Origin of the sequence: Lachnoanaerobaculum sp. ICM7, from assembly GCF_000287675.1 — a bacterium.
Classification (GTDB): domain Bacteria; phylum Bacillota; class Clostridia; order Lachnospirales; family Lachnospiraceae; genus Lachnoanaerobaculum.
Map to the genome: position 1 here is coordinate 1 of NZ_ALJL01000009.1, position 57,671 is coordinate 57,671.

At 35.6% G+C, this 57,671-nt stretch carries 50 protein-coding genes, 3 tRNA genes and 1 rRNA gene (1 of these 54 running past the window's edge); all 54 read left to right on the forward strand.

Going from position 1 to position 57,671, the window contains the following annotated elements:
- Window positions 1-560, forward strand: a 23S ribosomal RNA gene (locus HMPREF1140_RS01440); the annotation flags it as partial.
- 54 nt (window positions 561-614) lie between these two features.
- Window positions 615-687: transfer RNA gene (locus tag HMPREF1140_RS01445), tRNA-Gly, on the forward strand.
- Between the two features lie 201 nt (window positions 688-888).
- On the forward strand, window positions 889-1,305 hold the full coding sequence (locus HMPREF1140_RS01450; protein ID WP_035619693.1) for a Fur family transcriptional regulator: 417 nt from the start codon (window positions 889-891) through the stop codon (window positions 1,303-1,305).
- Window positions 1,306-1,375: 70 nt separating this feature from the next.
- Window positions 1,376-1,912, forward strand: coding sequence for a rubrerythrin (gene rbr / locus HMPREF1140_RS01455; RefSeq protein ID WP_009219421.1), 537 nt, complete (start codon window positions 1,376-1,378; stop codon window positions 1,910-1,912).
- Between the two features lie 214 nt (window positions 1,913-2,126).
- Complete coding sequence (locus HMPREF1140_RS01460) at window positions 2,127-2,825, forward strand: S1 RNA-binding domain-containing protein (RefSeq protein WP_009662151.1); 699 nt, start codon at window positions 2,127-2,129, stop codon at window positions 2,823-2,825.
- A 12-nt stretch (window positions 2,826-2,837) separates the two neighbouring features.
- Entirely contained in the window at window positions 2,838-4,232 is a 1,395-nt protein-coding gene (locus HMPREF1140_RS01465; protein ID WP_009662150.1) for an aminopeptidase, read from the forward strand.
- Window positions 4,233-4,262: 30 nt separating this feature from the next.
- Entirely contained in the window at window positions 4,263-5,492 is a 1,230-nt protein-coding gene (gene tig, locus HMPREF1140_RS01470; RefSeq protein ID WP_009662179.1) for a trigger factor, read from the forward strand.
- A complete protein-coding gene (locus tag HMPREF1140_RS01475; protein WP_009662181.1) occupies window positions 5,492-6,289 on the forward strand; it encodes an HAD family hydrolase in 798 nt (265 codons plus the stop codon). Before tig ends, HMPREF1140_RS01475 begins: the two co-directional genes overlap by 1 nt.
- 33 nt (window positions 6,290-6,322) lie before the next feature.
- Window positions 6,323-7,027 carry a serine O-acetyltransferase gene (gene cysE / locus HMPREF1140_RS01480; protein ID WP_009662196.1) on the forward strand — a complete coding sequence of 235 codons (705 nt, stop codon included), beginning with the start codon at window positions 6,323-6,325 and terminating at the stop codon, window positions 7,025-7,027.
- A complete protein-coding gene (locus HMPREF1140_RS01485; RefSeq protein ID WP_083846499.1) occupies window positions 7,027-7,362 on the forward strand; it encodes a GIY-YIG nuclease family protein in 336 nt (111 codons plus the stop codon). The genes cysE and HMPREF1140_RS01485 overlap by 1 nt, the downstream gene beginning before the upstream one ends.
- Complete coding sequence (locus HMPREF1140_RS01490) at window positions 7,340-7,990, forward strand: RluA family pseudouridine synthase (protein WP_009662166.1); 651 nt, start codon at window positions 7,340-7,342, stop codon at window positions 7,988-7,990. Before HMPREF1140_RS01485 ends, HMPREF1140_RS01490 begins: the two co-directional genes overlap by 23 nt.
- Window positions 7,991-8,088: 98 nt before the next feature.
- Window positions 8,089-8,670, forward strand: coding sequence for a DUF3793 family protein (locus HMPREF1140_RS01495; RefSeq protein ID WP_009662199.1), 582 nt, complete (start codon window positions 8,089-8,091; stop codon window positions 8,668-8,670).
- A 46-nt stretch (window positions 8,671-8,716) separates the two neighbouring features.
- Window positions 8,717-9,145, forward strand: a complete 429-nt coding sequence (locus HMPREF1140_RS01500; RefSeq protein ID WP_009662157.1) for a flavodoxin — start codon at window positions 8,717-8,719, stop codon at window positions 9,143-9,145.
- Between the two features lie 475 nt (window positions 9,146-9,620).
- On the forward strand, window positions 9,621-10,103 hold the full coding sequence (gene greA / locus HMPREF1140_RS01505; protein ID WP_007594083.1) for a transcription elongation factor GreA: 483 nt from the start codon (window positions 9,621-9,623) through the stop codon (window positions 10,101-10,103).
- A gap of 9 nt (window positions 10,104-10,112) precedes the next feature.
- Window positions 10,113-12,053, forward strand: a complete 1,941-nt coding sequence (gene lysS / locus HMPREF1140_RS01510) for a lysine--tRNA ligase (RefSeq protein ID WP_009662198.1) — start codon at window positions 10,113-10,115, stop codon at window positions 12,051-12,053.
- 261 nt (window positions 12,054-12,314) lie between these two features.
- Window positions 12,315-14,105: a sensor histidine kinase gene (locus tag HMPREF1140_RS01515; RefSeq protein WP_035619697.1), complete on the forward strand. Its 1,791-nt coding sequence runs from the start codon at window positions 12,315-12,317 to the stop codon at window positions 14,103-14,105.
- On the forward strand, window positions 14,080-14,826 hold the full coding sequence (locus HMPREF1140_RS01520; RefSeq protein ID WP_009662189.1) for a response regulator transcription factor: 747 nt from the start codon (window positions 14,080-14,082) through the stop codon (window positions 14,824-14,826). Before HMPREF1140_RS01515 ends, HMPREF1140_RS01520 begins: the two co-directional genes overlap by 26 nt.
- Entirely contained in the window at window positions 14,816-16,069 is a 1,254-nt protein-coding gene (locus HMPREF1140_RS01525) for an extracellular solute-binding protein (RefSeq protein WP_009662186.1), read from the forward strand. Before HMPREF1140_RS01520 ends, HMPREF1140_RS01525 begins: the two co-directional genes overlap by 11 nt.
- Window positions 16,070-16,245: 176 nt before the next feature.
- Window positions 16,246-17,556: an ABC transporter substrate-binding protein gene (locus HMPREF1140_RS01530; RefSeq protein ID WP_009662183.1), complete on the forward strand. Its 1,311-nt coding sequence runs from the start codon at window positions 16,246-16,248 to the stop codon at window positions 17,554-17,556.
- Between the two features lie 105 nt (window positions 17,557-17,661).
- Entirely contained in the window at window positions 17,662-18,597 is a 936-nt protein-coding gene (locus tag HMPREF1140_RS01535) for a carbohydrate ABC transporter permease (protein WP_009662194.1), read from the forward strand.
- Window positions 18,598-18,612: 15 nt separating this feature from the next.
- Window positions 18,613-19,467, forward strand: a complete 855-nt coding sequence (locus tag HMPREF1140_RS01540; protein ID WP_009662153.1) for a carbohydrate ABC transporter permease — start codon at window positions 18,613-18,615, stop codon at window positions 19,465-19,467.
- 13 nt (window positions 19,468-19,480) lie between these two features.
- The gene (locus tag HMPREF1140_RS01545) at window positions 19,481-20,788 is read left to right on the forward strand and encodes an alpha-L-fucosidase (RefSeq protein ID WP_009662177.1); all 1,308 of its coding nucleotides are present in this window, start codon (window positions 19,481-19,483) and stop codon (window positions 20,786-20,788) included.
- 94 nt (window positions 20,789-20,882) lie between these two features.
- Window positions 20,883-22,145: a Gfo/Idh/MocA family protein gene (locus HMPREF1140_RS01550; protein WP_009662156.1), complete on the forward strand. Its 1,263-nt coding sequence runs from the start codon at window positions 20,883-20,885 to the stop codon at window positions 22,143-22,145.
- A gap of 46 nt (window positions 22,146-22,191) precedes the next feature.
- Window positions 22,192-24,372, forward strand: coding sequence for an alpha-galactosidase (locus tag HMPREF1140_RS01555; RefSeq protein ID WP_009662161.1), 2,181 nt, complete (start codon window positions 22,192-22,194; stop codon window positions 24,370-24,372).
- A gap of 303 nt (window positions 24,373-24,675) precedes the next feature.
- A complete protein-coding gene (locus HMPREF1140_RS13470; protein ID WP_035619699.1) occupies window positions 24,676-24,855 on the forward strand; it encodes a hypothetical protein in 180 nt (59 codons plus the stop codon).
- 236 nt (window positions 24,856-25,091) lie between these two features.
- On the forward strand, window positions 25,092-25,388 hold the full coding sequence (locus tag HMPREF1140_RS01565; protein WP_009662202.1) for a type II toxin-antitoxin system RelE/ParE family toxin: 297 nt from the start codon (window positions 25,092-25,094) through the stop codon (window positions 25,386-25,388).
- Between the two features lie 32 nt (window positions 25,389-25,420).
- Window positions 25,421-26,473: a HigA family addiction module antitoxin gene (locus HMPREF1140_RS01570; protein WP_009662200.1), complete on the forward strand. Its 1,053-nt coding sequence runs from the start codon at window positions 25,421-25,423 to the stop codon at window positions 26,471-26,473.
- A 186-nt stretch (window positions 26,474-26,659) separates the two neighbouring features.
- Window positions 26,660-28,000 (forward strand): SWIM zinc finger family protein, encoded by a 1,341-nt coding sequence (locus HMPREF1140_RS01575; protein ID WP_009662187.1) that lies wholly within the window; start codon window positions 26,660-26,662, stop codon window positions 27,998-28,000.
- A 1-nt stretch (window position 28,001) separates the two neighbouring features.
- Window positions 28,002-31,373 (forward strand): hypothetical protein, encoded by a 3,372-nt coding sequence (locus HMPREF1140_RS01580; RefSeq protein WP_009662180.1) that lies wholly within the window; start codon window positions 28,002-28,004, stop codon window positions 31,371-31,373.
- A 7-nt stretch (window positions 31,374-31,380) separates the two neighbouring features.
- Window positions 31,381-33,231 (forward strand): DNA helicase RecQ, encoded by a 1,851-nt coding sequence (gene recQ / locus HMPREF1140_RS01585; protein ID WP_009662176.1) that lies wholly within the window; start codon window positions 31,381-31,383, stop codon window positions 33,229-33,231.
- A gap of 195 nt (window positions 33,232-33,426) precedes the next feature.
- Window positions 33,427-34,053, forward strand: a complete 627-nt coding sequence (locus HMPREF1140_RS01590) for an alpha/beta hydrolase (protein WP_009662168.1) — start codon at window positions 33,427-33,429, stop codon at window positions 34,051-34,053.
- Window positions 34,046-35,314: an AAA family ATPase gene (locus HMPREF1140_RS01595; RefSeq protein WP_009662165.1), complete on the forward strand. Its 1,269-nt coding sequence runs from the start codon at window positions 34,046-34,048 to the stop codon at window positions 35,312-35,314. The genes HMPREF1140_RS01590 and HMPREF1140_RS01595 overlap by 8 nt, the downstream gene beginning before the upstream one ends.
- A gap of 78 nt (window positions 35,315-35,392) precedes the next feature.
- Window positions 35,393-37,225 (forward strand): DUF262 domain-containing protein, encoded by a 1,833-nt coding sequence (locus HMPREF1140_RS01600; RefSeq protein ID WP_009662184.1) that lies wholly within the window; start codon window positions 35,393-35,395, stop codon window positions 37,223-37,225.
- On the forward strand, window positions 37,226-38,224 hold the full coding sequence (locus HMPREF1140_RS01605; protein WP_009662182.1) for a helix-turn-helix transcriptional regulator: 999 nt from the start codon (window positions 37,226-37,228) through the stop codon (window positions 38,222-38,224).
- A gap of 104 nt (window positions 38,225-38,328) precedes the next feature.
- Window positions 38,329-39,216 (forward strand): hypothetical protein, encoded by an 888-nt coding sequence (locus HMPREF1140_RS01610; protein WP_009662152.1) that lies wholly within the window; start codon window positions 38,329-38,331, stop codon window positions 39,214-39,216.
- Window positions 39,197-40,396 carry a DUF6361 family protein gene (locus HMPREF1140_RS01615; RefSeq protein WP_009662173.1) on the forward strand — a complete coding sequence of 400 codons (1,200 nt, stop codon included), beginning with the start codon at window positions 39,197-39,199 and terminating at the stop codon, window positions 40,394-40,396. Before HMPREF1140_RS01610 ends, HMPREF1140_RS01615 begins: the two co-directional genes overlap by 20 nt.
- Window positions 40,390-42,228 (forward strand): phospholipase D family protein, encoded by a 1,839-nt coding sequence (locus tag HMPREF1140_RS01620; RefSeq protein ID WP_009662159.1) that lies wholly within the window; start codon window positions 40,390-40,392, stop codon window positions 42,226-42,228. Before HMPREF1140_RS01615 ends, HMPREF1140_RS01620 begins: the two co-directional genes overlap by 7 nt.
- Before the next feature lies 1 nt (window position 42,229).
- Window positions 42,230-45,421, forward strand: a complete 3,192-nt coding sequence (locus HMPREF1140_RS01625) for a DEAD/DEAH box helicase family protein (RefSeq protein WP_009662185.1) — start codon at window positions 42,230-42,232, stop codon at window positions 45,419-45,421.
- A 284-nt stretch (window positions 45,422-45,705) separates the two neighbouring features.
- Window positions 45,706-45,777: transfer RNA gene (locus HMPREF1140_RS01630), tRNA-Arg, on the forward strand.
- 46 nt (window positions 45,778-45,823) lie between these two features.
- Window positions 45,824-45,907 (forward strand) — tRNA-Tyr (locus tag HMPREF1140_RS01635).
- Window positions 45,908-45,996: 89 nt separating this feature from the next.
- The gene (locus HMPREF1140_RS01640; RefSeq protein ID WP_035619701.1) at window positions 45,997-46,842 is read left to right on the forward strand and encodes a pirin family protein; all 846 of its coding nucleotides are present in this window, start codon (window positions 45,997-45,999) and stop codon (window positions 46,840-46,842) included.
- A gap of 184 nt (window positions 46,843-47,026) precedes the next feature.
- Window positions 47,027-47,302 carry a metal-sensing transcriptional repressor gene (locus tag HMPREF1140_RS01645; protein ID WP_009662167.1) on the forward strand — a complete coding sequence of 92 codons (276 nt, stop codon included), beginning with the start codon at window positions 47,027-47,029 and terminating at the stop codon, window positions 47,300-47,302.
- 151 nt (window positions 47,303-47,453) lie between these two features.
- Window positions 47,454-48,068, forward strand: coding sequence for a sugar O-acetyltransferase (locus HMPREF1140_RS01650; RefSeq protein ID WP_009662193.1), 615 nt, complete (start codon window positions 47,454-47,456; stop codon window positions 48,066-48,068).
- A gap of 19 nt (window positions 48,069-48,087) precedes the next feature.
- Window positions 48,088-48,945 (forward strand): YitT family protein, encoded by an 858-nt coding sequence (locus HMPREF1140_RS01655; protein ID WP_009662188.1) that lies wholly within the window; start codon window positions 48,088-48,090, stop codon window positions 48,943-48,945.
- A 10-nt stretch (window positions 48,946-48,955) separates the two neighbouring features.
- Window positions 48,956-49,801: a Cof-type HAD-IIB family hydrolase gene (locus tag HMPREF1140_RS01660; protein ID WP_009662154.1), complete on the forward strand. Its 846-nt coding sequence runs from the start codon at window positions 48,956-48,958 to the stop codon at window positions 49,799-49,801.
- 18 nt (window positions 49,802-49,819) lie between these two features.
- Window positions 49,820-50,089: a TIGR04076 family protein gene (locus HMPREF1140_RS01665; protein ID WP_007593869.1), complete on the forward strand. Its 270-nt coding sequence runs from the start codon at window positions 49,820-49,822 to the stop codon at window positions 50,087-50,089.
- Between the two features lie 11 nt (window positions 50,090-50,100).
- Window positions 50,101-51,090, forward strand: coding sequence for a hypothetical protein (locus HMPREF1140_RS01670; protein WP_009662195.1), 990 nt, complete (start codon window positions 50,101-50,103; stop codon window positions 51,088-51,090).
- Window positions 51,091-51,114: 24 nt separating this feature from the next.
- The gene (locus HMPREF1140_RS01675) at window positions 51,115-51,753 is read left to right on the forward strand and encodes a metal-dependent hydrolase (RefSeq protein WP_009662155.1); all 639 of its coding nucleotides are present in this window, start codon (window positions 51,115-51,117) and stop codon (window positions 51,751-51,753) included.
- A gap of 115 nt (window positions 51,754-51,868) precedes the next feature.
- Complete coding sequence (locus HMPREF1140_RS01680) at window positions 51,869-52,654, forward strand: ATP-grasp domain-containing protein (RefSeq protein ID WP_009662201.1); 786 nt, start codon at window positions 51,869-51,871, stop codon at window positions 52,652-52,654.
- A 47-nt stretch (window positions 52,655-52,701) separates the two neighbouring features.
- Window positions 52,702-53,640: an ADP-ribosylglycohydrolase family protein gene (locus tag HMPREF1140_RS01685; protein WP_009662175.1), complete on the forward strand. Its 939-nt coding sequence runs from the start codon at window positions 52,702-52,704 to the stop codon at window positions 53,638-53,640.
- A 97-nt stretch (window positions 53,641-53,737) separates the two neighbouring features.
- On the forward strand, window positions 53,738-55,267 hold the full coding sequence (locus tag HMPREF1140_RS01690) for an ATP-grasp domain-containing protein (protein WP_009662158.1): 1,530 nt from the start codon (window positions 53,738-53,740) through the stop codon (window positions 55,265-55,267).
- Window position 55,268: 1 nt separating this feature from the next.
- Window positions 55,269-56,249: a hypothetical protein gene (locus tag HMPREF1140_RS01695; protein ID WP_009662178.1), complete on the forward strand. Its 981-nt coding sequence runs from the start codon at window positions 55,269-55,271 to the stop codon at window positions 56,247-56,249.
- Window positions 56,249-56,881, forward strand: coding sequence for a radical SAM protein (locus HMPREF1140_RS01700; protein WP_009662174.1), 633 nt, complete (start codon window positions 56,249-56,251; stop codon window positions 56,879-56,881). The genes HMPREF1140_RS01695 and HMPREF1140_RS01700 overlap by 1 nt, the downstream gene beginning before the upstream one ends.
- A 353-nt stretch (window positions 56,882-57,234) precedes the next feature.
- A protein-coding gene (locus HMPREF1140_RS01705; RefSeq protein WP_009662160.1) for an RtcB family protein crosses the window boundary here: on the forward strand, window positions 57,235-57,671 show its start. It continues 778 nt past the right edge of the window; 437 of the gene's 1,215 nt are visible here — the first part of the coding sequence; it begins with the start codon at window positions 57,235-57,237; its stop codon lies beyond the right edge, outside the window.

Below are 57,671 nucleotides of genomic sequence, written 5' to 3' on the forward strand. Positions count from 1 at the left end.
GGGAGCTTGACTGCGACACCGACGGGTGGAGCAGGTACGAAAGTAGGACTTAGTGATCCGGTGGCATAAAGTGGGATTGCCATCGCTCAACGGATAAAAGCTACCCTGGGGATAACAGGCTTATCACTCCCAAGAGTTCACATCGACGGAGTGGTTTGGCACCTCGATGTCGGCTCATCGCATCCTGGGGCTGTAGCAGGTCCCAAGGGTTGGGCTGTTCGCCCATTAAAGCGGTACGCGAGCTGGGTTCAGAACGTCGTGAGACAGTTCGGTCCCTATCCGGCGTGGGCGTAAGATATTTGAGAGGAGCCGTCCTTAGTACGAGAGGACCGGGACGGACTGACCGCTGGTGTACCTGTTGGAGAGTAACTCCATGGCAGGGTAGCTATGTCGGGACGGGATAAACGCTGAAGGCATCTAAGCGTGAAGCCCCCCTCAAGATGGGATATCTCATGTGAAAACAGTAAGACCCCTTGAAGACTACGAGGTAGATAGGGCCAAGATGTAAGTACAGTAATGTATTAAGTTGATGGTTACTAATAGGTCGAGGGTTTAACCAAGAAGGATAGAAATTTATAATACTCGGAATTTGGTAGGCAGTTTTGAAGGTATATGCGCGAGTGGCTCAGTTGGTGGAGTACGACCTTGCCAAGGTCGGGGTCGCGGGTTCGAGTCCCGTCTCGCGCTCTGAAAGAAGTCTTGTTTAAGGCTTCTTTTTTATTTTGTATATGGTAGCTACTGAAAGATTTGCTACCCTTTTGAAAAATGGAATACATGAATATGTATAAAAATGCATACATTATATATAATAGGATATTTTTCTTGACAATATAATATTAGGTGCTATACTTAAATAGTAATGATTCTTATTTTTAGAAAGGGATATACATGAAGGATCTAAAATACAGTAGACAAAGGGAGGCTATCTTGGACAATTTGAAGTCTAGAGTCGATCATCCTACAGCTGATATGCTCTTTCAGTCACTACGAAAAGATGATCCTAAGATTAGCTTAGGTACTGTTTATCGAAATCTTGGCTTGCTCGCCGAGCTTGGTCGTATAAACAAGATTTCCGCTCAAAACGGAATCGAAAGGTATGATTATAATACCGATGAACATTATCATTTTTCATGTAAGGCATGTTCAAAGCTCATTGACTTGCCGGCCGATATCGCAAAAGATTTAAATGACAAGGCAGTGCATGATGATATTGGAGTGGTAGAAAATCATTCACTTATTTTTTATGGCTATTGTAGGGAATGCTATCAAAAAATGATTTATATGGATTCAAAAAAGGCTGTTTAGCCTTTGAATCTTTTAAGTCGGCATTTCATATCAATATAGTAATTTTGATATTTATTAGGAGGAAATTTTTATGTCAAAGTACGCAGGAACAAAAACAGAGAAGAACTTAATGGATGCATTTGCAGGTGAGTCACAGGCTAGAAATAAGTATACATATTACGCTTCAGTAGCTAAGAAGGCAGGATATGAGCAGATGGCAGCTCTTTACCTTGAGACAGCAGAGCAGGAGAAAGAGCATGCAAAGATGTGGTTTAAGGAGTTCCACGGAATCGGAACACCTGAGGAGAACCTTGTAGATGCGGCAGCAGGTGAGAACTTTGAGTGGACAGATATGTATGCTCGTATGGCAAGAGAAGCAAGAGAAGAAGGATTTGAGGCTCTTGCAAAGAAGTTTGAGCTTGTAGCAAAGGTTGAGGCAAGCCACGAGAAGAGATATCTTCAGCTTCTTGAGCATTTAAAGAATGATGGAACTTTCAAGGGAGACGCTCCTCTTGGATGGAAGTGCCGTAACTGTGGATATATCCATGAGGGTGCTGATGCTCCTACAGTATGTCCATGTTGTGCTCATCCACAGGCATACTTTGAGAGAATGACTGTAAACTATTAATATTTAGATTTACTAAACATCTTCACAATAGTGTAAAATCTTAAATTAGGTATATACTCCCCGACAGCTCAATCGGGGAGCTTTTTAATATTTGCTGCAGCTATAGTCAAATGCAGTGAAGATGTGATATAATAATATCTATTGTTTTATGAAAGAAAGCAAGCAAGGTAAAATTGCTGTTATTAAAACGAAATAAAATATTTTGGAGGTCAACATGGCAGAAGAGACAATGAAGGATTTTGAGAAGGAGCTTGAAGAATCATATAAAACTATGGATACAAAAGAAGATCCGGATGCAGGAAAGTGGGATGTCTTTGAAAAGATGTTAGCGGAGAAGACAGTTGCAAAGGTTAAGATTACAGAGGTTGTTAAGGGTGGATGTATCGCATTCTTAGAGGAAGTAAGAGCATTTATTCCTGCAAGTCAGTTATCAACACAGTATGTAGAGAACCTTGATGAGTTCCTCGGTAAGAGCCTTGAGGTTGTTGTAATTACATCAGAGCCTGCTAAGAAGAAACTTGTTCTCAGTCACAGAGCAATTGAGAAAGAAGAGGCTAAGAAGGAGAGACAGGCTAAGCTTGACAGCGTTAAGGTTGGCGATGTTCTTGAGGGTAAGGTTGATTCAATCAAGGATTACGGCGCTTTCATCGATCTTGGAGACGGAATCTCAGGATTGCTTCATGTATCACAGATTTCAAATCAGAGAGTAAAGAACCCTGCTGCAGTACTAAAAGAGGGTGAGACTGTAAAGGTTAAAGTAACAGGTATTAAAGATGGAAAGATTTCACTTTCAAAGAAAGCACTTGAGGAGAATGTAGAGCCGAAGGATCCTTCAAAGGGCTTTAAATATGTAGAAAAGGGAGTTGCATCTACATCTTTAGCAGGATTATTAAAGGATATTAAATTAGACTAAAGGAGTGTTCGTATGGCAGAAAGTAAAGCAAAAGCTCTGCAAAAAGAACTTTCATTTGAATATCCTCATATAGCAAAAGAATCTCCTGAGCAAATTTCAAAAGCTCAGGAGTTTGCTGAAGGATATAAGAAATTTTTAGACAAGTCAAAGACCGAGAGAGAAGTGGTAAAAGAAGCTGTCAGCTTACTTGAGGCAAACGGATATACAGTTTTTGACCCTAAAAAGAGCTATAAAGCCGGGGATAAGGTATATAAAGTAAACAGAAAAAAAGCAATACTTGCATCTACAATAGGTAGTGAGCCTATCACTGAAGGTTTAAGGATTAACGGAGCACATATAGATTCTCCAAGACTTGATCTCAGACCTAATCCGCTCTATGAAAAGAGTGAGATATCATATTTTAAGACTCATTACTATGGTGGAATAAGAAAGTATCAGTGGGCAACCATACCGCTTTCAATGCATGGTGTTATATTTAGAAAAGACGGCAGTTTTGTTGAGATAAATCTTGGTGAAAAAGAAGAGGATCCGGTATTTTATATAAGTGATCTGCTTCCTCATCTTTCAAGCAAACAAGATCAAAGAAAACTGTCGGAAGGTATCAAAGGTGAGGAATTAAATATTTTCCTTGGAACATTGCCGTTTGATGATACCGATGATGTAAAAGAGGCTGTAAAGCTTAAGACACTTGAAATATTAAATAATATGTATGGTGTTACAGAGAGAGATTTTGCAAGAGCGGAGATAGAGTTTGTCCCTGCAACAAAGGCAAGAGATATAGGTCTTGATCGTTCACTTGTAGGAGGATACGGTCATGATGACAGAGTCTGTGCTTATCCTGCGCTTATAGCGGAGATTGAAGCAAAGAATCCGAAGTATACAACACTTACAATACTTGCAGACAAAGAGGAGATCGGTTCAACAGGAAATACAGGACTTCATTCTCACTTTGTGTATGATTATATTGAGTATTTGTCACAGATCTTCGGTGCTGATGTAAAAGAAGTATGTGAAAAATCATCATGCCTTTCATCAGATGTAAATGCCGCATTTGATCCTACTTTTCCTGATGTGTTTGAGCCTAACAACTCATCATATCTGAACAGAGGTTGTGTACTTACAAAGTATACAGGTTCAAGAGGAAAGTATTCTTCATCAGATGCAAGTGCAGAGTTTATGAATAAAGTTATATCAATAATGGAAGAAAACAATGTACATTGGCAGATAGGAGAATTGGGCGCCCTTGACGTTGGTGGTGGCGGTACCATTGCTCAGTATGTCGCAATGATGAATATAGATGTAGTAGATTTGGGAGTTCCCGTAATCTCTATGCATTCACCATATGAGGTGATATCAAAATTAGATTTATATAATACATATCTTGCATTTAAGGCATTTTATTTATAATGTCAGGTGCAAGGTGAGAGGTTTTTATTTATGAAATTAAAAAAGTTAGCTTTGATAGGAATGGTTGTTGTAGCTACAATGAGTGCATGTGGTATACAAAAAAAAGATGCTACTGAGACTCAGACAACAGCAGAGGGAGAATCAAAGGCAAATGCAGATGTGAAAAGACCAAGTGATTACGGTACAGCCGAGCTTGGAAAGTATGTCGGTGTGGAAATACCTAATATCGATACAAGTGTAAGTGATCAGGATGTGGAAGCACAGATAAATACTGAATTAACGCAAGATCCTGACGTGGTTGAAGTAACAGACAGAGCCGTACAGGAAGGCGATACTGTAAATATAGACTACACCGGAACAAAGGACGGAGTTGCTTTTGACGGAGGATCTGCAACAGGTTATAATTTAGTAATCGGAAGCAACAGCTTTATCGAAGGATTTGAGGCGGGGCTTATAGGTCACAGCATCGGAGAAGATGTAAAACTTGATCTTACATTCCCTAAGGATTATAATAACGCCGATTTAGCCGGAGCCGCAGTGGTATTTGACGTAAAGATAAATTCAATATCGGTTTCATCTCCTGCAACTCTTACAGATGAGTGGGTAAATAAGCATACAAACGGTGAGCAGAAAATAGTAGACGAGTTTAAAGCTGCCGTAAAGGCAAATCTTGAGGAACAAAGAAGTAAGAGCGCAAAGTCACAGGATCAGTACAATGCGATTGCTGCCGTAATTGCAGACTCAAAATTCGAAATGAAGGATGAAGCTATTGATTTTGAATATAACAATATCTACAAGCCTATCGATAATATGATTACACAGTACGGTATGGATCTTGATCAGTATGCTTCAGCTTACGGTATGAGTGCGGATGAACTCAAAACACAGATCAGAAATCAGGCTGAAAGCTATGTTAAGCAGGTTATTGTTACAAGAGAAATCTATAAGAAAGAGAAAATGTCTCTTACAGATGAGGATTACCAGGTAGTTGTAGATTTAAACGGCGGCTCTTTGACAAAAGACGAGCTTATACAGCAGTATGGTAAAGATGAGGTTGAAGAAACAGCCAAGACATATAAAGTTGTAAACTTTATCCTGGACAATGCCAAGAGAACAGATGTTACAGTAAACATCAACGGTGAGACTATGGGCAGTGAAGAGGGCGCAAGTGCTGAAGGTGCAAGTGAAGAGACTACAGCTGAGGGCGAAAGCAAAGCTTCCGAGAGTGCAGCTGCTGAAGGCAGTGAGGCGGCACAATAATGAAAGCACTATTCTTTGATATAGATGGTACTTTAATTGACAATGATACCAAACAGGTGCCGAAATCCGCATTAAAGGCTATAGAAGAAGCGAGAGCTGCCGGACATTTGACATTTATAAATACCGGAAGAGTAGAATGTATAATAGGAAATATTAAAAACAGATTTAATATGGACGGTTATATTTGTGGATGTGGAACACAGATAGTTGTTGGAGACAAGACCATCTTTGAGAAGAGGATAGATCATAACAGAGGCATTGAAATAAAAAAGCTGTTAAAGAAATTTAATGTTGAAGGTATGCTTGAGGCGAGGCAGGGAATTTATTTTCCTGCCAAACCTTTTGTATATCCTGAGATTACAGAGAATATATTTGATGCGATATGTTACACTATAGAACCGTCTGTGGGAGAATTTGAAAAAGATGATTATGACTTTGATAAATTCTGTATTATAGACGATCCGAGATTTTCAAGGAGTGATCTGAAATCATTTTTTGCTGAATGCGATGATTTTGATATAATAGATCGAGGTGCAGGATTTTATGAATGTGTACCATATCCTTGTTCAAAGGGAAAAGCTGTACTTCAAGTGCTGGATTACTACAATATAGCATTGGAAGATGCTTATGTATTTGGGGATAGTATGAATGATTTGCCGATGTTTACATGCGGAGCCGGGAACAGAATACTTCTTGGAGAGCATGATACCGCATTGGAAGAATATGCTACATACTTTGCAAAAAAAGTATCAGAAGATGGGATATATTTATCAATGAAAGAGCTTGAACTTATATAGTAACTTTTATTGACATTAGTATTTGGAGAGATTATGTTTTTCAAAGATGTTTGGAAAGATGTACAGGCTGTAAAGGACAGGGATCCGGCGGCCAGAAGTGCGTTTGAAGTTTTGTTTTTATATCAAGGTATTCATGCATTAATAATGCATAGAATCGCACATTGGTTTTATAAAAAGCACATGTTTTTTATCGCCAGATGGATATCACAGATCTCAAGATTTTTTACTATGATAGAGATACATCCGGGGGCTGAAATAGGCAGCGGAGTTCTTATTGATCATGGTGCAGGAATTGTAATCGGAGAAACAGCGGTAGTTGGCGACAACTGTACATTATATCAAGGAGTGACTCTGGGAGGTGTAGGAACCGCCAAGGGGAAAAGACACCCTACACTTGGAAAGAATGTAATGGTCGGTGCCGGTGCAAAAATACTGGGATCATTTGAGGTTGGAGACAATGCATCTATAGGAGCGAATTCAGTTTTATTAAAACCTCTTGAAAGTGATTCCACAGCAGTGGGTATTCCTGCAAAGCCTGTAAGATTAAACGGTCAGGTTGTTGAAAAGAAGCATAAACTGGCACAGGTAAATGCAGATATTTCAAAGCTTGCTGAGACCATAGATATAATGAATGAGAGAATAAAAAAAATGGAAGAACTGCTGAATCAAAACGGTATTGATACAAGCTGTCTTGAAGACGGTAGAGATACCACAGAGTTTGCCGATTGGGTAATCTAATGAAAGCAGAATTAAATACAGTAAGCAGACGATTGGGAGTCGGTTATTCGACTTTCGATTTGTCTGCTTTTTTAGAAGAAAAAGCATTTGTATATCTTTTGCGCTGCAATGATAACAGTTTATATTGCGGATGGACATCCGATATACCAAAAAGAATCAAGGCTCACAATGCCGGAAAAGGTGCTAAATATACCAGAGCAAAATTGCCCGTGGAATTGGTATATTTTGAGGTATATGCAGATAAAGTAGCGGCAATGCAAAGAGAATATGAAATAAAACAGTTAACGAAGCTTGAAAAGGAAATGTTGATAGATGAATCTGAAGATATTATATGAAGATAAAGACGTAATAGTGACAGTCAAGCCAAGGGGAATATCAAGTCAATCAAGTAACAGTTTTGAAGAGGATATGGTCAGTCTGTTAAAAAAGCATATGGGAAAAGACGCCTATGTAGGAGTGATACACAGGTTAGATAAGCCGGTATACGGAATAATGGTATACGGTAAGAATAAAAAAGCCACAGAAATCCTCAGCAATGAACTTAGAAAAAAGAATATAGAAAAGACTTACGAAGCTTTGGTGGACGGCTTTCCTGAAAGTGATGAAGGAGAGCTTATAGACTTTATAAAGAAACTTGATAACAATGTAAGTAAGGTTGTTGAAAAGAGTACTAGAGGAGCTAAAGAAGCGGTATTAAAGTATAAAGTACTGGAGTCATATAAGAAGGACGACAGATATATTACAAGACTTAGAATAAATCTTATAACAGGAAGACATCATCAGATAAGGCTCCAATGTGCAAGTCACGGTTTCCCTCTGTATGGGGATCATAAGTATAATAAAAGACTTGCAAATGTTAAGCTGGATGAGGACAAAGTACTCTCTCTGGCGGCTGTAAACTTAAGCTTTAAGCACCCTAAAACAGGTATGGAATTAAATTATAAAATTAATGCAGATTTTTGAAAAAAAGTATTGACAAAGAACATATAAAATGATAAAGTTAGGGAGTACTAACCAAGGGAAATAAATTTTCTTTAAGAATAAAGAAAACGGAGGTAGGTATGCCCGTTGATATAGTAAAAAGGCTTGCATCGAATGGAGATGACAGTGTGGAGCTGAGACTCATCATTCAAAATGCGGCGGTATTGAAGGGGAAAAGAATTTCCGGAATGCTCTTTTTAAATGACAAAGAGTTGGCCATAATAAGTGAGAAACTAAGAAAAACAAGTATCAGCTTGATGATTCTTTGCACTTGTAAGAAGAGACATTTGGTTTTGATATACAGAGCGAAGGAACTTGAAGAGTATCTTAAAAGATCAGAGGTTAGTGACTATTTAAGAGAGTTTGGATATAGGAGAGATGATTTCATATCAAATCTTATCAGACTACATCAGAGGATGAACGGTTTTTATAACAAAATTGAAGAGTTTCCTCATGAGGTAGGAGTATTTTTGGGATATCCTATATGTGATATAAAGGGCTTCCTTGAAAATAAAGGGGAGAGATATTTGCATAGCGGATATTGGAAAATATATGGCAATCTGGAAGAGACCAGAGAAAAGTTTTTAAGCTATGATAAGGCTAGAGAGATTGCTATTGACGAGTTCTTAGCCGGAAACAGGCTTGAGAATATAGCTTGTTGATAATGGTTTATATGCCTATAAAAATATTCTTTTAAGGAGTAAAAATATGGAAAAAGCAATTATTGTTTATTGGAGTTCAACAGGAAACACAGAAGCTATGGCAAATGTGATAGCTGAAGGAGTAAAGGCAGCAGGCGGAACACCTGAGCTTGTATTTGTAGACAGTGTTAATGTAGATGAATTACTTGCACAGCCTGCATTTGCTATCGGATGTCCTGCAATGGGAGCTGAGGAGCTTGATGAGTCAGTTGATAGCTTTGTATCAGAGATAGAAGGTAAGGTGTCAGGTAAAAACATTCTTTTATTCGGTTCATACGACTGGGGCGATGGAGAGTGGATGAGATTATGGGTTGAGCGCATGCAAAATGCCGGAGCAAATATTATCGGTGGAGAAGGCATTATAGCAAACCTTGAGCCTGATGATGATGCAAAAGCTGCATTGGAAGCGGCAGGAAAGCAGTTAGCTGCATTTTAATTTTTTTGGTCTTACATTAGGACAACCTAATTTAAGATATGACAGTGAAAGCTGTCATAATATATAGTGTAGTGGTGAAAGTCATTACACAAACAATATGGTGGTGAGAACTATCATATACTATCAAGTAAGACTTGAGCAACCTTATTTGATAATATACAGTGTTACACATATTGAAATTTCCTCTTACTTAAAAGACAGGCCTTGAGCAAGCCTGTCTTTTTCTTTGGTAAAATATATAGTAGTATAAATTTATTGCCTTCAATTAAAGTGTTTTCGCTTGACATAAACGGTATGTCATAGTATAATCTCACGGAACTAGTTAGATTAAGTATTGAATTCGCCACATACGCCGGTATAGTGGTTTTTTTCTAATCTTAAAGTTTGATTGAAGTTGAAGTTTTGGCTTCAAAAATGAAAAATTAAGGACGGTTTTACTTAGTAAGAGTGAAATAGAAGTCAAAATGGAGGAAATATGGCAGAAAAAAAGCATATATTAACTTATGAGGGACTTAAGAACTTAGAGGATGAGTTACAGGATTTAAAGGTAAATAAGAGAAAAGAAATTGCTGAAAAGATAAAAGAGGCAAGAGAACAGGGCGATCTCTCAGAGAATGCAGAATACGATGCCGCAAAAGATGAGCAAAGAGATATAGAGGCCAGAATAGAGCAACTTGAGAATCTTTTAAAGAATGCGGAAGTTGTTGTGGAAGATGAAGTTGATCTGGATACAATCGGTATCGGATGTATGGTAAAGATTCTTGATAAAGAATTTGATGATGAACTTGATTTTAAGATTGTAGGTTCTACAGAGGCCGATTCACTTGCCGGTAAGATAAGCAACGAGTCACCGCTCGGTAAAGCATTACTCGGTAAAAAAATCGGAGAAACAGCAGTTGTAGAAACACAGGCAGGTGTTTCGGAATATATGGTATTAGGAATACAAAGAGTATCTTAAGGAGGAAATATGGCAAATAGCAATGAACCAATGACAACAGAGGACCTGAATCATATTTTAAAGGCAAGAAGAGACAAACTTGCAGAGTTACAGGCGGCAAACAACGACCCTTTCTTTATCACAAAGTATGATGTAGAAAAGCATAGTGCAGATATAAAGGACAACTTTGAGGAATTAGACGGAAAAAGTGTCAAGATTGCAGGTAGACTTATGTCAAAGCGTGTCATGGGTAAGGCGTCATTTTGTCATGTACAGGATTTAAAGGGAAGAATACAGGCATATGTAGCAAGAGACTCTGTAGGAGAGGACGAATACAAGGCATTCAAGAAGCTTGATATCGGTGATATCGTAGGTGTTACAGGTGAAGTTTTCAAGACACAGACAGGTGAGATAAGCTTGCACGCTACAAAGGTAGAGTTGCTTTCAAAGAGCTTAAAGCCTCTTCCTGAGAAATTCCACGGACTTACAGATACAGATACAAGATATCGTCAAAGATATGTAGATCTTATAATGAATGAGGATGTAAAAGACACATTTATAAAGAGATCAAAAATCATAACAGAGATCAGAAAGTTCCTTGACGGTCAGGGATTCATTGAAGTTGAGACACCTATGCTTGTAAGCAATGCAGGTGGTGCTGCCGCAAGACCTTTCAATACACATTTCAATGCGTTGAATGAAGATGTAAAGCTTCGTATTTCACTTGAGCTTTACCTTAAGAGACTTATTGTCGGTGGACTTGAGAGAGTATATGAGATAGGTAGAGTATTCAGAAACGAGGGTGTTGATACAAGACATAATCCTGAGTTTACACTTATGGAGCTTTACCAGGCATATACAGATTATCACGGTATGATGGATCTTACTGAAAATATGTTCAGATACCTTGCAGAAAAAGTTTGCGGTACTACTACAATACCTTATGCCGAGGCAATGATTGACCTTGGAAAGCCTTTTGAAAGAATTACAATGGTTGAGGCTATAAAGAAGTACTCAGGAATTGATTTTGACAGTATAGAGACAACAGAGGAAGCAAAGGCACTTGCAAAGGAAAAAGGCATTGAGTTTGAAGAGCGTCACTCAAGAGGCGATATCATCAATCTCTTCTTTGAGGAGTTTGTAGAGGAGAAACTTATACAGCCTACATTTGTAATGGATCATCCTATAGAGGTGTCACCACTTACAAAGAAAAAGCCAAGCGATCCGAGATATGTAGAAAGATTTGAGCTCTTTATTTACGGTAGAGAGATGGCAAATGCGTACTCTGAGCTTAACGATCCGATCGACCAAAGAGAGAGATTCCAGGCACAGGAAGAAGCATTTGCAGCAGGAGATGAGGAAGCAAATCATACAGATGAAGACTTCTTAAATGCTCTTGAGATAGGTATGCCGCCTACAGGAGGTATCGGATACGGTATCGACAGACTTGTAATGTTGCTTACAAACTCACCTGCTATCAGAGATGTATTGCTCTTCCCAACAATGAAGAGCCTTGACAAGCCGGCTAATGCAGGAAATGAAGAGTCTGCGGATTCGAATACAGGCTTCTTTACACCTAATGAGAAGATAGATTTCTCAAATGTAAAGATTGAGCCGCTATTTGAAGAGAGTGTAGACTTTGAGACATTTTCAAAATCAGACTTCAGAGCGGTAAAGGTAAAGAACTGTGTTGCAGTTCCAAAGAGCAAGAAGCTTTTACAGTTCACTCTTGATGACGGATCAGGCAAGGACAGAACAATTCTTTCAGGCATCCATGAGTTCTATGAGCCTGAGGAGCTTGTCGGAAAGACACTTATAGCTATAACAAACCTTCCGCCAAGAGCAATGATGGGAATTGAATCATGCGGTATGCTCTTGAGCGCTGTAAATGAGCTTAAAGATGGCGAGGGCGAAGAGCTTCACCTTATAATGGTAGATAATCATATACCGGCAGGAGCTAAGCTGTACTAATTAAAGAAAACATGATTAAATAAAAATGTATAAATGAAGCGGATGGGAGGATACTTCCATCCTTTTTTTAGTGTGATTTTATAATTATATGTTTAGTCAAGTCGTATATATTATCGGTAGAAACGGGATATGGCTTCTATCATTATAAAATTAAGAGATAGCATCATTTGATAAAAAATCTCGACTGAGTATTATGCGTGTGTTAAACTAAAAATACTAAAAGTAGAAAAAATAACTTTTTGGGATAGTATGGTGAAGTTTATGTGGCAGAAAGTAAAAGTAAAAAAGAAGTATACTCTTAGAAAAGAAATGACAAGTCTCATGTTACGAACATCCGCATGTACTCTGTTATCAGCTGTACTTGCTATTCTTTATGTGTTCTTTTCATTCTTTTTTCAAAAAACGCAAGAAGACATAGAGTACGTTTTAAAAAGTACAACTCAACAGTATCAGTCTCACATGCAGTTTATAGCAGATGGAGCAATATCTATTCGACATAACATATTACTGGATGATTTCTTTGAAAATAATGGATTTGATAGAAAAGTGGTAGAAGAACAACTTTCGTACAGTATGGAGTTATTTGCAGATAGAAATAGAGTAAATCAACAACTTCCTTTTGTTACAAGTTTATATTTGTTTAATAATAATGATCAATGTATTAATGAGCATTATTATGCCACAACACTGGCTTTTGAAATGGAAGAAGAAAACAAATACCGAAGTATGCAAAGATGGTTTAAAGCAGATGGCAATAGATATGCTTCGGTAACAGATAAAGAGAATCTGAATGTACTTTTTAGAATTTATGATGACGAAATGGAAGAAAAAGGAATCGGTATAGCTCAAATTAGTTTGGAAGCAATAGATGCTGTATTTGAAAATGTAAATAATTATAAAGCCGGTTCATGGATGCTTTTATCAGGCAATGATTTTCTGCTTTTTCCGGAGGAAAAAGCAGAAAGAATGTATAAACTAAGTAAAACAGAAGCAGTTTGGTCGGGAAGGCGAAATATTGGGGGAGAGAAAGTTATAGGATATGCGGATGTCTGCGGTTTTGACATTCGATTAATTACAACGGTAGATCAAAGTAATATTTTTTCAATACTTCGTCCTACATTGATTATTTTTTTGATCGGATTGGGAATAGTTCTGGCACTTACATTTATTGTGGCATATGGAGTCAGTTATCGATTTACGAAGCCTGTCACAAAAATGATTTCAAGTATACAGGCATTTGGTAAGCAGGAACTTAATGCAAGAATAGAGGATTCATCTATTCAGGAATTTCATGATATAGGAACTGTGTTTAATGAGATGGCAGACAGGATAGAATATTTGATTACAGAAGTATATGAAAAGCAATTAATAGCAACCCAATCCAAAGTGAAATATCTTCAATCACAGATAAATCCGCATTTTCAATTTAACATATTGGCAATGCTTAGTCTTAAGGCAAAGATGGCGGGAAATGAGGAGCTGTATCAAAGTTTGAATGCCTTTTCAAAGCTAATGCAAGGGAAGATCTTTCGTGAAAAAGAAATAAAGATCAAAGTAAAAGAGGAATTAGATATTGTTAAATTTTATCTTCTTTTACAGAAAGAAAGGTATCAGGAAAAGTTGTCTTATGATATATATGTGGAAGATGACAGAATATATGAAGATATGATTCCAAGATTGTTGATAGAACCACTGGTTGAGAATGCGGTATCTCATGGCTTAGAGCCACAAAAAGAAAAGGGCAGTATCGTTGTTAGACTATATGAAGAATTTATAGAAAAAGAAAATAGAAGTTCAATGCTTCATATTTGTGTAGAAGATAATGGAGTGGGAATGGGAGAAAAGGAAATTGAAGTAAATACTCAGGATGAACCATATAAATTGGAGCATACACATACGGGATTTGAGAACGCAAAAAGAATGCTTCAGATATTGTATGGGGATAATTATGAATTCAAAATATGGAGTGAAAAAGGCAAGGGAACTAAGATTGAAATTATAATTCCGGTAGAAAGAGGCATAAATTATGTGGAAAGTAGTAGCGGCAGATGATGAAGCATACATTAGAGAAGCGCTGAAAAAATTAATAAATTGGGAAAAAATGAATTGTGTTCTGATAGATGTTGTTGATGACGGGCAAGAGTTAATAAATAAAATAGAAGAGGAAGAACCGGATATTGTAATTACCGATATTCAAATGCCTGAAGTAAATGGTATGGATGTATGTAAATATTTATATGAAATATATCCGGAAACTCAAGTCATTATCCTGACTGCATATTCGGATTTTTCATATGCAAAAACTGCAATTAAATATAGTATATGTGATTATGTTTTAAAGGTTTCCATCATGGATGAACTACCGGATGCAATTGAAAAAGCTATAGGAAATCTAAATCAGTTGAAAAGAGAGATAGAAAAAAATGAAAAAGACCTATTAGAGCAGCTATCATTAATACAACAGATAGATCATTATATAGAACAGAATTATAAAAAAAAATTATCACTGGATGATATTGCAGAGGACTTACATATTAACAGCAGTTACTTGAGTAGAGTATATAAGTTGAAGAAGGGAAAAAACCTATTTGATACAATTCTTAATCTACGTATAGAAGCGGCAAAAGATTATTTGATAAATACAGATAAGAGAACTTATGAAATCTCAGAATTGGTGGGTGTAGAAGATGCCAGCTATTTTTCAAAAATGTTTAAAAAAATCACAGGGCTGTCACCAAAAGAATACAGAAGGCAGGAAGGAAATGAAGAATAAGGTAAAAAAGCTTCTTTTATTAATGTGGATACTGCTAATCTGTTGCATATTAAGCAGTTGTGAAAAAGAGAAGAAAAAAGTAACAATCACTGTAATACATTCATGGGGTGGAACAGAAACTGATCATGTTGCAATGAGACAAATATATGAACAGTTTCAAAATGAGAATCCGGATATTAACCTTAGATTGATTTCTATGCCGACAAGAAATGAAACATTACGCAAAGTTGAGGATATGATTATGGTGGGAGATACTCCGGATATAATTGCCTTTAGCGGTATGGGAGAAAACAGCATATATAATTTTATGGTCGAAAATAATATGGCATTGGATATTCAACCATATTTAGAAGAAGATTTGGAATTTGACAGAGATGTTTCTGAAACAAATAAAAAATATTGGACAACGGGAGCGGGTGATCTTTATACGGTAGTTGATGTACTTTCTTTGAGCGGTGGATATTGGTACAATGAAGAAATTCTAGAAAAAGCCGGAATTAAGCAACTACCTGAGACATGGAATGAATTTATTGATATGTGCGATAGAATCAATGAATGGTCGAAAGAAGAGAGTACTGAAGTAAAGCCGTTAAGGCCGTCTGCAGAAGGTTATCTATACTTTATGGATCATATGTTATTTAGTGAGAAGGATTCCGTAAGTGAAATTAGTGATGAGAATTTTGTAGACACCTTAAAAAAGATGGAAAGTATTTATCATTTTTCAAAATTTGAAAATACATCGTATAGCTATAGAGATGAGACAAGACTTTTTAATGAAGGTAGACTTGCTATTTATGTGAATGGTGTATGGGGAGCACCTATGATTTCAGAAAAAATACATGCAAAATATGCATTATTACCCACTAACGACGGGATATCTATGTCCTGTGAATCGGCAAGTTTGGGGTATGTGCTGGGAAAGAGTGGCAGTAAAGAGCGAGAGGATGCTTCTGTAAGGTTTTTGAAATATATTCTCAGTAAAAAAGTACAGACACAGATATTGGAACGAACAGAGCAATTTCCGGCGAATCCAAATATTTCTTTGGAAAAGTATAAGAATGAAAAAAATCGAATGTATCAGGCAGCAACATTGGTGCTGGATGCAGAAAGAAAAATTGAGATACCTGATAATGTTTGGTCGGCATCACAAAAAGAATATTTTACAGATAATATTTTTAAAGTGTTGACGAATGAGATGGATAAGCAGGAGTTGGTGGATAATATAGATAAAAGAATTAGATGATTAAAAGAACATGTAAAATATTGCTGTCAAAGTAAATATTTTACATGTTCTTTTTGTTTATATGTAAATATAATACACGATTAAGTAAATTTGCTTCATTTAAAATATACAAAGAAGATAATAAAATAAAAGCATAAAATACCGAAAAACATTAAATACAAAATAAGGAGGATGGTATGAAAAGAAAATTAGTGAGTGTATTATTGGTTGCCGCAATGGGCGTATCTGTTCTTGCCGGATGTGGAGGCAGTAATCCAGTAAAAACAGATGAAGACAAAAAGGCAGCAGTAAGCGATGAAAATGTACTTGAGTTTTATCACGGATATTATCAGGATAAAAGTGAATGGGCTGCAGCACAGGTAATGCGTGATATTTACGACGAATTTGCAAAGGCACATTCAGATGGAACAGTGACATTTAAACCTATTCCTGTAGAAAACAGAGATGATATTGTTAGCGCAAAGGTTGCAGGTGGATCTTTTCCGGATATGGTTGATGTTGGTGGAGCCGGAGTTCCTCAGTCAGCAATTTCACAGAACCTCGTATATGATTTGAAACCGTATATTGATGAAAATAAACTTCAGGATGCTGTGGGGCTTAATTATACACAGCATGATATGGACGGACATATATATGCAGTACATGATCAGATTGAGAGTCGTGGGCTTTGGTATAATTCCTCAATTTTTGAAAAGGCAGGGGTATCTGTAGATGCATTGAAAGATTGGAATTCTTTTGGAGAAGCAATGACAAAAATATCAGCTTTGAATGATGGAACCTATGGATACATCGGTGGTCAGGGATCAAGCTATATAGTAAACAGCATAATGGCTTCAACAGAAAATGGAAAGAAGATGTTGGAATCTGAACTTACAGAAGAAATAATTAACTCGGATGAGTTTGCAAATGCATTTAAGACAGCGGCAAAATTGGATCAGGCAAACGGATCCGATCATACAACAGATGATAATGGAAATTTAATGGCTGAATTCAACACAAATGGCAAGGTAGGTGTTTTGTTTAACGGTGTATGGAATGCAAGCGGAATAGACGCATCACTTGTTGATTCTATCGAACCTTCATTGTTCCCGGGTAATATAGCTATTGCATCAGCAGGTGGCGGACTTGCTGTTTCCAATAAGATGAGCGATGAAAAAACAAAATTGGCTCTTGAATTTATCAAGTATATGACAAGCAAAGAGGTACAGGAAAAGATATTTACAGAAGTACAGGCTAACCCTTGTAATACAACTGTAGATCTTAATGCATTAGCCCAGAAGAGTGGTGATGCGGCAACAATTAAACTTGCAAAAGCATGCTCAGAGGTTAATTCAGCAGATACAGTTGTGATTGATATGAATTATACATGGGGACCTGATGTTGATAAGGCAATTATAAATGCTTTAATGGAATGTGCAGTATCAGGAACTGATGTGGATACGAGATTCGAATCTCTTAAGAAAGAATTGCTTGCATTGATAGGTTAAGTTATCTGAAAAAAGACTACATAAAAAGGGAGGGGAGCAGTCCCTTCCCGTTTTTTATTAATGAGAAAACATTATTGTGGGGCTTTTATAATAGGAGGTAGGAAATTGGAGATAGTAAACAGACCTAAAAAGAAAAAAAATAAATTAGGTATAAGGAGAACAGAATTTATCATTGCGTTTTTGGCACCAACACTTTTTGTTTTTTGCGTGTTCTATTTATATCCGATTATTACAGTATTTGTAACATCATTTTGTAAGTGGGATTATACCAACATTACAAGTCCTGAATTTTTTGGATGGAATGATTTGTGGAATAATTATGATTATATTTTTAACAAGTACCCATTTTTCTGGGAGGCACTTAAAAACTCAACAAAATGGGCGATAGTAGGTGCAGTTGTACAAATTCCGATTGCGACATTAATTGCTTTAGCCTTATCCAGGAAGGTAAAAGGAATAAAATTTGTAAGAATTGTTTATATTATTCCGAATATGATATCAACAGCTGCTATGGGTGTGATTTTTTTACAATTATACAATCCGTCTTATGGAATTATCAATCCTATAATTCGTTTGTTTAATAAAAACTTTTCTGACAGCATACTCTTATTAAAAGGACCTGCATTTGTTGCTATGACATGTGCCTATATATTCTTTACAGGTACTACGACTTTAATGATTCTTGGCAATATTATGGCTGTACCGGAGGAGATAAGAGAAGCTGCCATGCTGGATGGAGCAAGTGGTTTAAAACAGGACCTGCATATTACAATTCCAATGATTAAAGGAACACTAAAAACAGTATCAGTCCTTGCGGCAACATCAGGATTCCTTCTCTATAATGAAGTGTATTTTTTAACGAAGGGAGCGGCAGGAACTTATAGTATCAGCTATGTGATACGTGAACTTGCCATTACGAGTCCGAGAACTCAGTTTGGAAGAGCCAATGCAGTTGCAATGATACAGATACTGGCAGGAATGGTCATCATTCTTGTAGTTAGCTTTGTATACAGTTTGTCACCTAAAAAAGAAAAACATTAGAGAGGAGTAAGTACATTGAAAAAATTTAAAAAAGAAAAAACAGTTAAAGATATGCCGATTGGAACAAAGATTTTTACATATTTATGCCTTATATGGGCATTAACAGTATCATTAGTTCCATTGATTTGGCTTGTGCTTTCAAGTTTGAAAAAGGATCCTATGGCAAGACCGGGATTTCAACTTCCTGATTCTATTTGTATAGACGGCTATATTTCTACATTCCGAGACCTTCATGTTCTTAGATATTTTGGTAACAGTTTATTTGTAGCGGGAATTTCTGTATTAATAAGTGTAGTTATGATATCCATGTCTGCATATGTAGTAGCAAGAATGGAATTCAGAGGCAAAGCATTGGTAAATATTTTACTGTACTCAACAATGTTTATTCCCGCAACAGCCTTGACATATCCTGTATACAATTTAATCAATAATCTTCACTTGTATGATACAAGGGCGGCATTGATTCTGATTTATTCATGCAGTGGAATAGCGGTAAGTTTTTTTGTCATTAAAAATTATTACAATAATATTCCGAGAGAGTTGGAAGAAGCAGCCAGAATTGACGGATGCGGGTATTTTAAAACATGGCTGATGGTTATTTTTCCAATTGCAAGACCGGGAATTATGACAGCGGCAGTACTGGCATTTTTGAATAACTGGAACGAATACTATTGGGCGTCACTTGTACTGATTACAAGAGAAAAGTTGACTGTTCCGGCATTACTTTCTACTTTTACGACATCATTTAATACAAACTACAATGGTTTGTTTTCTGCAATGGTAGTAATTATTCTTCCGCCGGTGGTATTGTATTGTATTTTCAGTAAGTTCTTTTTGGAAGCATTATCAGGTGGAGCAGTAAAAGGATAGGAGATTAAGATTAATGAATAAAGAGATTAGAGAAAGAACAAAATGGTTTATGGATGCCAGATTCGGAATGTTTATACATTGGGGATTATATTCTATTCCTGCATGTGGAGAGTGGGTAATGTCACAGAAGGAAATGACAGTTGAAGAGTATAGGACATATTTTGAACAGTTCGATCCTGTAGATTATGATCCGAAAAAATGGGTTAAACTTGCAAAAGAAGCCGGAATGAAGTATGCAGTATTGACAGCCAAGCATCATGACGGTTTTTGTCTGTTTGATTCCAAACTTACAGACTATAAGGCAACAAATACGAAGGCAGGCAGAGATCTTGTAAGAGAGTTTGTAGACGCCTGCAGAGAAGAAGGCTTGAGAGTAGGTTTTTATTTTTCAATTATTGATTGGCATCATCCGGACTTCCCCAAATACAAAGATCGTCAGCACCCAATGAGAAACAATAAGGCTTATGAAAATGAAGAAATAGATTTTGAACGCTATTTGGAGTACATGCATGGACAAGTGAAAGAACTTGTGACAGGATATGGAAAACTGGATCTTCTTTGGTTTGATTTCTCTTATGATGACATGACAGGAGAAAAATGGAAAGCAACAGAATTAATAAAAATGGTACGTTCATATCAGCCGGATGTAATTATTGATAATCGATTAGAGGGTTCAGGAGAAAGCCATGGAAGTATTGCAACAGAACATCCGCTAATTTACAGTGGTGATTTTGCAAGTCCGGAACAGATTATACCTCCAAACGGAGTATGCGATGAAAAAGGTGAACCTATACCATGGGAACTTTGTGCAACAATGAATAATCATTGGGGGTATTGTAAATTTGATCATCAGTACAAAACTCCACAGATGCTCGTAAGAAAGCTCGTAGAATGCGTAAGCAAAGGTGGAAATATGATTTTGAACGTGGGACCTGATGCGAAGGGAAATATCCCACAGGAAAGTATAAATATTCTAACGGATTTGGGAAAATGGATGAGTAAAAATAAAGAAAGTATATATGGATGCGGTATATCAGAGTTGGAAAAACCGGATTGGGGAAGATATACACAGAAGGGGAATACAGTCTATGCGCATGTGTATGAAACTCCATTGGGAGCATTGCCTTTGTACGGAATTGCACCGGACAAATTGGACAAAATAACTTATTTGGCAGATGGAAGTGAGGTGAGACGTGGAGAAGCGTGGAATACCGCTCTTTATCCTGATATTGCATTTGTTTCATTTGGAGAAGATCCTGTATTTACATATCCGTTACCTGATGACAAAGATACTGTATTGAAAATTGAATTAAAAGAATAATAGGCAGTTATAGTTAGCCAAAATTAAAAATATTTAATGGAGAAAGTATCTTGACTTAAAACAAGATACTTTCACGTAAAAATGGAGGAAAGAGATGAAACAGGTAACATGTATCTTAATAGGAGTAGGATTAAGAGGTGGATATGTGTATTCTCAATATGCATTGGATCATCCAAATGAATTTAAGGTAGTAGCTGTTGCAGAACCGGATCCGGAGAGGAGAGAAGCCTTTTCAAAAAAACATAATATTCCACATGGAATGCAGTTTGAATCATATAAAGAAATATTAACAAGAGATAAAATAGCAGACTGTGCAATGATATGTACTCAGGATCGGATGCATTATGAACCGGTGGTGATGGCGCTGGAAAAAGGATACCATGTACTATGTGAAAAACCAATGTCACCCGATAAAGAGGAAATAATAAAAATGGGGATGATGGCAAAACAATATGACAGGATTTTATCGGTATGTCATGTTCTACGTTATTCCCCTTTTTTTTCTAAGATAAAATCTTTATTAGATGAAAAAAAGATAGGCCAATTAATGACAATACAGCATATTGAAGAAGTAGGATATTGGCATCATGCTCATAGTTTTGTCAGAGGAAATTGGAGAAACGAAAAAGAGTCAAGTCCAATGATTTTGCAAAAATGTTGTCATGATATGGATATTTTACTATGGCTTGCAGATAGCTCTTGTAAAAAGATAAATTCGTTTGGCAGATTAACATATTTTTCAGAGGAAAATGCACCTGAGGGAGCTCCGGAATATTGTATGGATGGATGCAGTCACCGTGATGAATGTCCGTTCTATGCACCAAGATTTTATCTGGAGCATTCAAAAGCGGTAGAAGATGGACTTGTATATGCTGTGACTGACAATGCAGATTCAGAACATATACTTTATGCATTGAAGAAAGGTCCATATGGAAGATGTGTCTTTCATTCAGACAATACGGTTGTAGATCATCAGACAGTAGAAATTGAATTTGAAAATCAGGTAACAGCATCATTTTTGATGACGGCATTTACAAATCAATGTGCAAGAAGAATTCGCTTGATGGGAACAAAAGGTGAAATAAAAGGAGATATGGAAGCCGGAATAATCGAAGTTACAGAGTTTGTAAACGGTACAAATGAAGTTATAAAACTTCATACCCCAACAAAAGGGCATAGCGGAAGTGATATGAGTATGATGAAGGATTTTGTCAGAATGGTGGGAGAAGGTAAAAAGGGAAAAACAAATGCTGATATTTCTGTGGAAAGTCACTTAATGGCTCTTGCGGCAGAGGAATCAAGAGTAAATGAAGCAGTGGTTAATTTCAAACAGTACACAAGGACAAATGTCGAATGAGTGTGGTTTATTTATAATAATCAAAGCATAGAAAAGAGAGATAAGAATGGCTATATCATATAATAAAAAGAATCGAATATTTAAACTGGATACAGAGAGTACATCATATTTAATTGGCATATCACCGGAAGGATATGTAGGACATGTGTACTATGGTGAAAGGTTGAAATGCGATGATGCTTATTATCTGCTACGAACAGAAGAGGCACCATATACGCCATCAAAAAACGAGAGGGAAAAGTTATCATTTCTTGACAGCTTCCCTATGGAATACCCCTCAGGTGGAATAGGAGATTTTCGTGAAAGCTGTATTAATATTCGTAATTCGGCAGGATGTATGGCAAGCGAGTTCTTCTATGAATCTTATGAAATTACTAAAGGAAAAGTGAAATTAGAAGGGCTGCCGGCATCCTTTGGTGATAAAGATGATGTAACAACACTTACTGTTAAATGCGTAGATCCTGTTTTGGAGATTGGATTAGCTCTTTCGTATTCAGTGTTTGAAAAAGTAGATATTATTACAAGAAGTGTCAAAGTGATCAACAAAGGAACGGAGCATGTAAAACTGGAAAAAGTCTATAGTGCCTGTGTGGATATGGACAATGAAAGCTTTGAACTGCTTACACTATGTGGTTCATGGGCAAGAGAGCGACATATCATGAGAAGACCGATTTGTTACGGGAAACAATTGGTAAGTTCGGCAAAAGGTGAATCAGGCCATCAAGAGCATCCTTTCATTGCACTTGTGACACCAGGGACAAATCAACAGCAGGGGAGAGTCTATGGAATGCATTTTGTCTATTCCGGTAATTTTATAGGACAGGTAGAATTAACACAGTTTGATTCGGTTCGTATGGTAATGGGAATTAATCAGGAAGAATTTTGCTGGAATCTGTATTCAGGAGAATCTTTTCAGGCACCGGAAGTTGTACTAACATTTTCGAGAGAAGGACTTGGGAAAATGACACGCTCGTTGCATGATTTCTATCGTCAACATATGATAAGAAGTTCATATAAAAGCTGTAAGCGTCCGATTTTGATCAATAACTGGGAAGCAACTTATTTCGATTTTAATACAGAGAAGCTATTGGATATTGCAAGAGTTGCAAAGCAAGACGGTATTGAGATGCTGGTTATGGACGATGGGTGGTTTGGTAAACGTGACAATGATAGCTGCTCACTCGGTGATTGGGTTGTAAATGAGAATAAAATTACCGGAGGGCTAAAATATCTTGTAGATGAAGTAAGAAAGCTAGGGTTAAAATTTGGAATTTGGTTTGAGCCTGAAATGGTTTCACCGGATTCCGAACTTTATAGAAAACACTCGGATTGGGTAATTCATATTGATGGAAGGAAAGCAACTCAAAGCCGACAGCAATATATACTCGATTTGTCAAATCCTAAAGTAATAGATTATGCTTATGAATCAGTGGCAAAAATCTTAAGGAGTGCGACAATTGATTATGTGAAATGGGATATGAACCGTCTGCTGAGTGACTTGGGAAGCAGTTATCTTGATAAAGATTCACAACAAGAATTATTCCATCGTTATGTATTAGGTGTATACCGGATGCAGGAGCGTTTGATTACAGAATTTCCTAATTTATTGCTTGAAAATTGTTCAAGCGGAGGTGCAAGATTTGATCCCGGGATGCTTTATTACAGTCCACAAATTTGGTGTTCGGATGATACAGATGCAATAGAGAGATTAGAAATCCAAGAAGGAACAGCATTGATTTACCCTTTGTCAACAATTGGATCACATGTTAGTGCGTGTCCAAATCATGCTGTTGGAAGAATAACACCATTTGAAACAAGAGGACATGTAGCACTTGCCGGTACATTTGGCTATGAATTGGATATTACAAAACTTTCAGAAAAAGAACATGATTTGATTATGCAGCAGACAAGAATGTATCACAAGTATAATGATTTAGTCAGAGAAGGAGATTACTACAGAGTTGCATCTTTCTCTGAAAATGGTTGTTATGACTGCTATATGGAAGTCTCAAAAGACAAAAAAGAAGCAATTGTAACTTATGTTCAGGTAAGAGGTATTCCAAACATACATAGCAGAAGATTAAAACTTCAAGGCTTAGATGAAGATAAGATATATTGTTTGGAAGGAACCAATGAACGATATACAGGAGAGATGTTGATGAAATGCGGGTTCTTGTTTAAAGATTTTTTTGGGGATTTTGAGAGTAGGTTTTACTATTTTAAATAAATATAGGCTCCTTTGGGAAAGGAGACCATATTAAATCAGGCTGACCTATATTCTTTAATATTATTCCTTAACAATAACCTTTAAAGCTCCGGTGTAGTCAAAAATCAATTGAAGTTTTTCTCCTTCAGTATCAGGAAGATTAAAGTCACCGTATTCATCCTTTTGTGGTGATGAAGTCAGCACAGTGAAATTATGATTTACAGTTGCTGGAATGGATACGGAATAAGCAATATCTTCTGGGAAGTCATCCTCCTCAGGATATGGCGGTGGACAGAATGTTACAGCATGATCATGGAGTGCTTAGTGCAACTACTGCATTTGGAAAAACAGTGGGTGGAAGAATTAAATAAGTTTTTAATAATAAAAGAAAAGCCACCAATTTATAAGACAAAGACAGGTAGAGAAAAACAAAGGGATAATTTGATAAGGATAAAATCTGCTGTTGTAGCGGAGGAGCTGTTGGAATTATTCTTTGGAAATTAGCAGTTTCAAACTAACGGTATCAATTCGTTGTTTTTGAATATTTGTAGATAATGTCAATTGTCTAAACTAATAAGGTATTTTATAAGTCCGGTGTTGAAAAGCTACTATCAAAAAAGAAAATTGAAAAATGAGAATGGAAAAATATACCTCAGAGGTTAATTTAAAAATTGACAAAGGGCTATATTCATGCTAATATGTATTTACCTCAAAGGTAAATACGTAAGAGAGGTAATGCTTTGGATATTACTTACAAGAATAAGAAAATTGAAAGGGTTTGTACGGATGCCAAAACAGCAGAGAGAACCTATGGCCGAGAGATGGCAGATAAAATACATCAGCGTATAGATGAAATCTGTGCTGTGGACACGGTTGAGATAATGATACAGTTTCATATCGGTAGATGTCATGCACTTAAGCAGAACAGGAAAGGACAATATGCATTGGATTTGGTCCATCCATACAGATTGGTATTCGAGAAAATTGGTAATGAAATTCAAATAGCAAATATTTTGGAAATTGTTGACTATCATTGATGGTTAGTATTTTAAGTCGGGGAGGTAGCACTATGGTGAGAAGTCGCAGTTACATTGCAACGCCACCCGGAGCGACAATTAAAGAGCAGCTAAACGACAGGGGAATGAGCCAGAAAGAGTTTGCTGCCAGAATGGATATGTCTGAAAAACATATTAGTAAGCTCATTAACGGAGATGTACAGCTTACACCTGAAACAGCAGTCAGATTAGAGATGGTTTTAGGTGTTCCTGCTAAGTTTTGGAATAATTTGGAGGCAATCTATAGAGAGAAGATTATTAAGGCAGAAGCAGAAAATACAATGGAAGCTGATAAGGAAATGGTTAAAAAATTTCCTTATGGGGAGATGGTAAAATTCGGTTGGATTCCGGATGCCGGAGAATCTAATGAAAAGGTTGTTAATCTTAGGAAATTTTTTGAGGTTGTTGAACTTTCTCTTATCGGAAAGGAGCAGATTACAAGAATTGCATGTAGACGTTTGGCAATTACAGAAAAAAGTGATTTGGCTTTAATGGCATGGGCTCAAGAAGCAAGAATTAAGGCACGTAATATTCAGACCGCTTCTATAAATATCAAAGGGTTAACTTCAGTTCTGAATAATATAAGAAATATGACGGTTCTTAACCCAAAGGAATTCTGTCCTAAGATAAAAAAATGTCTTGCAGACTGTGGGATTGCATTAGTGTTTTTGCCACATCTTGAAGGATCTTTTCTACAAGGCGCTTCTTTTATAGATGGGAATAAGATTGTTCTTGGACTTACTGCAAGAGGAAAGGATGCAGACAAGTTTTGGTTCAGTTTATTTCACGAACTTGCACATATTGTTCTTGGACATGTAGGGCAGCCAAATGGTACATCTGAAGATGATGAGAAAGAGGCTGACAGATGGTCAGGTGATATACTGATTGACTCTAAAGATTTTGAAGATTTTAGAAGAAATGGAGATTATTCAGAAAGCCAAGTACTTCAATTTGCAAAGGCACAGGGAATCGCTCCGGGAATAATAGTCGGAAGAATGCAGTTGGAAGGGATTATTAAGTATAGTATGTTAAATAATTTGAAAGAGAAATATGAAATAGTTATTTAAGTATATTATCAAAAAGTTTAAAGTGGCGGAAAAATTAGAGATTTGATTTAATCATAGGTGGAAGAATTAATATTACTATATGATTATGGAGTCACAAAATAAAGTAAAAAACTAAATTATATGCTAAAATAAAAGGGCAATCCTATATTGGGTTGCCCTTTTAGTATACAATTTCAGGGGGATATAATGAGAGAATTTAAAAACGAATCAACCCTTATTAATGGCAATCTGGCATTGTCTATAGCACCTGCACTTACCCCAAACGGTGTAGAGAATGACCCTTTATTTTTCAATGGAGAAATTATATACCCGACAATAGTTTCAGGTGGACTTTTGGTACTTGCAGATATAGTCAGTACAAGATATTTTAAATATGTACCGGTCGCACAAAGAGACCCTATTCTTTCTGCGCAGGGAGATATATTGAGAGCGGAATGCTTTTCAGCCTGCAATGGTGTTTATGCAAGAATGGATCTATTCCAAAGTGCACTGGACGGGGAGATACTTTATGGTACTACAAATGTGGATATAGGAAGTAATCTAAGAAAGTCTCTTTTTAATGTAAAGCAGGGGGACAGATTAAAGTTTCGTATAGGAGATGACGGATGGAAGGCTCTACACAGTAAGAATTTTGATGGTAGTGTGTTGACAGATATACATATACAAAGACCTGTAAAAATGCCTGACAGATGGGTCAGGGCACTTGGTAACTGTAGCATGTTACATCAAAATATGGAATATAAATTCCACATTGAGGGAATGCAGGCAAAATCATTTATTGCAATGCTGCCGGCGGCTACAGGTAAGGAGAGATCGGGATGGCTGACACCTACAAAGACAGGTGTAATGTTAAAGCCGAAAGAAGAAAAAAACAGTGTATATATTAGCGGACTGCATAGACTCAGTGCACTTAAGAGGATAATGAGTAATGTAAATGCTGTTTATTTTTATGCACCGAATGATGGTGAGCCGGGGCAGATGATGATTGAAGTATGTATGACAGGAGCAAATATTACCCTCAGTTTGACAGCGAAAAGTTATGAAGGGTATTCAGGCGAGGGAGCATTACTTGATTCGCTTTCAACTCCTAAAATACTTGAATGTGCGGATAAAATTGATAATATATTAAACTTTGAATCAAGACTAGATATTGATAAAATATCAAAAACAATCGGAATAGTAAAAAATGATATGAATGATGCAATGGAGCTGCTTGCCGTTTCAGGGAAGCTTGGGTTTGATGTCAGAGATAGAGCATTTTTCCATAGGGAATTGCCGGATGATCCGGATAGAGTTTTAAAGGATAATCCAAGGCTTGAGGGTGCAAAGAAGCTGGTTGAAGATACTGAATATATTTATGATAATATATGGCATGTAAAATCAGGGGATACAACTTACAGAGTTATTTTTCCTACAGATGAGAACCTTGAGAATGCAAAATGCACCTGTACATGGTATTTGAAACATCAAAACAGTAGAGGACCGTGCAAGCATATTTTGGCGGTAAAATTGAAAAAAGGAGTATAGTATGGCAAGCAAACTTGAAAAAGCGGCAGAAATATATCGTTCTCTCGGTTATGAAGAGACAGATTTTGATGATATTTTAAATCTTGGAATAGGAAGCAAGGAAGAGCAAAAAGAGGCAAGAGAAGGATTAAAATCCGGAGACTGGACAGAGATAAAACAATTATCAAGTAACACATATGGATTTGTTTCTGTGGTGGATGTAGATCTTGAAAAGCTTGCAATCTTTGCTATAAGAGTGGGAGTGGATGCCAAGCGAGCTGCAAATATTCTTAGAAGAAGTAGCGAAGTCGCTCTAAAGGCTATTGAGGAGAGAGGTGAGACTTTTGCAATGAACTTTATACAAGCCGCCTGTGCATCAAACAGGAGAATATGGGAGCATTCCCTGTCAGTGCTTGGAATGTTGGCATTAAAACTTGTGCATGAAATGAATCTTGAAATTCCGGAGTCTGTGGAGTATATGAAGGACTGGGCAGCTGCGGCGGCAATTCTTCTGACATCAAAAAGAAAAGACTACAATTTTGATGAGAGATTTGTAATTGAAAAATCGGAAATTTTAAGAAGATTTAATGAGCATATAGAAGCAGGTGTTGCCTTGAATGTGCCTGCAACCGGACCTTTCTCTGATATACTTATATGGGGTGTACAAAATAATCTTATTGCGAAAGATACTGCTATGGAGCAGGTATTTTACGGACTTAGCATTGCACAAAGGCCGGGAGACAGAAAAGAATATGTAAATGTATTGGAACAAATCGGAATTACAGATGAAGAGATAAAATCAAGAGTAGAAACAATTATTCCACTGCTTGGTCTTGGAGAAACGGCAATACTTGAGCGATTTGCACCTGTACTTATAGAGAGTGTTACTGAAGACTGGTTATATACAATACTTATTTCATGCAGTTCTGCCAAGGTGAAAAAAATAAAAAAATTGATTTTAAAGTCTGTTTTAAAAAGGGAAAAGCCTAAGTCGGTAAAAGAGTATGAGGATTGGCTTACATTTTATAAGCAGGATGAGGATAAAAGTATAGCAAAGCTTGCAGAAAGCATTGAAAAGGCTTGGGGACTGGAGATAGTACAGGAAGATGTAAAAGAAGAGGTGCAAGGGCTTTGGAGAGAAACACCAAAACTTTGGGAGGTGCCAAGGTTTGAAATAGGAGAAACTTCGCCGGAAAATCTTACAGATCTGTTGACAGAGATTTCTGACAGAAAAGAATATATTGACGATGTGGCTTTCGAGAGATTTATTGCAATGGCAAATAATATTGCACATAAAAATCCTGATGAAGCAAAAATAAGTCTGTCAGGAATTACAATAAATGATTCAAGCGGTATATGGGCACTTGGAAGATGGGCAAAAAATATCGAGAATAATGTATGTCCGGACAGTAAGACGAATGAATGGAACGGCGAGAAGGAAGTCTTAAAAATTAGGTATAGCGGATTAGTTTATACAAGAAGGGTAGTATTATTTGAGTCAATAGATAAATGGCCATGTATATTAAGTACACCAAGCTATGAGGACCTAAGCATATCTTTACCTGATTTGACAGATAGACTTATCAGGTATAAGAATGAGAATTTTTTATATGTCGCTGAACCGGATTTACAGTTTGCAATTACCAGGCTGGATATTGAACGTATTACAAAAGAAGATAAAAAAAGATTTTTGGAAAAAACAGAAGGTCTAAAATTAAAAATTTTACTTCCTTTGGGAGATTTTTTAAAGGATGAAAGTGGAGAAGATATTTTTGCTGAGGAAATAATAAAAGAATATTTAGATGACCCATATGTTGAACCGGAATTTTTATTTGAAAAAAATACATATTGGAGAGTGGACATTGATGTACCGGAAAGCTTAAAAGCATTTCCTTTTAGACTTTCATGGTGCTATGAAAATATGTATTCTATTTTTCCGACCTGGGGAGATTATTCACTTACCGCCATACGAAGAGACAGTGAAGCCTATCATAGTCAGGGTATAAATTTAAGGCAGATAGCAAAAAGGAGAAAGCCTCTTACAAAAGGTGCAATGATGAACTGGATTGCAGCGTGGAGTAACTTAAGTGATGAGAGAGCTGCGGATGTTATTGCGGCAACTCATGAAGCATGGGAAAGAGGACTTCTGTTACCGGGGATTGCAGATGTTTCATACCTGGATTGGAGCGGCGGTACACCGTCAAACTTGGCAAGTCTGGCTTTTGCAATGGACAATATGGCTAAAGACGGTATGCTAAGTCTTGTTTGGAAAGCCGCATGTGATATTGTGGAAGTATCGTTAACGTCGCCAAGAATACTCTCAGGTACTGCGGAGATGGTAAAGTTTATAAGAGATTATATTGATGAAGTTATTTTTGCGGTAGAAAATAAGCTTGCACCACAAACTGCATTGGAAATAAATGCTGTAAAAAGTCTCGCCAAAAAATCCGGATCTTCAAAGGCTGTAGAATACGCCAAGGAAATAGTGAATAAGCTAAATTCCATTGGAATGGATATAAAAGAAGAAAAACATGATAAAGTACAGAATCAAAATACACCAAATGATTTTGATGAAGTATGGGTAGTATTACCTGAGGCAAAAAATCTAATCAATGATAATGTGAAATTTGATATAAATGTATTTGAAGTAAGAAAAGGTGATAAAGCTTTTAGCTTTAATTTACAATTACCGGATATCTCAGACAGGCTGTTTCAAGTATATATTTACGGATGGTTTTACGGAATTCAAAAAGAGGCTCAAATGTCGGGAGCTGTGGTCGACAACGACGGAAAAATCATAGATGAGAAAGAAAAGAGCGTATGGCTTCATTATGACCCTGAAAAGAAAAAGGTTGTAGTAAGTAAATATAGAAACTGGAGAGGTGAAAAAGAAGGACCTCTTGAGGGTGACTCAACACCTTACTCAAAGATATTTTTGACTATTGCAGTGAGTACTCTGGCACAGGACGGAGAGAGCATTTATGGAGCAAAAAGTCTTTTCAGACAACTGGTGGACTCGGGAGATTTATCCGTAGAGAATTTAAGAGAAATCATGAGAGAACTTTTATTACATGAGGAGATAAGCCCTGCAAAACTGGTAAGAATAGTTGAGAAAGAAAATAAGCTTTTAAGTATATGCTATGTGATGCTTATAGAGTGTATAAAGTATGCCGGAAGGATGACTGCAGAGAATAAAAAGCCACCGGTATGGGTAAACAGAGTTTTGGATATCTGTATTTACTATGCCGATTATCTAAGAGAAGCGGTAAATAGAGGATATATTTCAGGAGAAGATACCAAATGGCAGGGACTTTTAGAAATTGCAAACAGTACTGCAAAGTCTGCTGCAGTTAATAAGGCAAAGAGTTTGGTAAAAATACTGGAGTTAGGATGAGTAAGAAATGATAATATCTGATAGTGGAATATATAAAACCCCAAAAGAAGCATTGAAGGCAGTATTTGGCTATGATTCATTTAGGCCGGGTCAGGAAGCTGTTATAAATGCTATTTTGGATGGCAGGGATATTCTTGCGGTAATGCCTACAGGTGCGGGAAAGTCACTGTGCTACCAGGTTCCGGCTATGCTGTTTTCAGGCATCACATTGGTTATATCACCGCTTATCTCTCTTATGCAGGATCAGGTAAAGGCCTTAAATGAAGCCGGTGTAAATGCCGCATTTATAAACAGCTCATTATCTGAAAAGGAGTTGAACGATACCTTCAAAAATGCATACAAAGGTCATTATAAGATTATATATGTGGCACCTGAGAGACTTATGAGTGAAGGCTTTATTAGTTTTGCCAAAAGTGTTGAAATTTCAATGGTAACTGTAGATGAGGCGCATTGTATCTCACAGTGGGGGCAAGATTTCAGGCCAAGTTATATGGATATAGCAGAGTTCATAAATATATTGGACAAACGCCCGATTATAAGTGCTTTTACAGCAACTGCCACTCAGAATGTTAGAGAAGATATTATTTGCTCATTGGGACTTAATAATCCATATTTTCTTGTAACAGGCTTTGACAGAGAAAATTTATTCTTTCAGGTAGATAAGCCACAGAATAAGGAACGGTTTATACTTGATTTTATAGAAAGACATAGAGGTGAAAGCGGTATTATATACTGTGCCACAAGAAAAAATGTTGACAGCCTGTATACTCTTTTAAGAAAGCAACATATTTCGGTTGGCAAATATCATGCAGGAATGAGTAATGAAGAGAGAAAGCAAATGCAGAATGATTTTGTATTTGACTATACAAGTATCGTAATAGCAACAAACGCTTTCGGAATGGGAATTGATAAATCAAATGTCAGATTTGTCATTCACTACAATATGCCCTCAAGTATGGAAAACTATTATCAGGAAGCGGGAAGAGCCGGTAGAGACGGTTTGAATTCTGAATGTATATTACTTTTTTCACCTCAGGATATTATAATTAACAGATTTTTACTGGAACATAAGGATTTTAGTGATATTGATCCGATAGATGCAATGACAATCAGAGAGAGGGATATTAAAAGACTTCAGATAATGGAGGGATACTGCTATACTACGGAATGTCTGCGCAATTATATTTTAAAATACTTTGGTGAAGATCCCAAAAAGCCATGTGATGATTGCGGTAATTGTCTACGCCAATTTGAAACTCTGGATATGACAGATGAGGCTAAAAAGATAATAAATTGTATATATGAGTCTCGTGGCAGATATGGTAAGAATATAATAATGGATACAGTGCTTGGAGCAAAGACTGCAAGGCTTACTGAGATAGGAGCAACTGAATATAAATCCTATGGAGTTTTGGAATCATCAAATAAAAATCTGCTAAGACGACTTATAGAAGAGCTTTTACTTGAAGGATATATTGCTACGGGTGAATATCAGGTTTTAAAACTTGGAGATATAAGTAGACTTAAAAATACTGAGACTAAAGTGTTGGTCAAGATTACGGATGAAGATAAGATGGCCAAGAGAAAGGAAAAACCTAAGAAGAATAAAAAAGGCATGGATTCACTAACGTCTGCAGGCTTCAAGCTCTTTGATAAGTTAAAAGAGCTTAGACTTGAAATTGCAAGAGCTGAAAAGATACCTCCATATATTGTTTTTAATGATAAGACCTTGATAGATATGTGTGCAAAGATGCCTACTACAAAATCCGATATGCTAAATGTTTCCGGTGTTGGAGAAAATAAATACGGCAAATACGGTGAGAGATTTATTGCTGTAATAAAGGAATATGTGAAGTAAATAATAAATAAAAGGATAAAGGTTCCTTCCGATTGATCGGAGGGAGCCTTTTTTGTGTGTAGGTATTAACAAAGAATATCGCATTGCAACATAATTTCAATGTGCAAAATATTGTACATTATTTATGCTATTTTAAATATGTAAAATAAATTGGATGAAGGGATTTCAGTCATGAATAAAGAGGGAGGATAATTGGTGAAGAAATATGACATAGTAATCGGAAAACAGTTTGGAATTATAAATGGTGAAAAAAATATTGTTTTTATTAAAACCGGTAGAGGAGGAACTATAGAAGGTTTTAAAAATAAATATTTGAATATATGCGATTTTTTATTTAAAAAATATGGTTATACATTTGTGGTTTCCGCCAATCCTAAAGATTCGGTATGTGATTTGGAGGAAGAAATAAAAAGTGTAGATAAGTATGTAGGAGATTATAAAGAAATATATTTCGTGGGAATTTCAAACGGAGCTTCGATAGGTGCAGCTCAGTGCAGTAAAATTGAAAAAATAAAGAATGCTGTTTTAATAAATGCTCCATTGATGATCAATTTTCATAAAATAAAAGAAGGTGCTAAAAAGTTTAGAGGAAATAATATGTATTTTTTGTATGGTGAAGACGATCCGTCATGTCGCTATATTGAAATCTTAGACAGCATAAAAAATACTGCCTGTAAATATAAAATAATTAAAGGTGAAGGACATGATTTTTCAAAAGAGTCTTTGATATCCGAATTAAATTATTTTTTTGACGGGTTGAAGGCGGAAAATAAAGGTAATAGAAAAAATCAGGTTATATTAGAGGGAGAAGAAAATGAGTGAATTTGATAAAATTATAGGATATGCCGATATTAAGGCGGAACTGATACGTTTTTGTGATGTACTAAAAAACTTTAAAGATTATAAGAGGCTTGGTGTAGAAATACCGAGGGGAATGCTTTTGCATGGTGAGCCGGGTATAGGAAAGACTATGTTAGCTAAGAGCTTTATAAAAGAAAGCAAAATAAAATCATTTACAATAAGGAAGGATAAACACAGTAGAGAGTTTATTAATAATATCAGAGATATATTTGATAAAGCAAAAGAAGAAGAATTTGCCATAGTATTTCTTGATGATATTGATAAGTTTGCAAATGAGGATGAGTATCACAAAGATGCTGAGGAATATGTAGTTGTACAGTCCTGTATAGATGATTGCAAGGATTCAAATGTCTTTGTTTTGGCTACAGCAAACAATATATATTGCTTACCGAATTCACTTATGAGAGCAGGACGTTTTGATAAGGTTATTCAGATGACATGCCCCGTTGGAGATGATGCCAAGAAGATAATAGAGTATTTTTTAAGTAAAAAACAAGTGCTTGGAGATATAGATATAGATGATATATCAAGCTTTATGGAAGGACACTCATGTGCAGAATTGGAAATGGTAATAAATGAAGCCGGAATTTATGCGGTATTTGACAAAAGAACAAAGATTGAGCAAAGAGATATTATAAAAGCGTGTATGCGTTTGATATTTGATGCACCTGAGTCGGTAGAATATATTGACAGTAATATTTTAAAAAAGGTTGCCATACATGAGTCAGGACATGCTGTTATTTCTGAAATATTGGAGCCGGGATCTGTAAATCTTATTTCGATCTGCGGTTACTCAAATAATTCAGGTGGGATAACCTCTGTAAGAAAACCTGAGGATTATAATTTTAATGTAGTTGCACAAGAGAATGAAGTCATCAGAAGCCTAGGAGGTAAGGCTGCGACTGAAATAATTTATGGAACATTTGATCTTGGCTGTGAGGAAGATTTGCATAAAGCATTTGGCTTGGCTACAACATTTGTTGACAATTACTGTGCATATGGATTTGATGCTTTTGAAAGAGGTAAGTCATCCCAATATTTATTGGAAAGTAAGGACAGAAAAGTTGACAAAGAGATGGATAGATATTATAGAAAGTCAAAGCAGATTATTGTTGAAAACAGAGGATTTTTTGATGCCATGGTTCAAGAACTTTTGAAAGAGAAAACACTTACTAAAAAGCAAATTAAGAGTATACGAGACAATGTAGTGATTAGAGCTTGAAAAAAGGTTGTAATGATGTAGAATAAAAGTAATTATACATTATAAACTTAATTGAATAAGTTATTATGAGGAGGATTTATGGGATTTCCGATTGATTCTAAAGTGCTGGGACTTAGAGAGCTAATAAAGGTAAATGAAGGGGAAAGATATAGCATACCTATTTACCAGCGTCCATATTCATGGGAAGAGAAAAATATAAAAGATTTTTTGACATCTATATTTGATGCATTTAAAGAAGTCAATGAAGAAAAGTGCAAAGCAAATGTAAAACCTGTGTTTTTCGGTACAATACAGCTTGATCATAATAAAGATGACAATACACTTGATATTGTTGACGGTCAACAAAGACTTACAACATTTCTGCTGTTTTTGGACTTGCTTCAAAGAAATGAAATACATCCTAAAGAGTATATAGATTGCAGTAAGGTTATAAAATCGGAGAAGCTTAAAGAAGTGTTAAAGGATGATAATATTAAAAATACTTCTTTAAAATATTATGAAAACAGGAAACTGCTAAAGAAAGAAGTTGAGCATTTTGAAAAGGAGTTTAAAGATAAAAATGAATTCTATACGGAATTGAAAAACTTTGTTTTGGATAATGTATACTTTGTACAACTGACTACTGAAGAAATGGATTTATCTGAAGTGGTTTCGGTTTTTAATACTATAAACACTACCGGACTTGACTTAAATGCAACAGATATTTTTAAAGTAAGATACTATAATTATCTTAGAGGAATCGATAATACAAAAGACTGGTTAAAAGAAATAAATTCCTGTTATCAATCGATAGATGACAGCAATGAGAAACTTGGAAAAGACGGAAGAACAGATCAGACAAAATTTGATATGGGCTGGGTTTTAGATATCTATAAACATATAATTTGTGCTGAATTTGGCTGGGGATTTTCTGAAGTATCCAAAAGCAATCAAAAGTTCTTTGATGAACTTTTTAAAGGGATAAGACTTACAGAACAAAGTGACCTAAGCGTGTTGGAGTTTGACACATTCAAGCATATAGTAGATGGATTTATAGATTATTGGCGCTGGATTGAAAATGTAAGGTACAATGGCGAACATCCTGAAATAGCAAAAGAAATCTTTTCAATTTATTTGGTAGAAAAAACCAGATACAAAAGGTATTGGACCATACCTTTTGTGGTTGCATACTTTAGGGCTAAAGGAAGGGATGACTGGAGCGATTACTATATAGATTCACTGAAAGTAAATATGCATATGTTTAGATTCTTTTTAATCTATACCGTTATTAATGACAGAGTGATAAATTATGTTCAAAATAAGGTTTGTGTTGAATGCTTTAAGTGGTTTAAGGAATGCAACACTGAGGAGATTATAAAAAATATTGTGGAAAATTTATTGCCACCGTTACCAATTAGTGGACAGTTATTGCCACAGGTACCAAATAAAGAACACGAAACCTGGAAAAAATTTTATGGAATTATAGAATCCGGATTATTTGACAATGGGAGTAGGGTTCACCTTGTTTGTACACTGACTGCACTTATTGATGAGGTGAATAAAGGGGTAAAAGAAAGTGATATTTATGAGAAGTTTTTTAACTATGAAATGATCAAGGATCCATATGATATAGAACATATTGAGGCAAGAAATAATTTTAAAGATGATAAGGACAATGTGGATAAGTTTAACGGAATAGGTAACTTGACTGTACTTGAGCGTAGTATCAATAGAAGTATCAAAGACGAGCCTGTAATAGATAAGAACGAAGAGTATAAGAAATCAAAATATGCAGCAGTAGAATTAGTTATACGGAAGTGCAAAGATAAGTGGGATATAGAACGTGTAGAAGAGAGAGCAATAGAAGAAATTGATAAAATAGAGCGATTTATGGAGGAAGAATTGGATTTTGCATCCGGGAGGAAAGCTTAGTTGTACGGTATAGGTAATAAAAAGATGTTGAATATGTTTATACTTGAGATACTTCGCAATTATACCGATGAAGATCATTCTTTGACACAACAAGAGATTATAAAGCTTTTGGAAAAAGATTACGGAACGGTATGTGACAGACGCTCTGTAAAGAATAATGTCTTGCTGTTGAAAGAATTCGGAGAGAGCCATGGATTTGAAATATCAATGGAAGACGGATATAGAATGGTTTTTAGAGAATTTGATGATGCAGAACTTAAGATACTTATTGACAGTATTTTATTTTCAAAAGCATTTTCTTCAAATCAGGCTAAGGAACTTATTAAAAAGATAAGAGGGCTTTCAAGCAAATACTTTAATGCAAAAGTATCAAATATATGCAATATACCTGAGCTTAACAAGAACATAAACCGACAAAACATCTACTCTATAGATAAGATAAATGATGCTATCTCAGAGGGACATAAGATCAGTTTTATATATAATGATATAGGAACCGATTTTAAGCTTCATCCAAGGAGAGAAGAGCGTTATATTGTAAATCCGTACAGAATAGTTGCAAATAACGGGAAATTTTATCTGATAGGAAATTATGACAAGTATGATAATGTAGTACATTTTCGTATAGACAAAATGACTGAGGTATGTGAACTTGAAGATAGAGTTAAGCCGATGAAAGATGTGCCTGAGCTTAAATCCGGGATAAATCTTCCAAAGCATATGGCTGAACATATTTATATGTTTAGCGGAAAAAGCACTGCCATTAAGCTCCTGACAACCAAAGATATGATGTCTGAGTTGGTAGATTGGTTTGGGACGGACTTTAGTATTATTAAAAAAGATGAAGAACGGATTATAGTAAGAGTAAACTGCAATGAAAAAGCAATGAAATTTTGGGCATTGCAATATGGACCTTATGTAGAGATTTTGGAACCGGAAAGTCTAAGGAATCAAATTAAAGAAAGCATTGCCGATATGTCAAAGAAATACTCGGATTGATAACTTTAGTTTGGTGAAAGGAGTAGCTGTCATTTTTAACGGACAGATGCTCTGATAAACTTTCAATCATAACAAAGAAGTACTTTGTAGATTGGAGGAATAAGATGATAGCACAGATGAGTAGTAAATCAAAGATTTATCACAGACAGGGATGCAGATTTATAGATCGAATCGAAGAAAAGTCATTGATAAGCTTTGACATGGATGACGGTAGAATCAAATATTTAAAGCCATGTAAGTGCTGCTGTAATATCAAGTTTTTATATAATGAGTATAGAGAAAATTTAAAGGACGTATTTAGAGATTTACCTATTTGGACAGAACTTAAGGATGATTATATAGAAGTACATACCGATTGGTACAATTGGCGTATAGGTCTAAGTGAATCGAGTCAGGAAATAAGACTTTATCTTGAAGAGTGGAATGAAGAATTTCAAAAAGATTTATTAATCAGAGTGGACCAAGTTGGAAAAAGTAAGAATCTGAAAACTGCTATGAGATATATTGCAAAGGAAGAAAGGGTAGCCTTTTATCCTTGTAAGTATAGGAAGTATGCAATAGGAATAGAGTACTTAGCTAAGAAAAGGGGAGTGCAAATAGAGTTTGATGATACCAATCTTTATATTCTTACCGATATGGCGGCTTGGAAAATATCATATGTACAATACTTTGACAGGTATAAGTTATTGCATTGTCCATTTGACGGAAAGCCTCTCACTATGGAAGAAGCAAAGACTGCGCATTACCATGTACAGAGGGATGTGGTAAAGAATCAATCACCATACAATCATCTCGAGTATATATTAAGACATGATGAAGCAAAAAAGTTAATGCAGGTCAGTTATAAGAAATTACCGAAAGTAACAAAGCAACAAAAAAAGTATTATCGTCAAGCCGAAAATAGGGAAAAAAGAAACAGTATAAAAAGAGTTTGGAATCTATTTGCAGAGCTTGAAGCAGGAAAGGTGAGATATGCCAATCGGATGGATTGATTTTTCAAAGAATGAAAGAAATAAAGTGCTCAAAGTATTGGAATTACTCTCAGAGAACGCCACTCTTGATGAACTTGGAATTGCGACTATCAGAGATGGGTTCTCTGATTTGTTTTTCCCCGGAACGTCAACGGTTCAGACAAGAGCAAAATATTTCTTTATAGTACCCTATGCTTTAAGAGATTTGGAAAGAAGTGGGGAGACAAATGTAAATAAATTTCTTAAATATTTTGATGAGATAGAAGAAGATTGTGCAAAGGTATTTATAGAGAACAATATAGATAATACCGGAATAATGGGTAGGCGATCACTTGCAAATGGGAAATGGGTTAAGCGAACACCGGCGGATATATATTGGTCAGGACTGCGTCAGTATAATATATTTAGAAGTGGGCTGTCACTACCTGAATATGCGAGAGCTATATGTTCTATAAATGCTAAAAAGAATAATTTTATAAAGCTTGGAAATAACAATGATAAGGCAGAGGAAAATGAAGCTGATGATGGGGACGCCGGAGATATTCGCAGTATACATTTTTGGGATATACCGACTTATAATGACGAATGGTTTGATAATCTGCAGATAGAACTGACAAAGAATGAGGCAGAGTTTTTAAAGGAGAGAATCATAAACTCATGTGAGGAAAGTATGTTTGCTTATGTTCTAAAAAATAATTTACACCAAATAATGGATTGTAAAAACTTCACAGAGCTTGGTAATATAATTAAATTATTCCCTGAGAAGATGCAAAAAGATTATAGTTTGGCTAAAGACTTTTCAGAGTTTAATTATTTGCTTCGTGTTGTTTATAATATAGTTCTTTCTGATGGAAATAATGAAGAAGCTAATGAGATTTTTGATGATTTATATAGTGATATTAAAGATATTGCAAATATTGATTTAGAGGAGATTTTTAACCGTACATCTGCATATAGAAATCCAATGATGTGTAAGTTCTTACGGGACTCAAAGAGAGCGGTGCTTGAAGATAATATCTCAGAACTAAAGAAAATCATTAGTAGAAGAGAAATATTTTTAAAGGGCAGTGGAAGGGCAAGATGTGCACATCCCGGAGAATTCGACAGTACAGAATGGTTTGGGGGAGGTAAGCTATATTATAGATTTGATAATGCAATAAAAATAATAAAAGATATACGTGAGGGGATAGGAGAATGTTAAATCCAAGTGATGACAGACTTGATTATGGAAATATTCTATTGCCACCGGAGTGTTATAGACTGGATTTTGCTGTGGGCACTACGTATTCTCTTGACTTGGATGCACTGGTCGGAATATGTATTTCTCTTGGGCTTTTGGAAGATACTGAAAGTGATATAATGAATGATCCAATATGCCTTTTGGAAGCAATTAGAAGGACCGGAGATAAAGTAGCTCTGTTTTGTGAGGCCGGACAGATCTATTTGCCGGGGAAGGTGACGCCACTATACACTTTGCTTGAAAAAATGGTTTTTCAGGTGGTGACAAAGGAAACAAATGGCATTAAATATCCGTCATTTCATCCAAAGTTTTGGTTGCTAAGATATATAAATGATGAGGATGACGTTTTATATAGAGTTGTAGTATTGAGCCGAAATCTTACATTTGACAGAAGTTGGGATATATCTTTTTATATGGATGGTACGATAGATGAAGAAAATGATAAGAATATTCCAATAGCAGACTTCTTAAAATATCTAAACAAACAACTTCCAAAATCAGAGATTGCAAATGATAAGGCAAAGAAAATAAGGCAATTTATTAGAGAACTTGCATATGTAAATTTTGAAACAGATATGAAGGAATTCTATGATTTTGAATTTATTCCAAGTGGCGTACCATGTTCACAAGGTGGTATATATTCAATGCTTGACACTTCTTTGATAAAGAAAAAAGATGATGTAGATGAAAAATCTTTTCATGAGTTACTTGTAGTATCGCCTTTTATAAGTAAGGATATTATAAAACAATTCAATGATAGAAGCAGATGGGTTGAAAACACCGAGTATATGCTTATTACAAGAGAAGTTTCACTTGATAAATTAAGAGTTGAGGACTGTGATAATTTTAGAATTTTTACTCTAAAAGATGAGATTGTGGACGGTGAGATGTCTATATCGGATGGTGAAAGCGATTACTGTAAACATGATATTCATGCAAAAATATATATGCTACGAAAGAATGCAGATACGGAAGTTTATTTGGGTTCTTTGAATGCTTCACATAATGCGGTTTATGGGAATATAGAATTTATGATTTTGCTAAAATCAAAAAACAGGTATATTAATTTAGAAAAATTAAAGAAAGATATATTTAGCGGAGATGAAGATGGCCCAAATAACCCGTTTAAAGAGGTTTTTCTTTCAGATGGAGAGGCAGAAGAAGAAGAAAATTCAGACGGAATTGACATTTTAATAAAGCAAATAAATCGCTATAAAATTCATGCAATAGTGATTGAAAATGGCGATTATTATGATATTAAGGCGGTTGTAGAAAATTATGAAAAGTTGGATGCTAATATAAAATTAAGTCCTATACTTGTAAAGTCTAAGGCAGTTGATTTTTCTGAAATAATGTTATTTGAAAAAATGGCAATGAGCTTTTTATCAGAATTTTATGTATTGTCCATCAGCGATAATTGTGGAAATACGGTAAATAGAGTAATAAAGATAGATACCGAAGGAATACCAAGGGAAAGAGATGGAAAGATCATTTCATCAATTATAGGGGATAATGAGCAAAACTTTTATAGATATTTGGGATTACTTCTGGGAGATGACTATATAATAAGTGCTATTGAAAGTGATGTGTTAAGTGGTCAAAATAATGTAGCCGGGGCAAATAGTTTTGCAGAGAATATGCCTGTTCTTTATGAGAAGATGTTAAAGACTGCAGCGACTGCACCTGAGCGTTTTGTAGAGATAGAAAAGCTTATTCAGGTGTTGTCAGTTGATGATATAGTTCCGGAAGCGTTTAGAAATCTATATGATACATTTAGAAAAGTGGTGCAATAGTATGGAAAAAGAGAATAAATCACAGAAGATAATGGAAGGACTGAAAGACTTTCAAAGAGAGACGGTAAATAGGGTTATACAATTATACAAAAACGGTCAAAAAAGAGTTCTTATCTCAGATGAGGTAGGACTTGGTAAAACTATGGTTGCCGGAGGCACTATTGCAAAATTTGCTGATTTTGTCGGAGAACAGGGTAAGAAGAGAATAAAAGTAGTTTATATATGCTCCAATACTGCCATTGCTGATCAGAATTTAGAGAAACTTTGTATTACAGAAGATGTACTAAGAGAAAGTGTAGCTGATTCGAGGCTTTCGGTTCAACATCTGAATATATTTTTACAAGAAGCTAAATTAAGTGGAAAAGCTCTGATACAACTGATACCTCTTACGCCGGATACATCATTTCATATGACTACCGGATGTGGGATGTTGTGGGAAAGAGCTGTGATATTTGCAATATTGAATAAAATACCGGAGCTTGAAAAATATAATAAACCATTAGAAATGATTATGCAGGCCGGAGGAACTTCAGGTTGGAATGCTTGGGCAAAAGATAGAGGCGAGGATAGAGTTTCTGAGTGTGATAGAATTACAAAAGGTAAATATCTCAACTATATGGTAAAAAAGGTTTCCGGAGGATTGAAAGTTAAGAATCCTGAAGGAAAAATATTACTTTATGATTTGATAGAAAAATGTAAAGAGGTTAAAAAAAGCGGGAAAGCAGAAAATATATATGAAATAATTGGAAGGCTGAGATATTTGTTTGCAGGAATAAGTCTGGAGAAGCTAGAACCTGACCTGGTGATTTTAGATGAATTTCAGAGGTTTAAGTATTTGTTACAAACAGAATCTGACACAGAAATGGGAATGCTTGCAAATAAGTTTTTCAACAGTAAATCTGTAAATATGCTTTTGCTTTCAGCTACACCATACAAGATGTATTCTACATTGGAAGAGATTGATGAATCATTGGTAGATGAACATTTTTCAGAGTTTTTTAATGTAATGAAATTTCTTAACAGTACAGAAAAACGACATGAGGAGTTTAAAAGTATATGGGAGGATTATTCTAAACAGCTTAAAGAATTTTCAATAGGAGATACATCAATTATCCGGGCGAAAAATAGGGCAGAGGAGGCAATGTATAACTCAGTATGTAGAACTGAGAGAATTTCAGCAAAGGAAAGTGCCGATATAGTAGATATTACTAATAGTGACAAATGGCTGGAAGTTGAGGAGTGTGATATAAAATCCTATATAAAGGCAAGTGAATTAATTGAACTTATAGAAGCTCCATATCATGTTCCTGTTGATTATATAAAATCCTGTCCGTATATTATGTCATTTATGAAGGACTATAAGTTGAAAAAAGATATTATTAAATACTTTTACAACTATCCGGAGATGCTGGAGAATATAGATAGAGAGAGTAGGGATATCCTGTGGTTAAAAAGAAATGATATAAATAATTTCAGACCTTTAAAATGCAATAATGCAAGATTGGAAGCTGTAAAGAAGCATGTTTTTTCACAAAAGTCGGAGCTTCTTTTGTGGGTACCTCCTTCAAAACCCTATTATATTCCGGAAGGGGTGTTCAAAGATGTAGAGAATTTTAGTAAGACTTTGATATTTTCATCATGGGAAATGGTACCGAGAATGGTTTCTAGTATGCTTTCCTATGAGGAAGAACGCAAAACAATAGGAACTCTGGCAAAAAGAAATGAAGAGATTAGCGTAAATTACTTTAGCTCTGAAAGAAAACAATATCCGGTACCCAGGATGAGATTTTCGGCTTCTGAAAACAGATTGAATAGTATGAGCTTATTTTGTCTTTTATATCCATCTAAGTTTCTTGAAAGTTGCTATAATCCTATAGTTTGCATGAATAATTCCATGTCACTGAGAGATATAGAAAAGGAAATAGAAAATAAAATTGCCAAAAGACTTGATAAATATAAAACACCTGATTCCAGTTTGATAGATCAAAGATGGTATTATATGGCTGCATTGTTATTAGATCTTCCGGGATATGTAACAGGGTGGTTAGAGGATGAAAGATATGAAGATGATGACAGCACTACATTTTTTAAACATTTAGAACAGCTTAGAATACTATACTACAATAATATAAAAGTATTGGAACTTGGAAGGAAACCTAAAGATCTGTATTCAGTATTGGCAAATATGGCTATTGCATCACCGGCTATTTGTATTAGCAGGTTATATAATACCTATGCCAAAGAAATAAATTATTCAAGTACTCTACCTACTCAAGTGGCAAAGCGATTTATTGATATGATGAACAAGCCTGATTCTACAGCAATCGTTGAGCTTGCTTGCGGAAAAAACAATGAGGATGTACATTGGAAGAATGTTTTGACTTATTGTAAGCATGGTAATATTCAGGCAATGTTTGATGAGTATGCACATCTTTTGGTAAATGGATATGACGGGGAAGATATCGTGTTTAAATTGCATAATGATATTATTTCAAATATGAATATCAGAACTACTCCATATGAAATTGATACATGGAAAAATTTTAATAAGGCAGTAAAGGATCAGAAAATAACACCGACAAGAATCAGAACACATTTTGCAGTAGCCTTTACAAAGGGAGATGGCAATGATAAGGATGCAAATAGAAAGAAGGCGGTTAGAGCGGCATTCAATTCACCATTTAGACCATTTGTATTGACTTCCACATCCATTGGGCAGGAAGGGCTTGATTTTCATAATTATTGTAGAAGGATCGTACATTGGAACCTTCTGTCAAATCCAATTGATTTGGAACAAAGAGAGGGTAGAATAAATAGATTTGAATGTCTTGCAATCAGGCAAAATGTGGCAAAGAGGTATGGAAATATTTCTTTTAAGTCAAATGTCTGGGCTGAATTATTTGAAGAAGCAAAGCTTATGGAAAGGTCTGATAAAAGCTCTGATTTGATACCTTACTGGGGATTAAAAGAAACAGAGGATATGATTCGTATAGAAAGAATTGTACCAATGTATCCATTCAGTAGAGATCAAGAGGCATACAAAAGATTGATTAAGATTTTATCACTATATCGTTTGACTCTAGGTCAGGCAAGGCAGGAAGAACTGCTTACATATTTGATTAAAAATAATAAAGGCAAAGAGGATTTGGAAGAGTTATTCATAAATCTAAGTCCATATTTTAAAAGAGCGTGAAATACCGCTCTCTTTATTTTATGTTGGGAATTATATTCTTTCTTATATTGCTTCTGCTTGAATAGAATTTTTCATTTACAGAAGCAAAGAAGGCTTTATTGATATATTAAATAAGTCTGAATCTTACAACCATTATGCTTGTAGTAAGAGGAGTGACACAGGTATTGGATATGAATATTTTAAAAATGGTAAGGAAAGGCACATGATATTAATATTTTCTATACCACAGGTTGAATGACAAGTAAGATTTGATGTAATATACTTAATCCATCAAAGCAAATATGTCTCTTATAGTTCAATGGATAGAATGACCGGCTACGAACCGGTTGATTCCGGTTCGAATCCGGATAGGAGAATAGATATTTCACAGCAGTTTGGTTAATGAGATATCAATTTATATAAGGGCAGGTGTCCCGAGTGGCGAAGGGGGCGGACTGTAAATCCGTTACAAAAGAAACACCGCAGGTTCAAATCCTGCTCTGCCCACTATCATTTGCATTTTGCGCTATTTAATATTATACTATATATCAGCTGTTTTATTATAGCTGATATATAGTATATGAGGTTAAAAGATTTTGAATAGAGAAGTTATATATGAGACGAAAGGAATGAGGGCAACAGACGGTGCAGGTGTACAGCTTGTTCGTGTATTTGGAAACCGGACTACAGATATTTATGATCCTTTTTTGATGTTGGATGCTTTTGACAGTAAAGATAAGAGAGATTATAGCGCAGGATTTCCTATGCACCCTCATAGAGGTATAGAGACTGTGAGCTTTTTATGCAAAGGAGAAATGACTCATAGGGATCATCTTGGGATTGAGGCCACAATATATGATGGAGAGGCACAATGGCTAACGGCAGGTTCAGGTGCGGAACATGAAGAAATGCCCGGAGGTGAGCGCATACTTGGAGCACAATTATGGCTTAATTTACCTGCAAAGGATAAAATGAGTGCACCACCGGCTTATCATAGTATTACAAATAAAGAGATTAAAGAGTTTAAACTTGAAGGTGGCAAACTTCGACTTATTACAGGAAAGTATAAAAATGAAGAAGGGTGGCAGGGTAAGTATCTGCCATTAGACTTTTATGATATACATCTTGAGGCAAATGCAAAGATTGAGATACCGGTAAGAGAGGGATGGTCGGCTTTTGTATTTACATTGCTTGGAGAGGTGACGGTGGGAGGTAAGCTTATATCTGAAAAGACAGCGGCAAAGCTTGGAGACGGAGATAGGGTCCTGCTTGAGACAAAAGAAAGCGGAGCGGAAATACTGATATATTCATCAAAGCGTCTTGATGAGCCTGTGGCATGGTATGGTCCGATAGTTATGAATACGCACGAGGAAATAAGACAGGCATTTGAAGAGCTGAATGCAGGTACATTTATAAAAGAAAGAGCTGACTATAGTAATTAGATTTTAAATTAGTAAAAGGGAAATAAAATACTTCATCGGATTACAATAATTACTTACATTGACATAAATTTTTGACTGAATTATAATACTTTCATATTTAGAAAGGTATATAAAGCGATTAGCTATTATTCTATGCCATTATTATATTGCGACAAAACAGATTGACATAATAAACGGAGGTATTATGAAACAGTGTATGGATTTAAACAATCTGCATTGTAGATTAAAAAAGATAATAGGACAGGTACAGGCGATAGATAAAATGATCGAGGAAGATATACCATGTGAGGATATTCTTTCTCAGATAAATGCGGCAAAGTCAGCATTACACGGTTGCGGAAAGGTAATACTGGAAGGACATATAAAACACTGTGTTAGAGACGGTATTGAACATGGTGATGCGGATAAGACTATAAAAGAGTTTACAAAAGCGGTAGAGAGATTTGCAAATATGGGATAATAGTAAATTCAATATATTTATGTTTTATTCAAGTACAGGATGGGTTGATTTTCAACCTGTCCTTTTTTAGGACTGCCTTTTTTTACTGATATAGTATATAATATCTATTTGGCATTAAAATTAATAAGAAGAATAATATAGAGGAGACAAGATGAGCGAAAAAGAAAAGATGCTCGCAGGAAAGATATATGACCCCACTGATGAAGAGCTTGTCAGGTTGAGAACGAAAGCTCACAGACTTTCACAACAGTACAATACTTTATTTGAGGATGATTGTCTGAGAGATACTATTATTGACGAGCTCATACCAAATAAAGGTAAGGGAGTCTATTTACAAGGTCCGATTTATTTTGACTATGGAGCCTTCACAACATTTGGAGAAAACTGCTATGCCAATTTTAATTTGACTGTATTGGATGTATGTCCTGTAAATATAGGTGACAATGTAATGTTTGGACTGAACTGCAGTCTTATGACACCTGTTCATCCGCTTAGATGGCAGGAGAGAAATATAAAATATAAAGCAGATGGAAGTGCATATGATGATGAATATGGAAAGCCTATTAATATAGGGTCAAACTGCTGGATTGCGGCTAATGTGGTAATAACAGGAGGTGTGACTATAGGAGAGGGCAGTGCAATAGCTGCCGGAAGTGTAGTTACAAAGGATATACCGGCAAATTCACTTGCTGCCGGAAATCCCTGCAGAGTGCTTAGAGAGATAACTGAAGAAGATTCTGTAAAATACAAGAGTGAATTATTTTAGAATAAAGGTTTATAAAAATATGAATAAGGAATTTATAAAAGAATTAACAATCGATATTATCGTGGATATCATAGCAGGTACTTTTATGGGAATAGGTACATACTGCTTTGCGGCGGCATTCAAATTCCCAATGGTAGGATTTACAGGTTTGGCACTAATTATTTACCAATTGGTAGGGCTTCCTGTCGGAATAGGAACAATAATATTAAATATACCTTTTGCAATACTTTCATACAGAGAAATAGGAAGAAAATTTTTATTGAAGTCTGTTAAATCAATTATAATAACTTCAATAATGATTGATATAGTTGCAAAAGCTATGCCTGTTTATCAAGGGGATTATATGTTGGCTGCTATATGTACCGGAATAATATCGGCAACAGGATATGCTCTTATATTTATGAGAGATTCTTCCACAGGCGGTGCGGACTTTATAATGGTTTTGATACATCATTTCTTCCCACATATTTCACTTGGAAAGATAGCATTAGTTATAGACTCATTGATTATTGTACTGGGTGTTGCATTGGTCTCAAGAAATGTAAACAGTTTGATTTACGGACTTATTATAGCTTATTTGGTTTCCGTAGTGCTTGATAAGGCGATGGACGGACTTACAGCCGGCAAGCTTATTATGATTATTTGTGATAAGCCGAAGGAAATGGCAAAAGAGATATCAGATCTTATTGACAGAGGCTCGACTTATCTTAAGGCAGTGGGAAGCTATACGGATGAAGAAAGAAATGTAGTAATGTGTGCATGCAGAACAAAGGAAGTGCATACAGTAAGACAGGCTGCAAAAAAGCTGGATCCTAATTCATTTGTTATTATTTTGGATTCAAATGAAGTGGCAGGAGAAGGATTTAGACATTTATAAGGATGTAAGAATGAATATATTTGAAGAAAAGAGAATAAAGATAAGTGAAGCAGTTCTTGCATTGGATTTGGACGGTACATTGACAAATTCAAAAAAAGAGATTACTGAGAATACTAAAGCAGCTATAGATAAATTTGTAAAGGCCGGAGGGACAGTTGTACTTGCTTCAGGCAGGCCTACATTCGGAGTAAGTCCGATAGCAAATATACTTGAACTTGAAAAGAAAGGTGGCTATATCCTTTCATATAATGGTGGCTATTTTTATGATTGTAAAAATGAGAAAGAGCTGTTCATGAAGGAGCTTGCTCATGAATATCTGCCTATATTGGAAGAGCAGGCTAAGCATTTTGGAGTAAATCTGATGACTTACAATCATGATAAGGCATATGCATTGGATATAGATGAGCAATATTATATGTTGGAGGTAACAATAAATCACTTTATAAGAGTGAAGGTTGATCCTCTTGCACCACAGATTACATTTCCTATTATTAAATGCTTGATGACTGCACCGGGTGATCATCTTGCTAAGGTGGAGCAGGAGATGAAAAAGCTTTGGGAAGGAAAGTTAAATATTGTTCGTTCAGAGCCGTATTTTTTAGAGCTTACAGAAGTAGGTATAGATAAAGCAAGTACTCTTTTAAATATGACAAAGAAGATCGGCGAGGACATAAAGAACCTTGTTTGCTGTGGAGACGGATTCAATGATTTATCAATGATACAGGCTGCAGGTATAGGTGTGGCAATGGCAAATGCTCAGGAGAAGGTAAGACAGGCGGCAGACTATATTACAAAGTCCAATGATGAGGATGGTATAGTAGATGTGATTGAAAAGCTGTTTTATTGGGACAGATAGATTTTGTGGAGGATTTGAATGAACAGAGGAAAACGTCCGAAAATAAAGATAACAATTACTGACAGAAGAGGTAAGATGGGATGTCATAGAGGACACCATGTAGGTGAAGTATTCGATTATGATGAGGACAGGGGTAAGATCTGTCCTATGGCGATGCACTGTGCCTTTCCATATATAGACATTTTAAGATATGGAGGAAGTTTACCGGGACAGCCTGAGGGATGTGCTGAATTTTGCTGTTCAGATGCGGATGTTATTTTGGTTTTTAAGGCTGAGATGGAAAAATAAAGGGAGTGAGTATGAATAAAAAGCCTATACTTGAAATTATTGCAGACCGTTTGAGACAAACCGAATTTAAAGATGATGATATAATTACTTTGGGAAAGGATTTTTCACTACCAAGTGATGAAAAAGGTCTTAGATATGTCGACGGTGCAAAGGATGGTATATGTGCATATCATATGGGGGCGGCAGAGATCACAAAGAAAGATATAGAAGAGATAAATAAGGTTATCACACTTGCAAATAAAGGTGATTATGATCAGGCTGATTCTGTACTTGAAAAGCTTTGTGAACGTATAAGATTGGTGAATTTTATAGATGAACTTCAAGATTGTATACTTGATCGAAAAGATGAAATAGAAGATAAATTTTATGTGTATTCTTTGCATTTGATGACTCAGTCTGCAAATATTGAATGTGTTAAAGTTGGAATGATGATTCAGGAATTGTTTACACAAAGTGATGAAGTAAAGGGTATGGTAAGGACTCTTGGACTTTCGGATGAGTTTACATTGTATTCGGTTTTTATAATGCGAAACTGGGAGAATGGAAATACTGAGATCATGAATATTGCAAAGTCTGTAAACGGATGGGGTAAAGTGCATGCAGTTCACTATATTGAGCCTGATACAGAAGAGATAAGACAGTGGCTTTTGACAGATGCAGTGTCAAATGATGTTATGCCGGCTTATCCGGGATGGGATTGCTATAAAAAGGCAGATGTGGGATCTGTAATTAAAAAAGATAAGCTTAGTTATAAAGAACTCGAAGGAGTTTTATCTATTGTAGATGCAATGCTTGATGAAGGACCGGTACTGGGTATTTCAAACATTGAAGATCCTAAGGAGGTACTATTGAATGTATTAAATCATGCGATAAAACATGCTCCTTTAAGTGTCAAGGATTGTAAGATTATAAGTAATATTTTAGATTGGCAAAAAGAAAATCTTGGAGATACAGAGATAGAATCAATTTCAAATAAAATTTTGGAAACCGGTGAGAAATAAAATATACTATTAGAAAGGTAAATAATGCTGGGTAAGACACATTTTTCTGTAGGGATGGCGGCAGGACTTGCACTCTGCAGACCACAGAGTATAACAATGCTTGTTGCAGGAACAGCTTTAGCAGGATTTGGAGGAATTATCAGTGATATAGATGTAGGTACATCCGGTGTCTACAATAAGGTGGATCGTATTATAGGATTGGCCATTGGAACTGTTACAGGAATAGTAATTGCAGATGCTGTTTTTCACGTTGGCATATATGACAGACTGATGGCGGACAGCAATATTGCCCGAATTATTACCGGAGTATTAGCGTTTCTGTGTATATGTATTTTTGGAATGAAACAGCCACATAGATCATTTATGCACTCAATATTGGCATTACTTGGTCTCAGCTTTTTTGTATATATGATTTTCCCTGATGTGGCACCGTATTTTAGTATAGGTTTTGCTTCACATATGGTTATTGATGCACTAAATGGTAAGCGTGAGAAACTTTTTTGGCCTGTAGGCAAAGGATTTGCATTACGAATGTGCTCATCAGACGGATTAGTAAATAATTTGCTTTTTCACATATCTAATTTACTGGTATTGATATTAATACTGACTTCACGGCCTGTACTTTTTATTCTGATTAATATAAGCGGTTTATTACAAAGATAAAATATATTTCTCTAATTCCCTGTTTTAAAATACAGGGGATTTTTTATACTGTAAGTATATTGATGGTTACCTCGTGTATTTTATATAATATAAAATAGTATAAAAAGGTGGTAGCATGGGAAGAGTTTATTTAAAGACAAAATTTGACAATGAAATGAAAATGGAAATTCCTCACAGTGTAAATATTGCAAATGCAATGTATGGATTTAGAGATATGGGAGCTGAGATAATTCCCTATCATAATATTGATGAAATTTATGATAGGGTAAATAGAGAAGATATAGTGCTTGATTATATAGGACAATGTAACAGTATATTCTCAAAATTTGGTGTTGAACCAAGTATACCGGATTATCCGGATGTTCTGAAGCCATTTCTTGGAAGGAAGATTTGGAAGGATACTATAAACAGTATATCAAGAAGCGAAGAAAAATGGTCAGGGGGTTATTTTGTTAAGCCTATAAAAAGTAAGGTTTTTACCGGTAAGATAATAGGTAGCATATCAGATCTTGTAGGCTGTGGAAATCATTCAGAAGATTATGAGGTACTTGTAAGTGAGCCTTTAGATATATTTGCGGAGTGGAGATGCTTTATACTCTATGATGAGATAGTTGATGTCAGACCATATGGACTATTACTTGATAGAAACAGAAAAAGCTATAAGTTTCATTATGACTCAAATGTTTTGGATTCTATGCTGGAGGCATTTGTCAAATGGGATGAAAGACCTATATCCTGTAGTATGGACATATGTGTTACAAAAGATGGGCAAACATTGTTGGTAGAGATAAATGATGCCTATGCACTGGGATGCTATGGCTTGGCAAGTATTTTCTATGCTAAGCTTATCTCAGCAAGATGGAGCGAACTTTTAGGCGTAAAGGATGAATACCGTTTTTAAGATAGATATGTAATATATTGTTGTTATCAGGAGTAGGAGGTGAATTAATGGATAATATTTGGAAATCGGGAATATATGGATTGGTAGTTGGAGATGCAATGGGAGTACCGGTGGAGTTTACTTCCGGAGAAGATAGAAAGATTGATCCTGTAACCGATATGATAGGGTATGGCACATACAACCAGCCTGAGGGTACTTGGTCGGATGACAGCAGCATGGCACTTGCAACACTGGTCAGCATTAGAGATAAGGATGAAATTGATTATAAAGATATAATGGAGAGATTCCGTGATTGGTGTATGTATGGAGCTTATACGCCATTTGATGAAGTCTTTGATATAGGAATAGCTACTTCAAGAGCCATTATGAAATATAGTAATGGTGCCAAACCATTGGAATCGGGTGGTAAAACTGAGTGGGATAATGGTAACGGATCACTTATGAGAATTTTACCTGTATGTCTGTATATATTTGAACAGCAAAGAGATATGAAACTGTCTGATGATGAATCGATAGATATTATACATAATTGTTCAGCTCTGACGCATGCACATTTAAGAAGTAAGATAGCATGTGGCATATATTATTTTTTAGTAAAAGCTATTTTAGATAAAGACGGAGAATTAATAGAACGACTGCAGCAGGGAGTAGATAATGCATTTAAGTATTATGGCGAAAGTACTGAGAGTGAGCTTGACAATTATAACAGACTTATTTCACTTTCAGAATTTAAAGATACTCCTGAAAATCAGATAAAAAGTACAGGTTATGTAGTGTACACACTTGAAGCTGCGATATGGTGTTTGGTAAATTCATCTTCTTATGAGGAAGTTATTTTAAAAGCTGTAAATCTGGGTGATGATACAGATACGGTGGCAGCCATAACAGGTGGACTTGCGGGACTTTATTATGGCTATGACAATATACCTGACAAATGGAAATCCAAGCTACAGAAAAGGGAGTGGATAGAGAGTTTGTTAAATTGATAAAAGTTAATAGTGTTATAAGAAAGCTGGCATTTTTAATGTACAGCTTTTTGTTTATACTAAAGATAATAAAAATAGGGTTTAATAGGGAGGATATATGAGGTTAGAGAATTTTGAAATTGCTAAGAGCATAAATTTTATTTTTTGTAGTCATCCACTAAATAAAAAGAATGTAGATGAGAATTATATGGAAGAATATCAGGCAACAGGTCTAGACCATGCTTGTGCATTATTTAGTTATGAAGATTTAGTAAATGGGAAACTGTCTCTCTATGGTGAGGATATTGAAGGTTTAACTATATACAGAGGTTGGATGATGCCGGCACATATGTATGAGCTTTTTTATAATTTGCTTCTGGGAAAAGGAATACAGCTGATAAACTCACCGAAAGAGTATGCAAAGTATCATCTTTTGCCGGGATGGTATAGTGATTTTGAAGGAGCTACACCATTTAGTATATGGAATGAGTCAAGGGATATAAGAGCTGCTTTAGAACTTACAGAAGGACTTGAAGGGGCATTTGTAGTTAAAGACTATGTAAAGAGCAGAAAGCATGAGTGGCATGATGCCTGCTTTATAAAAGATATTAGTGATAAAGAAGATACTTTTAGGGTAATCAATAATTTTATTAACCGTCAAGGTAGCAATCTTGAAGGTGGAATTGTACTTCGAAAGTTTGAAAGTCTGAAATCTATAGGATATCATAAAGACAGTGGTATGCCGATTTCAGAAGAATACAGGGTGTTTGTGTTTAAGGGAGAAATATTGATTTCAGATAATTACTGGAGTGAGAATGAAGAAGTAAATATATCGGAAGATGAATATATATGGATTGAATCAATATCAGGTAAGATAGAAAGTAATTTTGTGACTATAGATTTGGCAAGGAAAACTGACGGAAAGCTTATAATAATGGAAATGGGAGATGGCCAGGTATCAGGATTGCAACAAATAGATGCATATGAGTTTTACAGAGCTTTTCAAAATCAGGGGAAAGGAAATATATATTCCATAGAATATGTCAAGGAAGTAATAAAAGAGCTGGTTAAAATGGATTTTGAGCCTGAACTTAGTTTGTGTTTTAGAGGAAATGAGTCAGAATATATGATTATAGGGTATGCTGATCATGTGTCATTTCAAAGATGTGGTTATTATGACGGAAGTGGTGAAATAGACTATAAAACATTGGATGAATTATTTGAATCAGAACTTATAGACGGTATATGTCTGAAAAGGGATTGGAATAAAATAGTAGATATTTGGTGTTCACCATCTATGATAGACTTTGAGTTCAAAAAAGATAAATATAAGAAAATGATAGAACAAAATAATCAAGAGTGGGGAGATAGGAGACCAATTTTTAAAATTGTTAAAAAAGAAATTGATAAATGGAATCCATACGGTCTTTTACCGGAGTTTCCTAATGATGAATTTGATGGTGAGAGCACAAGGATTGCACTGGATATGGATTGGAATTCTACAACAGATAAAATAGCTAAACTTATTTCCAATGAATTTACATTTTCATTTGGAGATGAGTATATGTTTTCATTAAAATGTTGCATACAGACAGCAAAAAATATAAGAGATAGTATGGATAGATTTATAGAAAATAAGAGAAAATAATATGAAAATAGTAATAACAGATAGCGGTATATTATGGCATTATGGAAATCCTATATTAAAAAATTATAAGGACTTAGTGTTAGTGGTCTGTCTTCACGGGAGTAAGGTTACAGATGAATATGAGTGCTTTATCTGTCCGAGAAAATCAGTTGGCCTTGGTATGAGTATGGGGGTTGGCAGTAGAGTTTATAATGATTTAGAAGATGTGGCAGATGAACTTTATGATATGTTACAATATGAAGATGATATCATATTTTTAACTGATGGTAATCCGGATAGTTTATATCCATACCATATTATAAAAAACAGAAGGCATCATATGAATATTCACCTTTGGGCAAGTCCACCCTGGAGTATTGAAGGAAAGGCAAGGATGAAGATTCATAAGGAGATGCTTTCAGATCTGTCAGGTGTAAAATCAATTTGCTATATAGACACTCAGGAATACTTGAAGAATGACTATAAGAATTTCGGTGCATTTTTAGAAGATGTTCAAAATTACTTTGAGGAGATTTTTCCGATTGTAATGGATGGTATAAGTAAAGTGGAAAATGAATCATACTTTGATTTGGCATCAAAAACGTATATTCCACTTGGTAAAATATCCGGTGAAGAGGCTATATTAAAAAGTACTGAATACCTGTCAGATAAAGATGAGTATACAGATAATACGTATTTAATTGAGGGTATGGTAGATATTCCTGAGTATCAAAGGAGTGACAAATATAAAAAGGACATAATATACAGACAGGTAGCCAGAATAGATGGAAAGAAAATTTGCAATACACTTCGTGAATACAGATTTAAACTGGCACAGATGAACAGTATAGAATTTAATTCTGAGGAGTGCAGCTATGTGGGTGCCTGTGCCGGGACCTGTGAAAAATGTGATGAAGAAGCAGAGTATTTAAGTATGAAGTTATCAGAGATTCCCAAGGAAAAGCAAAGAATTCCAGATCTTAATCTTGGGGAGGTAGAATAATGTTTGGAGATATTTTATCTATTTCAAGACTTAGGATGGGCACAGACGGAAACGGAATATCTACGTTGGTAGTGTTTTTTGATTGCCCTCTTTACTGTGAATATTGCATAAATGATTTCTGCCATAAGCTCAAAAAACCGTTTGTTGGAGTTCAACATGCAGCATTTACCCCTCAGGAGCTGATAGAGATTTTAAAACAGGATGATATTTATTATTTGATGAGTGGAGGAGGTGTTGTCTTTGGAGGAGGTGAGCCTCTACTGCAATCAAAATATATTCATAAGGTATGCACTATGGTAGACCAAAGATGGGCAAAAAGAATAGAAACTTCACTTAATGTTCCCTGGGATAATATAAAACCGGTATTGTATGATATGGATGAATGGATTATTGATATAAAGGATATAAATAGTGATATTTATAAGAGCTATACAAAAACAGACAATAAAAATATGATTGAAAATTTGTTGAAGCTTAGAAATAAAGTGTCAAAGGATAAGATTCATATAAGGATTCCCAAGATACCGGGTTACAATACCGCATACGATATTGAAAAATCTGTAGAATGGATCAGAGAAAATATTGGTGTGGAGCCTGAAGTGTTTTCATACATAAAGACTATAAACCGGTAATTAAATTGTAAGATTTAGAGCGATTTTTTATACCGCCGGTATAATGACAAAAGTATTTTACTATGTTATTCTATCAATAAAGAAATTTGGGCAGATTGAGCTCGGAAAGGAAAAGACATGAGAACAATGAATCGTTTTGACTATTTAAATATTGAACGCCGTGATTACGCGCTCCTTAGTATGCTGTCTAGGAAGGGCTCTGTTTTAGTGCACTCATTGGAGATAGGTCAAGTACGAGAAAATTGTTTGTATAATTATAGGCATAGGTAGATACTATGCTGATATTAGATAAATGTTTTTGAGACCGCTTACTCTAAATGGGTAGGCGGTTTTTTTGATGTAAAGGAGAAGATATGGATAGAATTGAGATAAAAGGTAGAGTAAATACAGCCGTATGTTATGCAAAGGTTGTAGAGGATGAGGCAATAGAGCAAATCAGAAGGATGTGCGACTATATAATAACAGAAGGTTCAAAAATTCGTATAATGCCTGATGTTCATGCCGGAAAGGGATGCACTATAGGTACTACAATGACTATACAGGAAAAGGCTGTGCCAAATATAGTCGGAGTAGATATCGGATGCGGAATGTACACGGTAAAACTTGGAAAAGTGGAAATAGATTTTGAAAAAGTAGATGAGGCTACTCATTATATTCCATCAGGAATGAATGTATGGGAGGGCAGACAGGAGCACTTTGATTTAACAAAGTTAAACTGCTTCAGATATTTGAGAGATTCCAGAAGGCTTGAGCGTTCACTTGGTACATTGGGAGGTGGAAATCACTTTAT

What these genes read in the sequence shown, in the direction of transcription:
- lysS (WP_009662198.1), top strand. Translation starts at nt 10,113, where the DNA reads ATGGCAAATAGCAATGAACCAATGACAACAGAGGACCTGAATCATATT.
- HMPREF1140_RS01645 (WP_009662167.1), top strand. Translation starts at nt 47,027, where the DNA reads ATGAAACAGTGTATGGATTTAAACAATCTGCATTGTAGATTAAAAAAG.
- HMPREF1140_RS01670 (WP_009662195.1), top strand. Translation starts at nt 50,101, where the DNA reads ATGAATAAAAAGCCTATACTTGAAATTATTGCAGACCGTTTGAGACAA.
- HMPREF1140_RS01690 (WP_009662158.1), top strand. Translation starts at nt 53,738, where the DNA reads ATGAGGTTAGAGAATTTTGAAATTGCTAAGAGCATAAATTTTATTTTT.
- HMPREF1140_RS01615 (WP_009662173.1), top strand. Translation starts at nt 39,197, where the DNA reads ATGCCAATCGGATGGATTGATTTTTCAAAGAATGAAAGAAATAAAGTG.
- HMPREF1140_RS01530 (WP_009662183.1), top strand. Translation starts at nt 16,246, where the DNA reads ATGAAAAGAAAATTAGTGAGTGTATTATTGGTTGCCGCAATGGGCGTA.
- HMPREF1140_RS01695 (WP_009662178.1), top strand. Translation starts at nt 55,269, where the DNA reads ATGAAAATAGTAATAACAGATAGCGGTATATTATGGCATTATGGAAAT.
- HMPREF1140_RS01685 (WP_009662175.1), top strand. Translation starts at nt 52,702, where the DNA reads ATGGATAATATTTGGAAATCGGGAATATATGGATTGGTAGTTGGAGAT.
- HMPREF1140_RS01665 (WP_007593869.1), top strand. Translation starts at nt 49,820, where the DNA reads ATGAACAGAGGAAAACGTCCGAAAATAAAGATAACAATTACTGACAGA.
- HMPREF1140_RS01595 (WP_009662165.1), top strand. Translation starts at nt 34,046, where the DNA reads ATGAGTGAATTTGATAAAATTATAGGATATGCCGATATTAAGGCGGAA.
- HMPREF1140_RS01460 (WP_009662151.1), top strand. Translation starts at nt 2,127, where the DNA reads ATGGCAGAAGAGACAATGAAGGATTTTGAGAAGGAGCTTGAAGAATCA.
- HMPREF1140_RS01450 (WP_035619693.1), top strand. Translation starts at nt 889, where the DNA reads ATGAAGGATCTAAAATACAGTAGACAAAGGGAGGCTATCTTGGACAAT.
- HMPREF1140_RS01515 (WP_035619697.1), top strand. Translation starts at nt 12,315, where the DNA reads ATGTGGCAGAAAGTAAAAGTAAAAAAGAAGTATACTCTTAGAAAAGAA.
- rbr (WP_009219421.1), top strand. Translation starts at nt 1,376, where the DNA reads ATGTCAAAGTACGCAGGAACAAAAACAGAGAAGAACTTAATGGATGCA.
- HMPREF1140_RS01655 (WP_009662188.1), top strand. Translation starts at nt 48,088, where the DNA reads ATGAATAAGGAATTTATAAAAGAATTAACAATCGATATTATCGTGGAT.
- recQ (WP_009662176.1), top strand. Translation starts at nt 31,381, where the DNA reads ATGATAATATCTGATAGTGGAATATATAAAACCCCAAAAGAAGCATTG.
- cysE (WP_009662196.1), top strand. Translation starts at nt 6,323, where the DNA reads ATGTTTTTCAAAGATGTTTGGAAAGATGTACAGGCTGTAAAGGACAGG.
- greA (WP_007594083.1), top strand. Translation starts at nt 9,621, where the DNA reads ATGGCAGAAAAAAAGCATATATTAACTTATGAGGGACTTAAGAACTTA.
- HMPREF1140_RS01580 (WP_009662180.1), top strand. Translation starts at nt 28,002, where the DNA reads ATGGCAAGCAAACTTGAAAAAGCGGCAGAAATATATCGTTCTCTCGGT.
- HMPREF1140_RS01700 (WP_009662174.1), top strand. Translation starts at nt 56,249, where the DNA reads ATGTTTGGAGATATTTTATCTATTTCAAGACTTAGGATGGGCACAGAC.
- HMPREF1140_RS01675 (WP_009662155.1), top strand. Translation starts at nt 51,115, where the DNA reads ATGCTGGGTAAGACACATTTTTCTGTAGGGATGGCGGCAGGACTTGCA.
- HMPREF1140_RS01490 (WP_009662166.1), top strand. Translation starts at nt 7,340, where the DNA reads ATGAATCTGAAGATATTATATGAAGATAAAGACGTAATAGTGACAGTC.
- HMPREF1140_RS01495 (WP_009662199.1), top strand. Translation starts at nt 8,089, where the DNA reads ATGCCCGTTGATATAGTAAAAAGGCTTGCATCGAATGGAGATGACAGT.
- HMPREF1140_RS01465 (WP_009662150.1), top strand. Translation starts at nt 2,838, where the DNA reads ATGGCAGAAAGTAAAGCAAAAGCTCTGCAAAAAGAACTTTCATTTGAA.
- HMPREF1140_RS01545 (WP_009662177.1), top strand. Translation starts at nt 19,481, where the DNA reads ATGAATAAAGAGATTAGAGAAAGAACAAAATGGTTTATGGATGCCAGA.
- tig (WP_009662179.1), top strand. Translation starts at nt 4,263, where the DNA reads ATGAAATTAAAAAAGTTAGCTTTGATAGGAATGGTTGTTGTAGCTACA.
- HMPREF1140_RS01485 (WP_083846499.1), top strand. Translation starts at nt 7,027, where the DNA reads ATGAAAGCAGAATTAAATACAGTAAGCAGACGATTGGGAGTCGGTTAT.
- HMPREF1140_RS01475 (WP_009662181.1), top strand. Translation starts at nt 5,492, where the DNA reads ATGAAAGCACTATTCTTTGATATAGATGGTACTTTAATTGACAATGAT.
- HMPREF1140_RS01660 (WP_009662154.1), top strand. Translation starts at nt 48,956, where the DNA reads ATGAATATATTTGAAGAAAAGAGAATAAAGATAAGTGAAGCAGTTCTT.
- HMPREF1140_RS01550 (WP_009662156.1), top strand. Translation starts at nt 20,883, where the DNA reads ATGAAACAGGTAACATGTATCTTAATAGGAGTAGGATTAAGAGGTGGA.
- HMPREF1140_RS01500 (WP_009662157.1), top strand. Translation starts at nt 8,717, where the DNA reads ATGGAAAAAGCAATTATTGTTTATTGGAGTTCAACAGGAAACACAGAA.
- HMPREF1140_RS01520 (WP_009662189.1), top strand. Translation starts at nt 14,080, where the DNA reads ATGTGGAAAGTAGTAGCGGCAGATGATGAAGCATACATTAGAGAAGCG.
- HMPREF1140_RS01610 (WP_009662152.1), top strand. Translation starts at nt 38,329, where the DNA reads ATGATAGCACAGATGAGTAGTAAATCAAAGATTTATCACAGACAGGGA.
- HMPREF1140_RS01575 (WP_009662187.1), top strand. Translation starts at nt 26,660, where the DNA reads ATGAGAGAATTTAAAAACGAATCAACCCTTATTAATGGCAATCTGGCA.
- HMPREF1140_RS01625 (WP_009662185.1), top strand. Translation starts at nt 42,230, where the DNA reads ATGGAAAAAGAGAATAAATCACAGAAGATAATGGAAGGACTGAAAGAC.
- HMPREF1140_RS01555 (WP_009662161.1), top strand. Translation starts at nt 22,192, where the DNA reads ATGGCTATATCATATAATAAAAAGAATCGAATATTTAAACTGGATACA.
- HMPREF1140_RS01680 (WP_009662201.1), top strand. Translation starts at nt 51,869, where the DNA reads ATGGGAAGAGTTTATTTAAAGACAAAATTTGACAATGAAATGAAAATG.
- HMPREF1140_RS01570 (WP_009662200.1), top strand. Translation starts at nt 25,421, where the DNA reads ATGGTGAGAAGTCGCAGTTACATTGCAACGCCACCCGGAGCGACAATT.
- HMPREF1140_RS01620 (WP_009662159.1), top strand. Translation starts at nt 40,390, where the DNA reads ATGTTAAATCCAAGTGATGACAGACTTGATTATGGAAATATTCTATTG.
- HMPREF1140_RS01600 (WP_009662184.1), top strand. Translation starts at nt 35,393, where the DNA reads ATGGGATTTCCGATTGATTCTAAAGTGCTGGGACTTAGAGAGCTAATA.
- HMPREF1140_RS01650 (WP_009662193.1), top strand. Translation starts at nt 47,454, where the DNA reads ATGAGCGAAAAAGAAAAGATGCTCGCAGGAAAGATATATGACCCCACT.
- HMPREF1140_RS01525 (WP_009662186.1), top strand. Translation starts at nt 14,816, where the DNA reads ATGAAGAATAAGGTAAAAAAGCTTCTTTTATTAATGTGGATACTGCTA.